General features: G+C 61.7%; 55 protein-coding genes (2 of these 55 only partly in view). 29 read left to right on the top strand and 26 right to left on the bottom strand.

Annotated features, from left to right (window positions below; genetic code table 11):
• The 6 genes from J5J09_RS20395 to J5J09_RS20420 form a co-directional block, all read left to right on the top strand.
• Positions 1-592, top strand: partial view of an ABC transporter permease gene (locus J5J09_RS20395; RefSeq protein ID WP_208554064.1) — the 3' portion only. It extends 212 nt beyond the left edge of the window; only the last 592 of its 804 coding nucleotides appear in the window; the start codon falls outside the window, past its left edge; it ends in the stop codon at positions 590-592.
• A 41-nt stretch (positions 593-633) separates the two neighbouring features.
• Positions 634-1,668, top strand: a complete 1,035-nt coding sequence (locus J5J09_RS20400; RefSeq protein WP_208554459.1) for an extracellular solute-binding protein — start codon at positions 634-636, stop codon at positions 1,666-1,668.
• A 70-nt stretch (positions 1,669-1,738) separates the two neighbouring features.
• The gene (locus J5J09_RS20405) at positions 1,739-2,911 is read left to right on the top strand and encodes a serine hydrolase (RefSeq protein ID WP_208554065.1); all 1,173 of its coding nucleotides are present in this window, start codon (positions 1,739-1,741) and stop codon (positions 2,909-2,911) included.
• 24 nt (positions 2,912-2,935) lie between these two features.
• Positions 2,936-4,603, top strand: a complete 1,668-nt coding sequence (locus J5J09_RS20410) for an amidohydrolase (RefSeq protein ID WP_208554066.1) — start codon at positions 2,936-2,938, stop codon at positions 4,601-4,603.
• A 9-nt stretch (positions 4,604-4,612) separates the two neighbouring features.
• Complete coding sequence (locus tag J5J09_RS20415) at positions 4,613-6,286, top strand: amidohydrolase (RefSeq protein ID WP_208554067.1); 1,674 nt, start codon at positions 4,613-4,615, stop codon at positions 6,284-6,286.
• Positions 6,287-6,291: 5 nt separating this feature from the next.
• On the top strand, positions 6,292-6,957 hold the full coding sequence (locus J5J09_RS20420) for a TetR/AcrR family transcriptional regulator (RefSeq protein ID WP_208554068.1): 666 nt from the start codon (positions 6,292-6,294) through the stop codon (positions 6,955-6,957).
• On the opposite strand, the gene J5J09_RS20425 is transcribed toward J5J09_RS20420, so the two are convergent.
• Together J5J09_RS20425 and J5J09_RS20430 are read right to left on the bottom strand one after the other, a co-directional pair.
• Positions 6,958-7,860, bottom strand: a complete 903-nt coding sequence (locus J5J09_RS20425) for a sugar kinase (RefSeq protein WP_208554069.1) — start codon at positions 7,858-7,860, stop codon at positions 6,958-6,960.
• On the bottom strand, positions 7,857-8,558 hold the full coding sequence (locus tag J5J09_RS20430; protein ID WP_208554070.1) for a GntR family transcriptional regulator: 702 nt from the start codon (positions 8,556-8,558) through the stop codon (positions 7,857-7,859). Before J5J09_RS20430 ends, J5J09_RS20425 begins: the two co-directional genes overlap by 4 nt.
• A 106-nt stretch (positions 8,559-8,664) precedes the next feature.
• Between J5J09_RS20430 and uxaC the strand changes: the two genes are divergently transcribed.
• The 9 genes from uxaC (at position 8,665) to uxuA (ending at position 17,488) form a co-directional block, all read left to right on the top strand.
• Entirely contained in the window at positions 8,665-10,065 is a 1,401-nt protein-coding gene (gene uxaC / locus J5J09_RS20435) for a glucuronate isomerase (RefSeq protein WP_208554071.1), read from the top strand.
• 32 nt (positions 10,066-10,097) lie between these two features.
• Positions 10,098-11,087: a TRAP transporter substrate-binding protein gene (locus J5J09_RS20440; protein ID WP_208554072.1), complete on the top strand. Its 990-nt coding sequence runs from the start codon at positions 10,098-10,100 to the stop codon at positions 11,085-11,087.
• Between the two features lie 72 nt (positions 11,088-11,159).
• Complete coding sequence (locus J5J09_RS20445) at positions 11,160-11,669, top strand: TRAP transporter small permease (RefSeq protein WP_208554460.1); 510 nt, start codon at positions 11,160-11,162, stop codon at positions 11,667-11,669.
• A gap of 3 nt (positions 11,670-11,672) precedes the next feature.
• A complete protein-coding gene (locus tag J5J09_RS20450; protein WP_208554073.1) occupies positions 11,673-12,953 on the top strand; it encodes a TRAP transporter large permease in 1,281 nt (426 codons plus the stop codon).
• Between the two features lie 9 nt (positions 12,954-12,962).
• Positions 12,963-13,283 (top strand): cupin domain-containing protein, encoded by a 321-nt coding sequence (locus J5J09_RS20455; RefSeq protein WP_208554074.1) that lies wholly within the window; start codon positions 12,963-12,965, stop codon positions 13,281-13,283.
• Between the two features lie 13 nt (positions 13,284-13,296).
• Positions 13,297-14,118, top strand: coding sequence for a 5-dehydro-4-deoxy-D-glucuronate isomerase (kduI, locus tag J5J09_RS20460; RefSeq protein ID WP_208554075.1), 822 nt, complete (start codon positions 13,297-13,299; stop codon positions 14,116-14,118).
• On the top strand, positions 14,115-14,861 hold the full coding sequence (kduD, locus tag J5J09_RS20465) for a 2-dehydro-3-deoxy-D-gluconate 5-dehydrogenase KduD (protein WP_208554076.1): 747 nt from the start codon (positions 14,115-14,117) through the stop codon (positions 14,859-14,861). The genes kduI and kduD overlap by 4 nt, the downstream gene beginning before the upstream one ends.
• The gene (locus tag J5J09_RS20470; protein WP_246746027.1) at positions 14,851-16,299 is read left to right on the top strand and encodes a mannitol dehydrogenase family protein; all 1,449 of its coding nucleotides are present in this window, start codon (positions 14,851-14,853) and stop codon (positions 16,297-16,299) included. Before kduD ends, J5J09_RS20470 begins: the two co-directional genes overlap by 11 nt.
• Positions 16,292-17,488: a mannonate dehydratase gene (uxuA, locus tag J5J09_RS20475; RefSeq protein ID WP_208554078.1), complete on the top strand. Its 1,197-nt coding sequence runs from the start codon at positions 16,292-16,294 to the stop codon at positions 17,486-17,488. The genes J5J09_RS20470 and uxuA overlap by 8 nt, the downstream gene beginning before the upstream one ends.
• 92 nt (positions 17,489-17,580) lie before the next feature.
• On the opposite strand, the gene J5J09_RS20480 is transcribed toward uxuA, so the two are convergent.
• The 5 genes from J5J09_RS20480 to J5J09_RS20500 form a co-directional block, all read right to left on the bottom strand.
• Positions 17,581-19,014 carry an NAD(P)(+) transhydrogenase (Re/Si-specific) subunit beta gene (locus J5J09_RS20480; RefSeq protein WP_208554079.1) on the bottom strand — a complete coding sequence of 478 codons (1,434 nt, stop codon included), beginning with the start codon at positions 19,012-19,014 and terminating at the stop codon, positions 17,581-17,583.
• A gap of 13 nt (positions 19,015-19,027) precedes the next feature.
• A complete protein-coding gene (locus J5J09_RS20485) occupies positions 19,028-20,602 on the bottom strand; it encodes a Re/Si-specific NAD(P)(+) transhydrogenase subunit alpha (RefSeq protein WP_208554080.1) in 1,575 nt (524 codons plus the stop codon).
• 189 nt (positions 20,603-20,791) lie between these two features.
• Positions 20,792-21,193 carry a DUF2177 family protein gene (locus J5J09_RS20490; protein WP_208554081.1) on the bottom strand — a complete coding sequence of 134 codons (402 nt, stop codon included), beginning with the start codon at positions 21,191-21,193 and terminating at the stop codon, positions 20,792-20,794.
• A gap of 24 nt (positions 21,194-21,217) precedes the next feature.
• Positions 21,218-21,886 carry a ChrR family anti-sigma-E factor gene (locus J5J09_RS20495; RefSeq protein ID WP_208554082.1) on the bottom strand — a complete coding sequence of 223 codons (669 nt, stop codon included), beginning with the start codon at positions 21,884-21,886 and terminating at the stop codon, positions 21,218-21,220.
• Complete coding sequence (locus J5J09_RS20500; RefSeq protein ID WP_348646499.1) at positions 21,883-22,416, bottom strand: sigma-70 family RNA polymerase sigma factor; 534 nt, start codon at positions 22,414-22,416, stop codon at positions 21,883-21,885. Before J5J09_RS20500 ends, J5J09_RS20495 begins: the two co-directional genes overlap by 4 nt.
• 264 nt (positions 22,417-22,680) lie before the next feature.
• On the opposite strand from J5J09_RS20500, the gene J5J09_RS20505 reads away from it, so the two are divergent.
• From J5J09_RS20505 to J5J09_RS20515, 3 genes are read left to right on the top strand one after another with little or no spacing between them, the layout of a single operon-like run.
• Positions 22,681-24,039, top strand: a complete 1,359-nt coding sequence (locus J5J09_RS20505) for an FAD-dependent oxidoreductase (RefSeq protein WP_208554084.1) — start codon at positions 22,681-22,683, stop codon at positions 24,037-24,039.
• Entirely contained in the window at positions 24,036-24,836 is an 801-nt protein-coding gene (locus J5J09_RS20510) for a DUF1365 domain-containing protein (protein ID WP_208554085.1), read from the top strand. Before J5J09_RS20505 ends, J5J09_RS20510 begins: the two co-directional genes overlap by 4 nt.
• Entirely contained in the window at positions 24,833-26,050 is a 1,218-nt protein-coding gene (locus tag J5J09_RS20515) for a cyclopropane-fatty-acyl-phospholipid synthase family protein (protein ID WP_208554086.1), read from the top strand. The genes J5J09_RS20510 and J5J09_RS20515 overlap by 4 nt, the downstream gene beginning before the upstream one ends.
• A 9-nt stretch (positions 26,051-26,059) precedes the next feature.
• Here the strand turns inward: J5J09_RS20515 and J5J09_RS20520 are convergent, their stop codons facing one another.
• The 11 genes from J5J09_RS20520 to J5J09_RS20570 form a co-directional block, all read right to left on the bottom strand.
• Positions 26,060-26,836, bottom strand: coding sequence for an SDR family NAD(P)-dependent oxidoreductase (locus J5J09_RS20520; RefSeq protein ID WP_208554087.1), 777 nt, complete (start codon positions 26,834-26,836; stop codon positions 26,060-26,062).
• Between the two features lie 53 nt (positions 26,837-26,889).
• Positions 26,890-27,249, bottom strand: coding sequence for a YbaN family protein (locus J5J09_RS20525; protein WP_208554088.1), 360 nt, complete (start codon positions 27,247-27,249; stop codon positions 26,890-26,892).
• Positions 27,250-27,355: 106 nt separating this feature from the next.
• Positions 27,356-28,852, bottom strand: coding sequence for a glycerol kinase GlpK (glpK, locus tag J5J09_RS20530; RefSeq protein ID WP_208554089.1), 1,497 nt, complete (start codon positions 28,850-28,852; stop codon positions 27,356-27,358).
• 79 nt (positions 28,853-28,931) lie between these two features.
• The gene (locus J5J09_RS20535; RefSeq protein ID WP_208554090.1) at positions 28,932-30,653 is read right to left on the bottom strand and encodes an ABC transporter substrate-binding protein; all 1,722 of its coding nucleotides are present in this window, start codon (positions 30,651-30,653) and stop codon (positions 28,932-28,934) included.
• Positions 30,654-30,731: 78 nt separating this feature from the next.
• Positions 30,732-31,013 (bottom strand): DUF2160 domain-containing protein, encoded by a 282-nt coding sequence (locus tag J5J09_RS20540; protein WP_208554091.1) that lies wholly within the window; start codon positions 31,011-31,013, stop codon positions 30,732-30,734.
• A 12-nt stretch (positions 31,014-31,025) separates the two neighbouring features.
• Positions 31,026-31,841: a carbohydrate ABC transporter permease gene (locus tag J5J09_RS20545; RefSeq protein WP_208554092.1), complete on the bottom strand. Its 816-nt coding sequence runs from the start codon at positions 31,839-31,841 to the stop codon at positions 31,026-31,028.
• Between the two features lie 10 nt (positions 31,842-31,851).
• Positions 31,852-32,721: a sugar ABC transporter permease gene (locus J5J09_RS20550; protein ID WP_208554093.1), complete on the bottom strand. Its 870-nt coding sequence runs from the start codon at positions 32,719-32,721 to the stop codon at positions 31,852-31,854.
• Positions 32,722-32,724: 3 nt separating this feature from the next.
• Complete coding sequence (locus tag J5J09_RS20555) at positions 32,725-33,795, bottom strand: ABC transporter ATP-binding protein (RefSeq protein WP_208554094.1); 1,071 nt, start codon at positions 33,793-33,795, stop codon at positions 32,725-32,727.
• 12 nt (positions 33,796-33,807) lie between these two features.
• Positions 33,808-34,890 (bottom strand): ABC transporter ATP-binding protein, encoded by a 1,083-nt coding sequence (locus tag J5J09_RS20560; RefSeq protein ID WP_208554095.1) that lies wholly within the window; start codon positions 34,888-34,890, stop codon positions 33,808-33,810.
• 46 nt (positions 34,891-34,936) lie between these two features.
• On the bottom strand, positions 34,937-36,445 hold the full coding sequence (locus J5J09_RS20565; RefSeq protein WP_208554096.1) for a glycerol-3-phosphate dehydrogenase: 1,509 nt from the start codon (positions 36,443-36,445) through the stop codon (positions 34,937-34,939).
• 97 nt (positions 36,446-36,542) lie between these two features.
• Entirely contained in the window at positions 36,543-37,325 is a 783-nt protein-coding gene (locus tag J5J09_RS20570) for a DeoR/GlpR family DNA-binding transcription regulator (protein WP_208554097.1), read from the bottom strand.
• Positions 37,326-37,512: 187 nt separating this feature from the next.
• Between J5J09_RS20570 and J5J09_RS20575 the strand changes: the two genes are divergently transcribed.
• Positions 37,513-37,677: a DUF1328 domain-containing protein gene (locus tag J5J09_RS20575; RefSeq protein WP_208554098.1), complete on the top strand. Its 165-nt coding sequence runs from the start codon at positions 37,513-37,515 to the stop codon at positions 37,675-37,677.
• Between the two features lie 71 nt (positions 37,678-37,748).
• Here J5J09_RS20575 and guaD read toward each other — a convergent pair whose 3' ends face one another.
• The 8 genes from guaD to J5J09_RS20615 form a co-directional block, all read right to left on the bottom strand.
• Positions 37,749-39,125 carry a guanine deaminase gene (gene guaD / locus J5J09_RS20580; RefSeq protein WP_208554099.1) on the bottom strand — a complete coding sequence of 459 codons (1,377 nt, stop codon included), beginning with the start codon at positions 39,123-39,125 and terminating at the stop codon, positions 37,749-37,751.
• Positions 39,126-39,160: 35 nt separating this feature from the next.
• Positions 39,161-40,504, bottom strand: a complete 1,344-nt coding sequence (locus tag J5J09_RS20585) for an amidohydrolase (protein ID WP_246746028.1) — start codon at positions 40,502-40,504, stop codon at positions 39,161-39,163.
• Positions 40,505-40,511: 7 nt separating this feature from the next.
• On the bottom strand, positions 40,512-41,366 hold the full coding sequence (locus tag J5J09_RS20590; RefSeq protein WP_208554100.1) for an aromatic ring-hydroxylating dioxygenase subunit alpha: 855 nt from the start codon (positions 41,364-41,366) through the stop codon (positions 40,512-40,514).
• 13 nt (positions 41,367-41,379) lie between these two features.
• Complete coding sequence (locus tag J5J09_RS20595; protein WP_208554101.1) at positions 41,380-42,780, bottom strand: 8-oxoguanine deaminase; 1,401 nt, start codon at positions 42,778-42,780, stop codon at positions 41,380-41,382.
• A complete protein-coding gene (locus J5J09_RS20600; RefSeq protein ID WP_208554102.1) occupies positions 42,780-43,715 on the bottom strand; it encodes an ABC transporter permease in 936 nt (311 codons plus the stop codon). Before J5J09_RS20600 ends, J5J09_RS20595 begins: the two co-directional genes overlap by 1 nt.
• Positions 43,716-43,730: 15 nt before the next feature.
• Positions 43,731-44,780 (bottom strand): ABC transporter permease, encoded by a 1,050-nt coding sequence (locus J5J09_RS20605; RefSeq protein WP_208554103.1) that lies wholly within the window; start codon positions 44,778-44,780, stop codon positions 43,731-43,733.
• The gene (locus J5J09_RS20610) at positions 44,770-46,356 is read right to left on the bottom strand and encodes an ABC transporter ATP-binding protein (protein ID WP_208554104.1); all 1,587 of its coding nucleotides are present in this window, start codon (positions 46,354-46,356) and stop codon (positions 44,770-44,772) included. Before J5J09_RS20610 ends, J5J09_RS20605 begins: the two co-directional genes overlap by 11 nt.
• 71 nt (positions 46,357-46,427) lie before the next feature.
• A complete protein-coding gene (locus J5J09_RS20615; protein WP_208554105.1) occupies positions 46,428-47,543 on the bottom strand; it encodes a BMP family ABC transporter substrate-binding protein in 1,116 nt (371 codons plus the stop codon).
• A gap of 491 nt (positions 47,544-48,034) precedes the next feature.
• Between J5J09_RS20615 and J5J09_RS20620 the strand changes: the two genes are divergently transcribed.
• From J5J09_RS20620 to J5J09_RS20665, 10 genes are all read left to right on the top strand, one after another.
• A complete protein-coding gene (locus tag J5J09_RS20620) occupies positions 48,035-48,277 on the top strand; it encodes a hypothetical protein (protein ID WP_208554462.1) in 243 nt (80 codons plus the stop codon).
• Between the two features lie 27 nt (positions 48,278-48,304).
• On the top strand, positions 48,305-49,015 hold the full coding sequence (locus tag J5J09_RS20625; protein WP_208554106.1) for a Rieske (2Fe-2S) protein: 711 nt from the start codon (positions 48,305-48,307) through the stop codon (positions 49,013-49,015).
• Complete coding sequence (locus J5J09_RS20630; RefSeq protein WP_208554107.1) at positions 49,015-49,647, top strand: glutathione S-transferase N-terminal domain-containing protein; 633 nt, start codon at positions 49,015-49,017, stop codon at positions 49,645-49,647. The genes J5J09_RS20625 and J5J09_RS20630 overlap by 1 nt, the downstream gene beginning before the upstream one ends.
• A gap of 57 nt (positions 49,648-49,704) precedes the next feature.
• Positions 49,705-51,507, top strand: a complete 1,803-nt coding sequence (locus tag J5J09_RS20635; RefSeq protein WP_208554108.1) for an adenine deaminase C-terminal domain-containing protein — start codon at positions 49,705-49,707, stop codon at positions 51,505-51,507.
• Between the two features lie 4 nt (positions 51,508-51,511).
• The gene (locus tag J5J09_RS20640; protein ID WP_208554109.1) at positions 51,512-52,444 is read left to right on the top strand and encodes a LysR family transcriptional regulator; all 933 of its coding nucleotides are present in this window, start codon (positions 51,512-51,514) and stop codon (positions 52,442-52,444) included.
• Between the two features lie 94 nt (positions 52,445-52,538).
• Positions 52,539-53,039, top strand: coding sequence for a thiamine pyrophosphate-binding protein (locus tag J5J09_RS20645; protein ID WP_208554110.1), 501 nt, complete (start codon positions 52,539-52,541; stop codon positions 53,037-53,039).
• Positions 53,036-53,644 carry a thiamine pyrophosphate-dependent enzyme gene (locus tag J5J09_RS20650; protein WP_208554111.1) on the top strand — a complete coding sequence of 203 codons (609 nt, stop codon included), beginning with the start codon at positions 53,036-53,038 and terminating at the stop codon, positions 53,642-53,644. The genes J5J09_RS20645 and J5J09_RS20650 overlap by 4 nt, the downstream gene beginning before the upstream one ends.
• Before the next feature lie 16 nt (positions 53,645-53,660).
• Positions 53,661-55,223, top strand: a complete 1,563-nt coding sequence (locus J5J09_RS20655) for a GMC family oxidoreductase N-terminal domain-containing protein (RefSeq protein WP_208554112.1) — start codon at positions 53,661-53,663, stop codon at positions 55,221-55,223.
• 49 nt (positions 55,224-55,272) lie between these two features.
• On the top strand, positions 55,273-56,661 hold the full coding sequence (locus J5J09_RS20660; protein WP_246746029.1) for an amidohydrolase: 1,389 nt from the start codon (positions 55,273-55,275) through the stop codon (positions 56,659-56,661).
• Positions 56,658-56,768, top strand: the 5' portion of a protein-coding gene (locus tag J5J09_RS20665; protein ID WP_208554114.1) for an aromatic ring-hydroxylating dioxygenase subunit alpha. It continues 756 nt past the right edge of the window; the window shows 111 of its 867 coding nt (coding positions 1-111); its start codon is at positions 56,658-56,660; its stop codon lies off the right edge, out of view. The genes J5J09_RS20660 and J5J09_RS20665 overlap by 4 nt, the downstream gene beginning before the upstream one ends.

Below are 56,768 nucleotides of genomic sequence, written 5' to 3' on the forward strand. Positions count from 1 at the left end.
GGTGATCGCGCTCTGGTCGGCAGCGCTCGCAACGGTCGCCGCGACCATGGCGGCGCTGGCGACGACGCGGACCGAGCCTTATCGCGGCCTTACCTTCAAATATGCGGTCATCAACCAGCCGCTGATGGTGCCGGAAATCGTCACTGCCGTGGCACTGTTGATCGTCTTTTCCAGGATCAAGGTCTGGACCGGCTATTCGGGCCTCGGCTACCTCGTACTCGCCCATACGGCCTTCTGCATTCCGTTTGCCTATCTTCCGATCCGGGCACGGCTGGAAAGCATGGATCTGACGCTAGAACGGGCCGCCGCGGATCTTTACGCCACACCCTGGATGGCCTTCCGGCGGGTCACGCTGCCGCTGCTGCGTCCCGGCATCATCGCCGGCTTCATGCTGGCGTTCGTGACCTCGCTCGACGACGTGGTCATCACCGAGTTCGTCAAGTCGGGCGGGCAGGACACGCTGCCGACCTACATGCTGGGCCAGTTGCGCCGGGAGACCACGCCCGAAATCAACGCGATAGCCACGGTGTTCCTGGCCCTGTCGGCGGTGCTGGTCATGATTTTCTTCTTCATCAACAAACGAAAACAATAACAAACCGACATCCGAGCAAAAGAGAGGAACGGACTATGAAAATGACATGGATGACGAGCACCGCGACAGCGGCGATCACACTGCTGGCCTTTGCCGGAACCGCCTCGGCAGCCGGCGAACTGAACATCTACAACTGGGGTGACTACACCAGCCCGGAGATGATCAAGAAGTTCGAGCAAACCTTCGACGTCAAGGTGACGGTCACCGACTACGATTCCAACGACACGGCGCTGGCCAAGGTTCGCGCCGGTGGCCACGGCTTCGACATCGTCGTGCCTTCGGCCAACTATGTTCCGATCTGGGTCAAGGAAGACCTGCTTCTCGAAGCCCGTCCCGACCAGATGGAAAACTTCAAGAACGTTGACCCGCGCTGGGTCGATGTCGCCTGGGATCCGGGCCGTCACTACACCGTTCCGTGGCAGTGGGGCCTGACCGGCATCGGCGTCAACACGGCCGTCTACAAGGGCGACATCAATACCTCGGCGATCTTTCTCGATCCGCCGGAAGAACTGGTCGGCAAGATCAACGTCGCGCCCGAGATGAACGACGTTCTGTTCGCCACCATCAAGTATTTCGGCGGCGACTGGTGCACGACCGACAAGGACGTGCTGCGCAAGGTGCGGGACAAGCTGGTCGAGGCCAAGGCCAAGTGGCTCGCCATGGACTATAGCGTGACCGAGAAGCTGCCGACCGGCGACTACGCCGCCGTCTACTACTGGAACGGCGCGATCATGCGCTCCCGCGAGAAGAACGCCGACGTCAAGTTCGGCTATCCGAAGGAAGGCTTCCCATTCTTCATGGATAGCGTCGCGATCCTCAAGGACGCCAAGAACGTCGAGAACGCCAAGCTGTTCATGAACTTCATCATGGACCCGGAAAACGCGGCGATGATCTCGGCCTTCGCGAAATACGCCAACGGCATCAAGGGTTCCGAGCAGTTCATGCCGCCGGAAATGCAGACGGCACCGGAACTCGTCGTCCCGGCCGAGTTCGAGTCAGCCGGTGAATTCCTGCAGAGCTGCGAACCGCCGGTGCAGGAGCTCTACACGAAGATCTGGACCGAACTGCAGAAGTAAGCAGTCCGATCCAGCGATATGAACGACACGGGAGGGTGCCTATCACCCTCCCGACGGATTTTCTTTTGCCATGACAACAGAATTCGAGAAGCGCTACGGTTTTGCCCGCGCCGACGTGACGCTCGCCAACTGGCGCACCACCCCCTACAGCCGGTGGAGCTTCCACAATGTCGAGGAGATCGTGCCGACGGCACGGATCGCCTGCAGCGTGGAGACCCCTGAAACGGAAGTCGTGTCCGACCTGCTCGACCAGCCGATGGATACCGGCCTCGATACAGCCGCGACACCGCGCGCCTTCCTCGAATACGCCCATACGGACGGTTTCGTTCTGATGAAGTCCGGCAACATCGTATCGGAGTATTACGCGCCCCATTCCGGCGCCGAGAAAAATCACATCATCTTCTCGATCAGCAAGTCCATGACCGCGCTGATCTTCGGCATTCTGGAGGCTGACGGCGTCCTGGACGCCGACAAGCCCGTGGTGCACTACCTGCCCGAAGCTGCTGGCAGCGCCTATGGCGACTGCACCTGCCGCGACGTGCTGGACATGCGCGTCAGCCTCGATTTCGAGGAATCCTATCTGAACGTCGATGGCCACTACGGCCGCTATCGCCGCGCCATGCTTTGGAATCCCCCCCTCCCCGGTCAGCCGGTCGATACCATGGTCGGCCTGCTGACGAGCCTGAAGAAGGGCGACGGTCCCCATGGAGGGCCGTTCCATTATCAGTCACCGAATTCGGACCTGCTCGGCATCATCATCGAACGCTCTAGCGGCCGCAGGATCGCCGACCTGGTGTCCGAACGGCTGTGGAAACCGATGGGTGCGCTGGGTCATGCCTCGATCACGGTCGACGCCATCGGAACCGCCCGAACCGCCGGCGGTATGAGCATGCGGGCGCGTGATCTCGCGCGCGTTGGCGAGATGCTCCGCATGAATGGCGTCGCGGACGGCAATCAGGTCATCCCGACTGCCTGGGTCGCCGACATGCGGACCGCCGGCAGCCATCAGGCCTGGGTCGATGGCGACGAGACCTTCCTGCCGGAGGGACGCTATCGCAGCCAATGGTACCAGTCGGGCCTCGAGGACGGGGCCTTCTGCGCCATCGGCATTCACGGCCAGTGGCTCTATGTCGACCCATCGACGGAAACGGTGGTCGTCAAGCTGTCGTCGCAGCCAAATCCGCTCGATGACGAACTGAAACAGGACAACTTCGCCTTCTTCCGCGCGCTCTGCCGCGTCTGATCGGGCTTCATCGGAACGAGATACATGAGCAAGGCCGATATCATCATCAAGAACGCAGTCGTGCTGACGATGGACAAGGACAATCCGCGAGCCGAAGCCATCGCGCTATCCGGAAACAGGATCAAAGCCGTCGGCAGTCTCTCGGAAATCGAGGCGTTGGCTTTGCCCACCACGAAAGTCCTCGACGCTGGCGGCGCGACCGTGATGCCGGGTTTCAACGAAGCTCACATGCACATTTTCCCGGGATCGGTGTCGCTGCGGCAGCTCAACCTGCATGGCGTGCAGGGGTTCGAGGCGCTGAAGGAAAAGATGCTCGCCTTTGCGGCGGCCAATCCCGATGAGCCGCTGCTGATGGGCTTTTCCGCCGACTATTCGATCATCGGCCTCCATCAACCCTGCACCCGCCAGCATCTCGACGCGATCATCGCCGACCGCCCGTTCATGATGTTCGCGCCCGACCACCATACGGCCTGGGCCAATACCATGGCGCTCGAAAAGGCCGGTCTTCTGCATGGCAAGGATGTCGGCATCGGCAACGAGGTGGTCATGGGCGAGGACGGCCTGGCGAGCGGTGAACTGCGCGAGGGCAATGCCTTCGGCCCCGTCGCCGCACTCGCTTCCACGGGCGGGCGCGAGGAACTCGGCATGGTCACCGGCATGGACCCGGAAAACGTGACGCCGGAGCAGTACGCCCTCGACCGCACGATCCTGAAGAACGGCCTCGAATATTGCGCCTCCTGGGGCGTCACCTCGATCCAGAATTTCGACGGCAACCACTACCAGCTCCGCATAATGCGCGACCTTGAAGAGGCAGGCGAGCTGCCCTGCCGCATCCGCATTCCCTTCCACATGAAGAACTTCATGGACCTCGCCGAACTGGACAAGGCAGCCGAGTGGAAACGCGAGTTTGCGACCGACATGCTGCGCGGCGATTTCGTCAAGGTCTTCATGGATGGCGTGCTCGACAGCCAGACGGCCTTCATGCTGGACGGTTACGGCGACCGTCCCGGCTATACCTACGAACCGCTCTTCACGGCGGAAGCCTTCAACGCCATCGCGACCAAGGCCGACGCACTTGGCCTGCAGGTCGCCGTCCATGCGATCGGCAGTGCCGCGATCCGCCAGACGCTCGATGGCTACGAGGCCGCCGTGAAGGCCAACGGCAAGCAGGACCAACGCCACCGCATCGAGCATATCGAGGTAATCCACCCCGACGACATCGCGCGTTTTGCCGATCTCGGCATCGTCGCCTCCATGCAGCCGGTCCACTATCCAGGCGGCACGTGCTTCCCGGCCGAGCCGACCACCGACAAGATCGGCGAGGATCGCTGGGACTATGCCTATGCCTGGCGGACCATGAAGGAGGCCGGCGCCACCGTCGTCTTCGCTTCCGACTGGCCCGTCTCGCCTGTTTCTCCATTCCAGTGCATCCAGGATGCGCTGACCCGCAAGCCGTGGAAGGACGGTCTGAAGGACCAGCGCTTCACGCTCGCAGAATCGCTCGAGGCCTACACCTCGATCGGCGCCTGGGTCGAGTTCATGGAAGACCGCAAGGGCAGGTTGAAGCCGGACTTCCTCGCCGACGTCGTCATCCTCACGCACGACATCGAGGAGGTGCCAGCGGACAAGATCATGGATACGGTCCGCGCCGCCGTCACGATCTGCGACGGACGCATCACGCACCGGGCCTGAGAGAGCATCATGGGACAAGCCGCCGACATCATCATCCAAAACGCCCGCATCCTGACCATGGATGAGGCGTCACCCGTGGCGCAGGCCATCGCCATCGCCGGCAACCGTATTCTCGCGGTTGGCGACGACGCGGACATTCAGGCGCTCGCTACACCGGTGACACGCGTCGTCGACGCCGGCGGCGCGACGGTCATGCCGGGTTTCAACGAAGCCCACATGCACATCTTCGGCGGCTCCGTCGGTCTCGGCGAGCTGTCGCTCTTTCAGCTGAAGGGGTTCGATGCCCTCAAGGCGAAGGTAAGGGACTACGCCGCGAACAACCCGGATCTTCCTCTACTGGTCGCGCAATCGGCCGACTACACGATCCTGTCGGAGGAGGAGCGCGTCACGCGCCACCACCTCGACCGCATCATCTCCGACCGCCCGTTTCTGATGTTCTCCCCGGACCACCACACGGCCTGGGCGAACACGATAGCCTTGGAAAAGGCCGGGATCCTCCATGGCCGCGATGTCGGCGTCGGCAACGAGATCGTCATGGGCGATGACGGCCTCGCGACCGGGGAGTTGCGGGAAACGAATGCGATCCGACCGGTTTCCAGCATGAGCGCCACGGGTGGCCGCGAAGGTCTCGGCGTCGGCACGGGCGGCGACCCCGATCACGTCACGCCGGAAGAACGGGCCGGCGACATCGAGGTTATTAAGCGCGGCCTCGCCTATTGCGCCTGGCATGGCATCACCTCGCTCCAGAACATGGACGGCAGCCTCTACCAGTTGGAAATGCTGCAGGAGATCGAGGACACCACAGGTCTTCCGGTGCGGGTCCGCATGCCCTACCACATGAAGAACTTCATGCCGCTGAGCGATCTGGAAGAAAAGGCAGCAGTCTGGCGCGAACGCTTCGACACCGACAAGCTGCGCTGCGACTTCGTCAAGATGTTCATGGACGGCGTCACCGAAGGCGAGACGGCCTTCTTTGTCGATGACTACAGCCATAAGCCCGGCTGGAAGGGCGAACCGCTGTTTTCGGCGGAGCATTTCAACAGCATTGCCCTGGAGGCGGATAGCCTTGGCCTGCCGATCGCCGTGCATGCCATCGGCGATGGCGCGGTGCGCATGGTGCTCGACGGTTACGAAGCGGCGCAGGGCGAAAATGGCCGCAGCGACCGCCGCAACCGCATCGAACATATCGAGGTTGTCCATCCGGACGATGTGCCGCGTTTTGCCGCAACCGGGACCATCGCATCCATGCAGCCCACCCACCCCCCGGGATCGGCCGGCCTGCCACTGGAACCCTACCTCACCTATATCGGCCGCGAGCGCTGGTCACAGGCCTTTGCCTGGAAAGCATTGAAGGACGCAGGGGCGACCGTGGTCTTCTCGACCGACTGGCCGGTCTCGCCGCTCCCGCCGCTGAGCTGCATCCGCGACGCGATGACAAGAAAGCCCTGGGCCGACGACATGCCGGACCATCGCCTCACGCTTGAGGAAACCTTGACGGCTTACACGCGGACCGGCGCCTGGGTCGAATTCATGGAGGATCGCAAGGGCATGTTGAAGCCGGGTTATCTCGCGGATGTCGTGATCCTGTCCGCCGATATCCACTCAGTCTCTCATGAAGCTATCGCCGACATTCCGGTACGGATGACGATCTGCGACGGTCGCATAACCCACGAGGCAGCCTGACGACGATGGATGAGCCAGCCGACGCGCAAATCCGCAAGCCCGGCCTTAAGGGAGCCGGCGGTACCCGAAAGGGAGTGGAAACGCGCGCGAGGATCATCCGGGGCGCCCGCGAGGTGCTGGAGAGCGGCGGCATAGAGGCGCTGACGACGCGCAAGATCGCTGCCAGCGCAAACGTTCGCCTGGCGACGCTGCACTATTATTTCGACAGCAAGGAAGCGATCCTGCTCGCGGTTCTCGACGAGATGATCGCGGACATGCGCAGCCGCTATCATACCGCGCCGCTTGTCGGAACGCCGGAGGAGCGGATTGCAAGCCTTCTCAGGCTTATCTGGTACTATATCGGCGAGACCAAGGATCGCCAGCTGGCGCAGATCGAGCTGACGCTCTATGCCCTAAGGACGAAAGGCTCCGAATGGCTGGCCGAGCGTCAGTATGCCGCCTATATCGATTTCTACAGCCAGTTCATCCTGGATGATCCGCGCATGTCGGAAGAGGACCGCATGCGGATTTCGCGCGCGGTCGCCCGCTTCATGTTGATCGGCATCGACGGCCTCATCCTGCAGAATTTCGCGCTACACGACGAAGCCATCGCGCGCGAAAGCGTCGAGGTTCTGGTCGAGGCGACGCAGGCTTATCTCCGTCGCCTCTACAGGTCCAATCCGGTGGAGTGATCAGTCCGCGATATCGACGAGCGCGCCGCGCTTCTGGACCACCTGGGCGGCCAGACGCGATCCCTTCTCGATCGAGATCCGAAGTCCGGCGCCGCCGAGCCGGGCGGCAATGAAGCCCGCATTGAAGCTGTCACCCGCCGCAGTCGTATCGACGACGTTCTTCACGGCAACCGGCTCAAAGGTCGCCATCTCGTCGCCGTCCTGGGCGTAGACGACCCCGGCACCGTTTTTCACCACAACACAGCCGACCCCGAGCGCCCGATATCGAGCTATGGTCGCTTGCGGATCGGTATCACCGAACTCCCGCTGATCTTCGTCGAAAGAGGGAAGCACAATGTCAGCGACGCTGGCGGCAGCCGTGATCGTATCCCGCATGGTCTGGGCATCTGGCCACAACCGCGCCCGCATGTTCGGGTCGAAGACGATCGTCGCGCCATTGCCCCGCGCCGTTTGCAGCGCTGAAAGAAAGGCGTCCCGATCCTCCGCGTCAATGATCGCCATCGTGATCCCGGAAAAGAGAACGAGCGAGCGTCCGACAAGGGCTTCGGCGAGAGCCGCCCTGTCTGACGCCAGCCGCTTGGCGGCAGACGTGCCACGCCAGTAGATGAAGCTCCGTTCGCCGTTTGCGAGTTCGATCATGTAGAGGCCGACGGTACGGTCGGAAAGGCGGCGGATGTGGCTGGTGCCAACGCCGCCATCGCCCATGAACGCGATCATCCGGTCCGAAAGGCCATCCGTACCGACGGCCGTGTAATAATCAACGGTCGTTCCTTCCGGCATCAGCCGCGCCAGATACCACGCCGTATTGAAGGTGTCGCCGGCAAAACCCCGGCTGTAGAGCCCATCCTGGGTGGGCGCCATTTCCACCATGCACTCGCCGATGGAAACCATGCTGCCTGTCATCGTTCATCCTCTGCAAAATAGCTGCCGTGACTATCACGGATGCGTCCGATGATCGACTTGATTCGGTAGAGATGCTCGCGCATCACGGCGGCGGCGCGATCCCCATCCCTGGCGCGCAGGGCTTCCAGGATCATCTTGTGGTCGTCGAGCGCTGTCTGCGCGCCGAAGGAAAGGCTGAGATAACGCACGCGGTCCATATGGGCCTTGCTGTCGCGGATCAGCGCCCAGGCGAACTCGTGCTCCGACAGATCGCATATCTGCTTGTGGAAATCGTCGTCGAGGGAATGGAACAGCACTTTGTCAGCTGCATCCACGGCCTTCTGCTGCTCGACGATCAAGGCTTCCAGGCGGTCGATCTGCGCGTCGGTCAGCCGCTCTGCCGCGGCACGCACGGTCTCCATTTCGAGCGCGGTGCGGATGAAGCGCGCCTGCATGACCTCCCGAACGGAGATATAAGTCACCACCGTCGCCCGTTGCGGGCGGATCAGCAGGAAGCCGAGTTGCGAAAGCCGGTAGAAGGCGTCCCTCACAGGCTGCCGCGACACCCCCATATATTTCGCGACCTCAACCTCGGACAGCTTCGTCCCCGGCGGCAGTTCGAGCTCGACCACCTGGTGATAGAGGCTCTCGAACACCTGATCGGTCACGGACGGAAGCCGGCTCACCTCTACCGTACGGAACTGTACCTGGTCCGCCATGCAAACCTCCGTTGACTCATGCTGCATACTAACATATTAGATGACCAGCCCAATGCAATAACTCTTTCTTCATATGTATTTTACGATCGGTTGGGAGGCCATCGGAATGCTCGACGAGGACCGGCTGTTCCCAAGTGAATCAAGGACAAGGGGAATTGCACGCGACCTCTATGCCGGCATTCGCGATCTGCCCCTCGTAAGTCCGCACGGACATACAGACCCCCGCTGGTTCGCCGAAAACGAACCCTTTCCGGATCCGGCGCAGCTCTTCGTCACGCCGGACCACTATGTCTTCCGCATGCTGTGCTCCCAAGGGATCGCGTTGACCGATCTTGGCGTGCCGAGAATCGATGGCGGGCCGACCGAAACCGACGGACGGAAGATCTGGAGGCTCTTCGCGAAGAACTACCATCTCTTCCGAGGCACCCCGAGCCGCATGTGGCTGGACCATGCGTTCGAGACGGTATTCGGCCTGTCACAACGGCTTTCCGCCGACAATGCCGATCATCACTACGATCACATCGCCGACTGCCTGTCCAAGCCCGAGTTCCGCCCGCGTGCCCTGTTCGAGCGGTTCGACATCGAGGTGATCGCCACGACGGAGAGCGCTCTCGACGACCTGCGCTGGCACGAGATGATCCGTAAGTCCGGCTGGAAGGGCCGCGTTGTCACCGCCTACCGCCCCGACAGCGTCGTCGATCCCGAATTCGAAGGTTTCCGCGCCAATATAGAGCGCTTCGGCGAACTGGCGGGAACCGACGCCACGACGTGGACGGGCTATCTCGAGGCCCACCGCATTCGCCGCGCCTTCTTCAAGTCCTACGGCGCCACGAGCTCCGATCATGGCCACGCGACCGCAAGGACGGAAAATCTGGCACAGCAGGAAGCCGCCTCCCTTTTCCAGAAGGCGCTGGCAGGCAAATGTTCGCCCGAGGAAGCCGACGTCTTCCGGGGGCATATGCTGACCGAGATGGCGCGCATGAGCCTGGAGGATGGCCTTGTCCTGCAGATCCACCCCGGTTCCTGGCGCAATCATTCCGCCGAAGTCATGGCCCGCCACGGCCGCGACAAGGGTTTCGACATTCCTACCCGCACCGACTACGTGCAGGCTCTGAAGCCGCTGCTTGACGCCGTCGGCATGCAGCCGGAGCTGACCGTCATCGTCTTCACCCTCGACGAGACGAGCTATTCCCGCGAACTCGCCCCGCTTGCCGGCGCCTATCCGGCGCTGAAGCTTGGGCCTGCCTGGTGGTTCTTCGACAGCCCGGAGGGGATGCGCCGCTACCGTGAGCTGACGACGGAAACAGCCGGCTTCTACAACACCGTCGGCTTCAACGACGACACCCGTGCCTTCTGCTCGATACCTGCGCGTCATGACGTCGCGCGGCGGGTGGATTGCGCCTATCTCGCAACTCTCGTGGCCGATGGGCGGCTCGCGGAGGATGAGGCCCGCGAGGTCGCGCACGACCTCGCATATCGACTTGCCAAGCAAGCATACCGGCTCTGAGGAACGGCCGGTCTAAAACGGAGGAGTGAAACATGAAATTGATGAAGACAATCGGCCTGGCGATGCTCGCATCGGCTGCCATGGTCATGGCAACGGTCTCTGCCCAGGCGGCAGAACGCGTTCTGCGGTCGTCCGACACGCATCCGGACGGCTATCCGACGGTCGAGGCCGTCAAGCAAATGGGCAAGCTGCTCGAGGAGAAGACCAATGGTCGTCTCGGCGTCGAGGTATTCCATTCGGCTCAGCTGGGCCAGGAAAAGGACACGATCGAGCAGACCCAGTTCGGCGTCATCGACTTGAACCGCGTGTCGCTCGGGCCGTTCAACAACATCATCGAGGAAACCCAGGTTCCCTCGCTGCCCTATATCTTCCGTTCGGTCGATCACATGCACAAGGTGATGGACGGCCCGATCGGCGAGGAAATCCTGAAGGCGTTCGAGGCTCATGACCTCGTCGGCCTCGCCTTCTACGATGGCGGCTCGCGCAGCTTCTACAACTCGCAGAAGCCGATCACCTCGGTCGATGACCTGAAGGGCATGAAGTTCCGCGTGATGCAGTCCGACATGTTCGTCGACATGGTCGGCGCGCTCGGTGCCAACGCCACGCCGATGCCCTATGGCGAGGTTTACTCCTCGATCCAGACGGGCGTCATCGACGGCGCCGAGAACAACTGGCCGTCCTACGACAGCTCGGGCCATTTCGAGGTTGCCAAGTACTACACGCTCGACCAGCACCTGATCGTGCCGGAAGTGCTCGTCATGTCCAAGAAGACCTGGGACAGCCTGTCGGCAGAAGACCAGGCTGCGGTGAAGGAAGCCGCCAAGGAATCGGTTCCCTACATGCGTGACCTGTGGCAGGCGCAGGAGAAGAAGTCGGAAGAAAAGATCCGTGCTGCCGGCGCGGAAATCGTCACCGACATCGACAAGACGCCGTTCATCGAGGCGATGAAGCCGGTCTATGACAAGTATGTCACTTCGGACAAGCTGAAGGACCTCGTCAAGCGCATCCAGGAAACCCAGTAAGTCAATGCCTTCGCCTGCCGCCCACTGGGCGGCAGGTTTTCTTGCCTGGAGAGAACGACCTTGCAGACCACCATGAAAAGCCTGGCGCGATGGATGGACGTCGTGTGCCGGATTGCACTCTGGACAGCCGGTATCGGCTTGGTCCTCATGACAGCCTTTATCTTCGCCCAGGTCTTTTGGCGCTATATCCTGAACGACAGCCTCACCTGGAGCGAACCGGCCTCGGTGATGATCATGGGCTGGTTTATTTTTCTTGGCGCTGCGGTCGGCATCCGCGAGGGCTATCACCTGTCCTTCGACGTTCTGCTCTACCTTCTGCCGCAACGCGGCAAGGAGGCGATGCACACCATCTCGGACCTTTTCGTCGCCGCATTTGGCGGAGGCATGATCTTTTACGGCAGCCAGCTTGCCCTCAAGACGGCGGGGAACGCCATTCCAAGCCTCGGGATATCCGGCGCCTTCGACTTTATCCCGATCGCGGCTGGCGGCGTCCTGGTGCTGCTCTTTTCGATCGAGCGCGTCCTGCGTCGCGCGGCGGGCCTTTCAACTGCACGCTTCGGCGAAGCCGAGGTAGAGGACTGAGCGATGGAATACTGGGTTCTTTTTGGTTCGTTTGTTTTTCTTCTTTTGATCGGCACGCCCGTCGCCTTCTGCCTCGGCGTCTCCAGCTTCGCGACGATCCTCTATCTCGGCCTGCCGCCGGTGGTGGTGTTCCAGCGCCTGAATTCCGGCGTCTCGGTCTTCGCCCTGATGGCCATCCCGTTCTTCATTTACGCCGGCGACCTGATGGTGCGCGGCGATATCGCCCGGCGGCTCGTGGCCCTGGCCGGCTCCCTCGTTGGCCATCTTCGCGGCGGCCTCGGCCAGGTCAACATCCTGGCCTCCGTCATGTTCGGCGGCGTGTCAGGCTCGGCAGCGGCTGACGCGTCGGCCGTCGGCGGCCTGATGGTGCCGCAGATGAAGGCACGCGGCTACGATGTCGACTATGCCGTCAACATCACTGTCGTCGGCTCGATCATCGCCCTGATGATCCCGCCCTCGCACAACATGATCATCTATTCGATCTCCGCGGGCGGCAGGATCTCGATTGCCGATCTCTTCACCGCCGGCATCATCCCTGGCTTCCTTCTGGCACTCTGCTTGATGGTCGCCGCCTGGTTCGTGGCCAAGCGTCGTGGCTACCCGACGGAATCATTCCCCGGCCTTCGCGCCATGGGCAGCCTGTTCGTCTCGGCCGTGCCCGGTCTGATCCTGATCGCGATCATCTTCGGCGGCGTTCGGTCCGGCATCTTCACGGCGTCCGAATCCTCCAACATTGCCGTCGTCTATGCTCTTCTTGTTACCTTGCTCGTTTATCGCACGTTGAGCTGGGAAGACTTCAAGGAAGCGACCTTCGCCGCCGTTCGCACCACCGCCATGGTCCTCATGGTCATCGGCTGCGCCGCGGCCTTCGGCTGGCTGCTCGCCTATCTCAAGGTTCCGACCGCGATGGTGGCGCTGCTGCAGGGCATCTCGGACAATCCGATCGTCATCCTGCTGCTGCTCAACGTCGTGCTGCTCATCCTCGGCACCTTCATGGACATGTCGCCGCTGATCGTCATCACGACCCCGATCTTCCTGCCGGTTGCCACCGCTTTCGGCGTCGATCCGGTGCATTTCGGCGTGATCCTGATCCTCAACCTCGGGATCGGCCTGTGCACGCCGCCGGTTGGAGCCGTGCTCTTCGTCGGCTGCGCCGTCGGACGGATCTCCATCTGGCAGGCGATGCAGACGATCTGGCCCTTCTACGGAGCTGCCGTGTTCGCCCTGCTGATGGTGACCTATGTCCCGGCGCTGTCGCTCTGGCTGCCCTCGCTGTTCCACTAGGAGATACTGATGCCGCATCTCGTACGCGAGTTTCCGACCGTCACGACTGGCGAAGGTGTCACACGCCAGGTCCTGTCGGACAGCCCCGAACTCATGGTCGTCGCCTTCCGCTTCGAGAAGGACAGCGTCGGCGCGCTCCATAACCATCCGCACATCCAGTCAACCTATGTGCAGTCTGGCGTGTTCGAATTCACCGTGGGCGACGATCGCGTCGTCGTCCGCCCCGGCGACAGCTTCGTCATCCCTACCATGGTGACCCATGGCTGCCGCGCCATCGAGGCGGGAACGCTGATCGACTGTTTCACGCCCCGCCGCGACGATTTTCTCTGAGAAGGACAAGACCATGTTGAACGTAGAAATCCGCCACGCCATCAGCCCCGAGACGGCGAAGACCTTCGGCACCGAGGAGCTGCGGCGGAACTTCCACGTCGGCGACATCTTCCGCGCGGGCGAGATCACCCTGATCTACACCCATTACGACCGCATGATCGTCGGTGGCGCCGTTCCGGCCGGCGGATCGCTAAGGCTCGACGAAGTCAAGCCGTGCGGCACCGCCTCGATCCTCGATCGTCGCGAACTGGTCGTCGTCAACATCGGCGGTACCGGCACCGTCAAGGCCGACGCCGAATACGTGATGGGCAAGGGCGACATGCTCTATCTCGGCATGGGCGCCGGACCGATCACCTTTTCCGGCGACGGCCGGTTCTATATCCTCTCCGCACCCGCCCACCAGACCTATCCCTCGCGGCTGATCAAGATCGACGAGGCGGCGAACATGTCGCTGGGTTCGGCCGAGACCTCCAACGAGCGGACGATCTACCAGTTCGTCCATCCTGATGTCATGAAGTCCTGCCAGATCGTCGTCGGCATGACCAAGCTGAAATCCGGCTCGATCTGGAACACCATGCCCGCCCACGTGCATGACCGGCGCATGGAGGCCTATCTCTACTTCGACCTTCCAGAGACGAGCCGCGTCTTCCACATGATGGGCGAGCCGAACGAGACACGCCATATGGTGCTGAAGAACGAGGAAGGCGCGATCTCGCCGCCTTGGTCGATCCACTCTGGCGCGGGCACCAGCGCCTACACCTTCATCTGGGCCATGGCCGGCGACAATGTCGACTACAAGGACGTCGAGATGGTTTCCATGGAGACCCTGCGATGAACGGCATCTTCTCGCTTGAAGGCAAGCGGGCGCTGGTGACCGGTTCCAACACCGGCATCGGCCAGGCGATCGCCATCTCGCTCGCCGGCGCGGGTGCCGAGGTGATCTGCGCCGGCCGTTCCTCGGTCGACGAAACGCTTGAACTTATCACGAGCAAAGGCGGCAAGGCCGTCGGGCTGAAGCTCGATCTGGCCGACCCGATGGCCGGACACGACGTCTTCATCGACAATGGTCCGGTCGACATTCTCGTCAACAATGCCGGCATCATTCGCCGGGCCGAAGCCGTTGATTTCACCGAGGCCGACTGGGACGAGGTGATGGATGTCAACGTCAAGGCTGTCTTCTTCATGAGCCAGGCCTTCGCCAAGGCCGTCCTTGCCCGCAACGGCACGGGCAAGATCGTCAACATCGCCTCGCTTCTCTCCTTCCAGGGCGGCATCCGTGTTGCGTCCTACACTGCCTCCAAGGGTGGCGTTGCCGGCATCACCAAGTTGCTCGCCAATGAATGGGCCGCCAAGGGCATCAATGTGAACGCCATCGCGCCCGGCTATATCGAAACCAACAACACGGAAGCACTCCGCGCCGATCCGGTTCGCAACAACGCGATCCTCGACCGCATCCCGGCAGGCCGCTGGGGCGAGCCCGAGGACATCGGCGGAACTGCGGTTTTCCTCTCATCGAACGCCGCGAAATACATTCACGGTGCAGTACTCAACGTCGACGGAGGCTGGCTTGCCCGCTGATCTGCCCCGCCTGCACCGCCCCGACACCGCGCGGGCGAAGACCGGCATCGTCCATCTCGGCCTCGGCGCTTTCTATCGTGCCCATGGGGCGATCTACATTGCGGAAGCCATGAAGGCGTCTGGTGGCGACTGGGGTATCGTCGGGGTTAGCCTCGTGCGACCGGACCAGCGCGATCTTCTTGCCCCGCAGGGCTTTGCCTATACGGCGGTCGAACTTGGCCCGAACGGCGAAAAGCCTCAGGTCATAAGCGTCCTGAACGACGTCCTCGTCGCGCCGGAAAATCCGGCTGCCGTGCTTGAGATCATGGCCGCTCCCGGCACCCGGATCGTGACCTCCACGGTCACCGAAAAAGGCTACTGCCACGAGCCGTCAACCGGTCGTTTGAACCATGAACATCCGGATATCGTCCACGATCTCGCCCATCTGGACGTCCCTAAGTCGACGATCGGCTTTCTCGTTCGGGCCCTCGCCAAACGCCGCGCCGCCGGCATCCGGCCCTTCACCGTTCTCTGCTGCGACAACCTGCCGGAAAATGGCAGGGTAGTACGCGGCATCGTGCTGGAATTCGCCGGTCTCGTAGATCAGTCCCTCGCGGACTGGATCGCGGCCGAGGGCCGATTCCCCTCCACGATGGTGGATCGCATCGTCCCGGCGACCAAGCCCGAGGACATCGACCGCCTGGCCGGGCAGACCGGTGTTCTAGACCTGTCCCCGGTGATGCACGAACCTTTCCGTCAGTGGGTCGTGGAAGACGACTTCGTCGATGACGCCCGCCCTGATTTCGCAGCGGTCGGCGTCGAGCTGGTAGAGAACGTCACACCCTACGAGCACATGAAGCTGCGTTGCCTCAATGGCACGCATTCCTCGCTCGCCTATTTGGGTTATCTCGCCGGCCACGAAACAATCGCCGACACTGTCGCCGATCCCGTGTTCGCCGCCTTCGTGAAAAGGCTCTGGTCGGACGAGATCGTGCCGGTTCTCGATCCGCCGCCGGGCGTCGATCTCTCCCGCTACACCGCCTCGCTGTTCGACCGCTACGCCAACCCGGCCATCCGCCATCGCACCTGGCAGATCGCCATGGATGGATCGCAGAAGCTGCCGCAACGTATCCTCGGAACGGTCGTGGAAAACCTCGCCGCAGGCCGGATGCCCAAAGGCCTCTGTCTCGCGATCGCGGCCTGGATGCGCTACGTCGGTGGCGTCGACGAAAAGGGTCAGGCTATCGACGTCCGCGATCCCCTGGCCGCTGAACTGAAGCAGATTTCCGATCGGGGCCATTCCGCGGCCGAAAAGGTCGATGGCCTGCTCTCCATCAGGAAGATTTTCCCTGAACAACTCGCATCGAACAAAAGCCTGCGCGAAGAACTGGTCCGCTCCTACGAGCGGCTTGTCGCCAACGGCGCGGGCGCGACCGTGAAAGACATGACACATGCTTGAAAGCTGGCGCTGGTATGGCCCCTACGACAAGATCAGCCTCGCTGAAATCGCCCAGACCGGGGCAAGCGGCATCGTAACCGCCCTCCACGAAATCCCCTACGGCGAAATCTGGCCGGTGGAGACGATCAAGGCCCGCAAGGCACAGATCGCCGGCGATACATCGCTGGCATTACATTGGGAGGTCGTGGAAAGCCTGCCGATCCACGAAGACATCAAGAAGGGCACCGGCGACCTCTCGACGCTGTTTGCCAACTATCGCCAGTCGCTGGCCAATCTGGCAGCCGCCGGCATTTATACCGTCTGCTATAATTTCATGCCGCTGCTCGACTGGACCCGCACCCGGCTCGACACGCCCGTCGCCCGAGGCGGCACCTCCCTCCGGTTCTCCGCGCCGCAAATGGCGGCCTTTGAGCTCTTCATGATGAAACGCGAAGCAGCGGAAGCGGACTATCCGGAAGAGGTGCGTCGCGAGGCAGCAGTCTGGTTTCAGTCATCGAACGAGAAGGACCGCCAGGTCCTTCTCGACAGCATCATGGCCGGCCTTCCGGGCGCCTACGACCGTTATGACGTCAAGGGCCTCCAGACAGCGCTGCAACGCTACGACGGCATCGGCCGGGACGAACTTCGCGCCAACTACGCGCGGTTCCTCTCGGAGGTCATCCCAACCGCCGAGGAGCTCGGCATGCGCCTCTGCGTCCATCCGGACGATCCGCCGCGCGATATTCTCGGCCTGCCACGGATCGTATCCTGCGAGGACGACATTGCCTGGATTTCGGGGCAACAGGACGAAAGGGCGAACGGCCTGACGCTCTGCTCAGGCTCGCTGGGCGCCAATCCGAAGAACGACGTTCCGGCGATCGCCCGCCGCTTCGCCGATCGCATCCACTTCGCCCACCTGCGCAATGTGCGAAAGGATGCTGACGGATCGTTCGAGGAAGCGGCTCACCTCGACGGCGACACCGATATGGTTTCGCTGATCAGCGCCTTGCTCGACGAGGAGAAGCGCCGGCGCGATGAAGGCAGGAAAGACAATGTCATTCCTTTCCGACCCGACCACGGCCACGAACTCTTGAGCGATATCGGACGCGGCACCCATCCGGGCTACCCGCTGATCGGTCGCATGCGCGGCCTCGCCGAACTGCGCGGCATCGTCCGCGCGTTGTCCCACGCGCGCGTTTCCTTCGGCTGACCCAGGACCAGGCGGACCACGATAGCCGAAAAAGAAGAACCGGCGGCAGGAGCACCTGCCGCCGGTTCTTTCATTTTGGAATGTCGTCTGGCCTACTTGATCATCGGCAGCAGGCTGTCGATCGACTTCTTGGCGTCGCCATAGAACATGCGCGTGTTGTCCTTGTAGAACAGCGGATTCTCGATGCCGGAATAACCCGTGCCCTGCCCGCGCTTCGAGACGAACACCTGCTTGGCCTTCCACACCTCGAGCACCGGCATGCCGGCGATCGGAGAATTGGGATCCTCCTGCGCCGCCGGATTGACGATGTCGTTCGAACCGATGACGATGACGACGTCGGTTTCCGGGAAGTCCTCGTTGATCTCGTCCATTTCCAGAACGATGTCGTAGGGCACTTTGGCTTCGGCCAGCAGCACGTTCATGTGGCCCGGCAGGCGCCCCGCGACCGGATGGATCGCGAACCGCACTTCCTTTCCGGCGGCCCTGAGCTTGCGGGTCAGCTCCGACACCGACTGCTGCGCCTGCGCGACCGCCATGCCGTAGCCGGGCACGATGATGACCGAGTCGGCGTCGTTGAGCGCATTTGCAACGCCTTCCGCATCGATGGCGATCTGCTCGCCCTCGACCGTCATCGCCGGTCCGGTCGTATTGCCGAAGCCGCCGAGGATGACCGAGATGAAGCTGCGGTTCATCGCCTTGCACATGATGTAGGAGAGGATCGCACCAGACGAACCGACAAGCGCGCCGACGACGATGAGGAGGTCGTTCGAGAGGGAGAAGCCGATCGCCGCTGCCGCCCAGCCGGAATAGCTGTTCAACATCGACACCACGACCGGCATGTCGGCGCCGCCGATGCCCATGATCAGGTGGTAGCCGATGAAGAAGGCAAGCAGCGTCATCAGGATCAGCGTCCAGATGCCTGCACCGCCGACATAAAGGAACAGCAGGATGATCGACAGGATCGCCGCCGCCGCGTTCAGCATGTGGCCGCCGGGCAGTTTCTTCGCCTTGCCGTCCACGCGTCCGGCGAGCTTGCCGAAGGCGATGACCGAACCCGTGAAGGTGACGGCACCGATGAACACGCCGAGGAATACCTCGACCCTCATGATCGTCAGCTCGACCGGTGTCTTGTGGGCAAGGATCGCCGCGAAGCCATCGAGCGCCGCGCGTCCCGCCTCGTCGAGAGCAGCGACGTTCACGGCCTCGATATGGGCGTTGTAGCCGATGAACACGGCGGCAAGGCCAACGAGCGAGTGCATCGCCGCGACAAGCTGAGGCATTTCCGTCATCTGCACGCGCTGCGCGACCACCCAGCCGATCGCCCCGCCGGCGGCGATCAGGATGACCGAGAGCAGCCAGTTGCCGTAGCCGGGACCGATCAATGTTGCAAAGACAGCGAGACCCATGCCGACGATGCCGTACCAGACGGCGCGCTTGGCGCTTTCCTGGCCGGAAAGGCCGCCGAGGGAAAGAATGAAAAGAACCGCCGCGACGACGTAGGCGGCCGTTGTGAAACCATAATCCATTGTCCGCTCCCCCTTACGACTTCTGGAACATGGCAAGCATGCGCCGGGTGACCATGAAGCCACCGAAGATGTTGATACCGGCCATGAACACCGAGAGCGCGGCAAGGATCAGCACGAGCGAGGAACCCGACCCTATCTGCATCAGCGCCCCCAGGATGATGATCGAGGAGATGGCATTGGTGATCGCCATCAGCGGCGTGTGCAGCGAATGGCTGACATTCCAGATGACCTGGAAACCGACGAAGCAGGCGAGCACGAAGACGATGAAATGCTGCATGAAACTCACCGGCGCGAACAGGCCCGCGAGCAGGATCAGTGCTCCGCCGACGCCAAGCAGCGTGAACTGCTGCTCCGTCGCTGCCTTGAAGGCCGTAGCTTCCTGTTGCCGCTTTTCCTCAGGCGTCAATTCCTTCGGTTTTTCCTTGGGCTTGGCGGCGGCGATCGCCTGAACCTTTGGCGGCGGTGGCGGGAAGGTGATCTCGCCCTGGTAGGTTACCGTCGCCCCCCGGATCACATCGTCTTCCATGTTATGGACGAGAACGCCGTCCTTGGCCGGCGTCAGGTCCGTCATCATGTGGCGGATATTGGTGGAATAAAGTGTCGAGGCCTGGGAGGCCATCCGGCTCGGGAAATCGGTATAGCCGACGATGGTGACGCCATTGTCCGAGACGATCTTCTGGTCGGCCACCGTGAGGTCGCAGTTGCCGCCGCGCTCCGCCGCAAGGTCGATGATAACAGAACCGGGTTTCATCGCCGCGACCATGTCGGCAAGCCAGAGCTTCGGCGCTTCTCGGCCGGGGATCAGCGCCGTGGTGATGACGATGTCGATATCGGGCGCCAGTTCGCGGAACTTCGCCAGCTGCTTCTCGCGGAATTCCGGCGAGGACGGCGCGGCATAACCGCCGGTCGCCGCACCGTCCTGCTGCTGGTCGGTGAAGTCGAGGAAAACGAACTCGGCACCCATCGACTCGATCTGTTCTGCCACTTCCGGCCGGACGTCGAAGGCGTAAGTGATCGCGCCAAGCGAGGTCGCCGTGCCGATGGCGGCGAGACCCGCGACGCCGGCGCCGATGACGAGCACCTTGGCCGGCGGCACCTTGCCCGCGGCCGTCACCTGGCCGGTGAAAAAGCGGCCGAAATTGTTGCCGGCCTCGATGACGGCGCGGTAGCCTGCGATGTTGGCCATCGACGACAGGGCGTCCATCTTCTGCGCGCGGGAGATGCGCGGCACCATGTCCATGGCGATGACGTTGGCGCCCTTCTCCTTGGCCTGCTCCAGCAGGTCCTTGTTCTGGGCGGGATAGAAGAACGAGATCAGCGTCTTGCCGGCCGTCAGCCGGGCCGTTTCCGTCTTTTCCGGCGGGCGCACCTTGGCAATCACGTCGGCTGCCTTGTAGAGTGCTGCGGCGGTCTTGACCACGTCGACCCCGACCACCTTGTAGGCCTCGTCGGAAAAGCCGGCCGCCTTGCCGGCGCCCGTTTCGATGACGCACTCATATCCGAGCTTCTGCAGCTGGATGGCGCTGTCCGGGGTTATGGCAACGCGTGCCTCTCCCGGAAAAATCTCCTTAGGTGACCCGATCTTCAAACCCATCTCCCCTGACCTCTCTGGTTGTCCGACTGACACGTCCTCTCCAGTCGTAACAGCCACGGTTGTGACCGAAAAGGTGTTTTAGCCGGTTGGGCGAGGTTTTGAAGGGCCGATTCACGGCATACGGTACGCCCTGCAACCCTATGCCGGACTCCAAGCGCTTTGGGTTTCCGCCGATTGCGAGCGTTAGCCCGCCAGCTTCGAAGCCGCCAAATATGCTCCCGTCGCAGCCGATGCCGTCAGGAACGTCCCCCACGCCATGTCGACGAGGCTGATGGTCAACGACCAGCCCTTGAGGGTCGCAAGATTGGTCATGTCGTAAGTGCCATAGGCGAGGAAGCCAAGGATGGCACCGGCGACTGCCGCTGTCATCCAGGTTCCATTGTTGAGCGCCGGAGCCACCGCGAAATAGACGATGCCCCCGATGAAGAAGAGGTAGAACAGGCCCGCCGCAACGAAATTGGGTTGGGCAAGGAGGAGATCGCCGATATGCGACCGGTAGAACCCGATCGCTACCCTTGATAGCCAGAGGTAATCGAGACCGAGGAAAACAACAGCCGCTGCCACGTAGGCCACTATATAGGTCATCGTTTCACTCCCCCTTTACGCCCTTTAAATGCCGAGTATCGGCTGAACAAGCCGGACCAGCGGGCTCTTGAACTTCAGTGGTGCATCCGTCACGGCAAGACAGATGCAGTCCTCGTCCTTGCCTGCCACCGGCTGATGCTGAAGATCCTCATCGGCTTCCTCCAGATCACCCCGACCGAAACTGTCGTCCCCGTCGCTAAAGCTTCCCTTCAGCACGAGCGTCAACTCCCGACCCCCGTGGCCATGCTCCGGAACCGGCTTGCCCGCCGGTATCTTCAAGAGACGCACGCTCGTCGTCGGGTCCCCCGTGGGGATCTTGATGTGGTAGGCACCCCGGCCGAGCGCCTTCCATTTCAAGGCATCGACATCAGCCCCGAGGTAGGACCGCAGCGGCTCAGGCAGGATCGCTTCCGTCGCCTCCACCCGCCGGGCGGGCATGGGAACGTTTATGGCAACACCGCCGGCTTCCGAAAGCCGAGCCTTCATCCGGCTCCACGAGTCGTCGGTATCCTCTTCGGCCACTGGGATGTCTTTCAACAGCGCTCCTCCCGCGGCCTCGATGGCGGCCAGGCGCCTGCGGCCCTCGGGAGACAAAGCGAGATGGGACGCGACAGCAATACACCACCCCTCGCTCAGGGAACCGGTCGCATATTCGAGAAGAAGCTCGTCGCTCACCTGATGCACGATGGTCATTCGCGTTCCTCCAGGGCCGATCTCAACTTGCCGAACGCCATGCGGATGCGCGACTTGATCGTCCCGAGCGGAATATCGAGCTGTTCGGCAAGCGTCCGGTGCGACACCTCGTCAAAAAACGAATATCTCAACAATTCCAGTTGTTCCGGTGGTAGTTTTGCCATTGCCTCATGTAGGCGTCTGGCGTCGATTTTTGCGTCGTAGGCTGCATCGGGCGCAGGCTCGTCATCAGGCACGAATGCCGGATCGGTCGGATCGAAGACCGGTCGCTGCGCCTTGCGGAAGGCTGAAATTCGAAGATTGCGGGCGATCGTGAAGACCCATGCCTCGACGTTCCCGCGAGACGGGTCGAAGAGCGCCGCCTTGTTCCATACCATCATCATGGTCTCTTGCATTAACTCCTCGGCCATCTGGCCATCGCGGCACTGCCGGGTCATGAACGCCTTCACGCGCGGAGCGAAGTAGCGAAACAGCGTTTCGAATGCCTCCACGTCGCGCGATTGCGCCACCGCCATAAGCAGGGCCGGCATATCCGGCTCCGTTGCTGCACTGTTTTCCTGCTTCATAGGCCTCGAAATACCTCTGCGTTTCGGCCCAGCCACGGCTTTCAACCGAACAGGGCCTAGACGGTCATTGTGGCACGCAAGGCCATTTGAAGGAAACAGTAGTGTCATGCCGGCTTCTACGTGGCACCAGATATGCCGGATCATCCGCGGTAAAAAGATTCTTCGGCGTCAATCCGCTCGCCCCGACACGACGTAAAGTAAAGCATCTGGAAACCAGGAATTCGTCGAATGGACCACCTCCAAAACATCGTCCCCCTTCATCACAGGCGCCGGATCGCGGTGATCGGTTCCGGCATATCCGGCCTGTCGGCCGCGTGGCTGCTGTCCCGGGGAAACGAGGTGGTCGTGTACGAGGCTGATAAGCGCCCCGGTGGCCATTCCAACACGGTGGACATTGAAGGGTCCAACGGCAAGGTCCCGGTCGACACGGGCTTCATCGTCTACAATGAACGGAATTATCCCAACCTCGTGGCGCTCTTCGAGCATCTGGGAGTGAAGACAGACCCGTCCAACATGTCGTTCTCCGCCTCTTTGCGCGGCGGCACGTTCGAGTACTCGGGGTCCGGGCTCGGTGGCCTGCTCGGCCAGCGGACCAACGCATTCCGCCCCCGTTTCTGGCGCATGGTGAGAGGCATACTCGAATTCTACCGCCAGGCGCCGGAATTGCTGAAGCGCCGGGATCTCGATGGCGTGACACTCGGGGAATACCTCGACGCGAACGGCTATGACCGCGCGTTCGTCGAGGATCACTTGCTTCCGATGGGCGCCGCGATCTGGTCGACTACCGCCGCGGATATGCGCGCCTATCCCCTGATCGCCTTCATCAGGTTCTTCGTGAACCACGGACTGGTCGTCCTGAAGGACCGGCCGGCCTGGCTAACTGTCAGTGGCGGTAGCCGCGAATACGTCAGCCGTTTGCTTGCAGATTTTCGTGGAGAAGTACGCCTTGGCCAGCCGGTTCGAAGCGTTCGCCGCGATGCGAATGGCTGCACCGTCACCGGCATGGACGGTCACGCCGATCGTTTCGATCAGGTGGTCATCGCGACCCACGCGGACCAGGCTCTCGCCATGCTTGAGGATGGCGACGATCTCGAACGGAAGACGCTTGGCGCTTTCGACTATACGCGCAACACCACCATCCTTCATACCGACGAGAAACTGATGCCGCGTCGGAAGCGCGTGTGGGCGAGCTGGAACTATATCGGCGAGGCCGGAGACGATAACGGCAAAGCGCTTTGCGTGACCTACTGGATGAACAAGCTGCAAAACCTCCAGGATGTTCCTCCGGTCTTCGTAACGCTGAACCCAAGCCGCCCGATTTCAGAGGACAAGATCCTCGCCACGTTCGATTACGCCCATCCGCTCTTTGATGCGAAGGCTCTTTCCGCCCAGCAACGTCTGTGGCACCTTCAGGGCCGGCGCAACACCTGGTTCTGCGGTGCCCATTTCGGCAGCGGTTTCCACGAGGATGGACTGCAGTCGGGACTTGCGGTTGCCGAGGCGTTGGGGGGGCTTAAAAGACCATGGCGCGTCGAAAACGAATCCGCTCGCATATTCATCGACCAACAGTTGGTGGCGGCAGAATGAGGATGAAGTCCGCGCTCTATCCCGGCGAGGTCGTGCATGCACGGCACCGACCTCGTCCGCACGAGCTGCGCTACGGAGTTGTGTCCTTCCTCCTGCATCTCGACGAACTGGAGTTGCTCGACCGCAAGTTCCGCTTTTTCGGCTACAATCGTTTCGCACCCTTCACCTTCGATGACCGCGACCACGGAACCGGTGAACGTGGCGATCTGAAGCGCTGGGTGCTGGAGCAATTGGCGAGAGCCGACATTGCGGCCGACGGTCTCGACGTGACGGTCCTCTGTTATCCCCGTGTCTTCGGCTACGGCTTCAATCCGCTCACCGTCTACTTCTGCAATCGCCCGGACGGGTCGACCGCGGCCGTGCTCTATGAAGTCTCGAACACGTTCCGCGAGCGCCATACCTATGTGATCCCCGTTTCAACGAATGGGGCTGCGATCCGTCATCGCTGCGACAAGGAGATGTATGTCTCGCCCTTCATGCCGATGGACTGCCACTACCGTTTCCGTGTGGTGCCGCCGGACGACAAGGTTCTCATCGCCATCGACGAACACGATCGGGACGGGTCGCTGCTTTTCGCGAGCTTCTCGGGTCGTCGCAAACAGTTGACGGAGGCCGGTCTCATACTGACCGCGCTCCGATATCCGCTCATGACCATGAAGATCATGGGCGCAATCCACTGGGAGGCGCTGAGGCTTTGGCTGAAGGGTATCCCGGTTCATCGACACAAGAAAGCACGGGACCCGATCGCAACGTCGATCGTGTCGCCGGCACAGGCTGCGGGGAGCGAAAGAGCATGACTCACGTCGAACAACAAACCGTACCCTTCATCGCGGCCGCGGCGCCATTCTGGCAGAGACGGCTGCATCGCTGGGCGGGTCGAATAGCGCGCGGACATCTTCGCATCCTGTACCCCGATGGCTCCGAACAGATCGTCGAGGGCAAGGAGGAAGGGCCTTCCGCCGTCTTGAGGCTGCACAACGCCCGCCCGGTCTGGCAGTTGTTCTGGGGTGGTGCTCTCGGCTTTTCCCGGTCCTACATGGACGGGGATTGGGATAGCCCGGACGTCGCCACTTTCCTCGAGTTCGCGCTCGCCAACGAGGAACGGTTGCAGACCGTCACCAGGCCGGCCGGCGTGTTCAAGACACTCGCCCGCCTGCGGCATCTGTCCCGACGAAATTCCCGATCCGGCAGCCGCAAGAACATCGCCTTTCACTATGACCTCGGCAACAGCTTCTATGCGAAATGGCTGGACGAGACGATGACCTACTCATCGGCTCTCTACGCCTCCGCCGACCAGCCCCTCTCTGATGCCCAGACAGCGAAGTACGAGCGCATCGTGCAGGAACTTGGCATCGGCCCTGACGACCATGTGCTGGAAATCGGATGCGGCTGGGGCGGCTTTGCAGAACACGCCGCGCGAACCACCGGATGTCGCGTGACGGGCCTTACGCTCTCCAAGGAACAGGCGGCCTTTGCCCGTGACCGCCTGGAGAAAGCCGGACTTGCCGATCATACCGATATCCGCATAGAGGACTATCGGGATTGCGGTGGCCAGTTTTCCAAGATTGTCTCCATCGAGATGTTCGAGGCTGTCGGCGAGGAAAACTGGAAAACCTATTTCGGCCGGGTCCGGGACCTTCTGGCTCCAGGTGGCAAGGCCATGATCCAGGTGATCACGATCGATGAAACCAGGTTCGAGCATTACCGTCGCGGCGCCGATTTTATCCAGACATACATCTTCCCCGGCGGCATGCTGCCCTCGATCACGGCATTCAGGCAAAGCGCCGAAGGAAACGGGCTTGCCGTCACCGAAACATTCCGGTTCGGTCGCGACTATGAACGAACGCTGCTGGAGTGGGACAAGGCCTTCGTCGCCCACTGGGCGACGATCAAGCCGATGGGTTTCGACGAGCGCTTCTACCGGATGTGGCGTTACTATCTGCACTACTGCGCCGCCGGTTTCCGAACCGGGCGGCTGGACGTGGTGCAGTTCGAGCTGAACCGGCCCTGACGGGGCCGGTCAATCGTTCCGGAGCATTCGCTTTGTCAGCGCAAACCTCAGGCGATGCGGGAGATAGCTCAAAAGACGCATCGACAGCGCCATTTTCCACGGGAACGAAATCAGGAAACGATCGGCCCTGAGGCCCGACAGGATCGATCTCGCCGCCTCCTCCGCGGTGATGATGAACGGCATGGGAAAATCGTTCTTGGCCGTTAGCGGCGTTTCGACGAATCCTGGTGCCACCACGCTCAGCTTCACGCCGTTGCGTTCGAGTTCCGGATAAAGGGCCTCGCACATGTTGATAAGCGCCGCCTTCGTAGCGCCATAGAAGGCAGCGCCCGGCAGGCCCGTGTAGCCGGAGACCGACGAGACGACGGAAATGCGGCCCGCGCGGCGGGACAGCATCGGCGGCAGAAGCGCCTCGAGACAATGCGCCGTACCGACCACATTCAGATCCATCATTCTTTGCAGCTTCGCGCTGTCGAAGGCTTTGGGATCGTCCCGCTCATAGGTTCCGGCGCAAAGCACGGCCAATGAGACCGGGCCGTTTGCGGCCTCGATCTGGGCAACTGCCGCGCTGACTGCCACCTTGTCCGAAATGTCGAGCGGCAGCGGTACGATGCGGCCAGTGCGTTCCGCTGCAAGGCTGGCCAGCGCCGCCTCGCCCCGAGCGCTGGCGACGACCGCCCAGCCGGCATCGACAAGTGCCAGACAAAGCGCCCGGCCTATCCCCGAACTCGCCCCAGTGACCCAGGCGACACCGCGATCACCGTAGACGACGTTTTGCTCGGTCATGTTTGATCCTTTCTGCTTCTTTCCCCGGTCTACGAGGAAACAGGCAGGACGGATCAGGTCGGGTCCGGACGGGTGATGATGAAGATCGCGCATGCCACCAGCACGCCGGCAACGCCGATACGGACATAGGGCGACTGCGACCCCGCGAACCAGAGGATGCCGTAGCTCGCGGTCATCATGCTCACGGAGGCGAACTTGGCGGAACGCGATATCGCGCCCTCGCGCCGCCAGTCGATCAGGGGCTTGCCGAGCCGTGGATGATCGAGCAGCCAGCGTTCGAAACGTGGAGAGGAGCGTGCGAAGAGCGCGGCCGCAAGAATGATGAACGGCGTCGTCGGCAGAACGGGCAGGAAGATGCCGATCACGCCGATGGCCACCGACAGCCAGCCAAGTCCGATGAGGACAAAACGCATAGAGCCGAATCCGTTCAGGTTGATGCGACACCAACCCCTTTGGGCGGCATCGTTATCAGAACCTACATCATCGAATGCGGCCCCGGTAAGAAATTGTGCGTCACACTCAGGTTTTTCGCGTCAGAACGCGCGACACACTGTCCTTCCAGCCGTCGATCGCCTCGCTTCGTTCAGTGCCATCCATGGAGGGGGCAAAACGCCGGTCCCGCTTCCAGTTGGCCGAAAAGCCCTTGGCACCCGGCCAGACTCCGGCCTTCCACCCCGCAAGCCACGCCGCTCCCAACACCGTCGTCTCCAGGATGACCGGTCGATCCACCGGCGCATCGAGGATGTCGGCGAGCTTCTGCATGGTCCAGTCCGAAGCGACCATGCCGCCGTCGACGCGCAGCACCGTGTCACCACGCCCATCGCTCCAGTCCTTCCTCATCGCCTCCAGGAGGTCGTAGGTCTGGTAGGCCACGCTTTCCAGCGCCGCGCGTGCGAACTCCTCAGGCCCGGTATTCCGGGTGATGCCGAAGACCGCGCCGCGCGCATCGGCATCCCAATAGGGCGCGCCGAGACCGGTGAAGGCCGGCACGAGATAGACCCGCTGGTTCGGATCGGCCTTGGCCGCGAGCGATCCCACCTCGGAGGACACGCGGATAAAGCCAAGTTCGTCGCGCAGCCATTGCACGGCAGCACCTGCGATGAAAATCGAGCCCTCAAGAGCATAGGTCGTCACGCCATCAATGCGGTAGGCGATGGTTGTCAGCAGCCGGTTGGAGGACGAGACTCGCTCGGCACCGGTATTCAGCAGCGCGAAACAGCCGGTGCCATAGGTGGATTTCATCATGCCGGGCTCGAAGCAGGCATTGCCGATCACAGCCGCCTGCTGATCGCCGGCAACGCCGAGGATCGGGATTTCCACGCCAAAGAGAGACGGATCTGTCCTGCCGAAATCAGCGGCGCAATCCTTCACCTCCGGCAGCATCGCCTTCGGAATGTCGAGTATGTCCAGAAGCTCGTCGTCCCAACGGTTCTCGTCGATATTGTAGATCAGCGTCCGCGAGGCGTTCGTGGCATCCGTCACATGCGCCTTGCCGGCGGTCAGCTTGTAGATCAGCCAGCTGTCCACGGTTCCGAAGCAAACCTCGCCGGCCGCCGCCCGGTCCTTCAGGCCCGTCGTATTCTTGAGGATCCAGGAAAGCTTGGTGCCGGAAAAATAGGGGTCGAGAAGCAGACCGGTCTTCTTCGTGAAGAGCGGCTCCAGCCCCTTGTCCTTCAGCTCGTCGCAATAGCGGGCGGTACGCCGGTCCTGCCAGACGATGGCACGGTGCAAGGGTTCGCCGGTCTTGCGGTCCCAGACCACAGTCGTCTCACGCTGGTTCGTGATGCCGATGGCGGCGATGTCGGAGGCGGAAACGCCGGCCTTGGAAAGCGCCGTGCGGATCGTCGAAAGCACGCTCTGCCAGATTTCGTCGGCGTCATGCTCCACCCATCCGGACTGCGGGAAATGCTGGGCGAATTCCTGCTGGCCGATCCCGACGATGGTCATCTCCTTGTCGAAGACGACCGCGCGGCTGGACGTGGTTCCCTGGTCGATGGCGAGAATATAGCCTGCCATGATTGCTTTCTCCCTTGCCCGGACAACGGATGACCGGGGCGCTGGGCGCCCCGGTCTTTTTATAGAAACAGAATGTATGTTACTTCTGCCAGCTCTTGACCAGTTCGTCGTAGTTGACAGTCATCGGCTGTTCTTTTTCGTTATCGATCTTCAGCTGCGGCGCAAGGTTGCCCTTGGCGACCGCGTCTGCGTTCCAGTAGGCCAGGTCATGCTCTTCGGCAAGTTTCGGGCCGATATCACCCTGGACGCCGGCGCGTTCCAGACGCTCAAGCACCTTTTCCTGCTCGGCGCAGAGCGAGTCCATGGCTTCCTGCGCCGACTTCGCACCCGAAGATGCGTCGCCGATCGCCTGCCACCACAGCTGGGCCAGCTTCGGATAATCAGGAACGTTGGTACCCGTCGGCGACCACTGAAGGCGAGCCGGCGAGCGGTAGAACTCGACGAGACCGCCGAGCTTCGGAGCACGCTCGGTGAACGACTGGTGGTCGAGGGTCGACTGGCGGATGAAGGTGAGACCAACATGGCTCTTCTTCACGTCCACGGTCTTGGAGGTGACGAACTGTGCGTAGAGCCAGGCGGCCTTTGCACGATCTTCCGGGGTGGACTTCATCAGCGTCCACGAACCGGCGTCCTGGTAACCGAGCTTCATGCCGTCCTTCCAGTAGACGCCATGCGGGCTCGGAGCGAAACGCCACTTCGGCGTGCCGTCCTCGTTCACAACCGGCAGGCCTTCCTTGACGAAGTCGGCGGTGAAGGCGGTGTAGGTGAACATCTGCTGGGCGATTTCACCCTGCGACGGGACAGGACCGGATTCGGAGAAGGTCATGCCCTGTGCGGCCGGAGGAGCATACTTGCTCATCCATTCGAGATACTTCTCGATGGCGTAGACCGAGGCAGGGCCATTGGTGTCACCGCCGCGTGCAACGCAGGAGCCGACCGGGCGGGAATTCTCGTCGACCTTGATGCCCCATTCGTCGACCGGAAGGCCGTTCGGGATGCCCTTGTCGCCGTTGCCGGCCATGGAGAGCCAGGCGTCGGTGAAGCGCCAGCCGAGCGACGGGTCCTTCTTGCCGTAGTCCATGTGGCCGAAGACCTTCTTGCCGTCGATTTCGCGACCGGTGAAGAACTCGGCGATGTCCTCATAAGCCGACCAGTTGACCGGAACGCCGAGGTCGTAGCCGTATTTCGCCTTGAAGTCGGCCTTGTTCTTTTCGTCGTTGAACCAGTCGTAGCGGAAGAAGTAGAGGTTCGCGAACTGCTGGGTCGGCAACTGGTAGAGCTTGCCATCAGGCGCCGTGGTGAACGACTTGCCGATGAAGTCATCGATATCGAGGGTCGGGCTGGTAACGTCTTTACCCTCGTTCGCCATCCAGTCGGTCAGGTTGCGGACCTGCTGGTAGCGCCAGTGGGTTCCGATGAGGTCGGAGTCGTTGATGTAGGCGTCATAGATGTTTTCGCCCGACTGCATCTGGGTCTGCAGCTTCTCAACGACATCGCCTTCACCGATCAGATCGTGGGTGATCTTGATGCCGGTGATGGCGGTAAACGCCGGCGCCAGCACCTTGGATTCGTATTCATGCGTGGTGATGGTTTCGGAGACCACCTTAATATCCATGCCCGCAAAGGGTTGTGCGGCGTCGACGAACCACTGCATTTCCTTTTCCTGATCCGCCCGCGAAAGCGACGAAAGATCGCCGATTTCCGCGTCGAGGAATTGCTTTGCCTCGTCCATGCCGGCGAAAGCGGTGCCGGTCAGTGCAAGCAGCAGGGCTGCCGTTGATGTCAAAAGGTGCCGTCGCATAGGTTCCTCCCGGTTGTGCGATTGCAGTTCAGCTTAGAAGGTCACCGGGCCTCCACCCGGCAACCGCATTGGCTTGCCTCAGACGAAGCGGAATACGCCGACCGCGTAGACCACAGACAAGGCGAGAGCCCACCACAGGTTGGGTCCGACGAGACCCAACCATGCGAGATGAATGAAGGCGGAGCCGAGCAGAGACACGAAGAGCCGGTCACCGCGCGTCGTTTCGAAGCGCAAGATGCCGACCCGCGGGTTCCCGCCGGGCGCGAAGTATTCCCAGACGCCCATGCCGGCGATCAGGGCGAAGATGATGATAAAGAACAGCGCCGTGGGCAGCGTCCAGGCCATCCATGAGAAATCCATGTCGCTTCCTCCTCAGACGCGGCCCAGGGCAAAGCCCTTGGCGATGTAGTTGCGGACGAAATAGATGACGAGCGCGCCGGGGATGATCGTCAGCACACCGGCGGCGGCGAGCACGCCCCAGTCCATGCCGGACGCCGAAACCGTTCTGGTCATCGTCGCAGCGATCGGCTTGGCATCCGTGGTCGTCAGGGTACGGGCAATCAGAAGCTCGACCCACGAGAACATGAAGCAGAAGAAGGCGGCAACACCGATGCCGGACGCGATCAGCGGCATGAAGATCTTTATGAAGAACTTCGGGAAAGAATAGCCATCGATATAGGCCGTCTCGTCGATCTCCTTTGGCACGCCCGACATGAAGCCTTCGAGGATCCAGACCGCCAGCGGCACGTTGAACAGGCAGTGCGCCAGCGCAACGGCGATATGCGTGTCGATCAGTCCGAAGGCAGAATAGAGCTGGAAGAACGGCAGCGCGAAGACGGCAGGCGGCGCCATGCGGTTGGTCAGCAGCCAGAAGAACAGGTGCTTGTCGCCAAGGAAGCGGTAGCGCGAGAAGGCATAGGCCGCCGGCAGCGCCACCGTCACCGAGATCACCGTGTTCATCACCACGTAGATGATCGAGTTGATGTAGCCGTTATACCAGGACGGATCGGTGAAGATCACCATGTAGTTCCTGATCGTCGGGTTCTGCGGCCAGAGCGCGAAGGTTCCGAGGATTTCGGAATTCGTTTTGAAGCTCATGTTGACCAGCCAGTAGATCGGCAGGATCAGGAAGATGATGTAGATCGTCGGAACGAGGAAGGCGTAGCGGCTGCGGTTGTCGTGGCTCATGGTCCCCTCCTCACTTCTGCTCGGCGTCGCTGTTGGTCATGACGGTGTAGAACACCCAGGACAGCAACAGGATGATCAGGAAGTAGATGATCGACATGGCCGCCGCCGGACCGAGGTCGAACTGCCCCACCGCCATCTTGACCAGATCGATCGACAGGAAGGTGGTCGAGTTGCCGGGACCGCCGCCGGTGACGACGAAGGGCTCGGTGTAGATCATGAAACTGTCCATGAAGCGCAGCAGAACGGCGATCAGCAGCACCCGCTTCATCTTCGGCAGTTGAATATAGCGGAACACCGACCAGCGCGATGCGCCGTCGATCTTGGCAGCCTGGTAATAGGCGTCCGGGATCGATACGAGACCGGCGTAGCACAGCAGCACGACGAGGCTTGTCCAGTGCCAGACATCCATAACGATGACGGTGATCCAGGCGTCGACCGGATCCTGGGTATAATTGTAGTCAATGCCGAGAACGGTCAGGTAATGGCCAAGGAAGCCGATGTCCACGCGGCCGAAGACCTGCCAGATGGTGCCGACGACGTTCCACGGAATAAGCAGCGGCAGCGCCATCAGGACAAGGCACACGGGCACGCCGAGGCCGGTCTTCGGCATGTTGAGTGCGATGAAGATGCCGAGCGGGATCTGGATCGCCAGGATGATGGCGGAGAAGATCAAGTTGCGCGCCAGCGCATCCCAGAAACGGTCGGACTGAAGCATGTCCATGAACCAGTCCGTACCGGCCCAGAAGAACTGGTTGTTTCCGAAGGTGTCCTGCACCGAGTAGTTCACGACCGTCATCAGTGGGACGACTGCCGAGAAGGCTACCAGCAGCAGCACCGGCAGCACCATGAACCAAGCCTTGTTGTTCCAGGTCTTTTCCATGGCTCAGCCCCCCATGCCCACGCGCCAGGAATCGGCATAGATTCCGATTGCATCTTTCTCGAAGGTCACCTTCGCATCCGTCGGGATCGCCTCGTCTTCCGGGACCACGATCGCGAGCGGCTGTCCGCAGAAGCTCGCCCGCACGATCTTGAGCCGCCCGATATCCTCGACCTTGCCGACGCTGATCGGCATGCCTTCGCGGCCGAGCCGTACGAATTCCGGGCGAATGCCCAGCTCGACTTTCGTGGCGTTTCCGACCTCTGGCGTTCCCGCAAGCGCAATCGCTTGATCGCCGACCTTCGCCATCGCCCCATCGACTTGCGCCGGCATGACATTCATGCCAGGCGAGCCGATGAAGTAGCCGACGAAGGTGTGGCTCGGACGCTCGAACAGTTCCGCCGGCGTGCCGATCTGCACGATCTGGCCGTCATGCATGACCACGACCTTGTCGGCGAAGGTCAACGCCTCGGTCTGGTCGTGCGTGACGTAGACCATGGTGAAGCCGGACTGGCGATGCAGCCGCTTCAACTGCGAGCGCAGCACCCACTTCATATGAGGGTCGATCACCGTCAGCGGCTCGTCGAACAAGATGGCGTTCACGTCGGACCGCACGAGTCCGCGACCGAGCGAGATCTTTTGCTTCTGGTCGGCGGTCAGTCCGTTTGCGCGCTTCTGTGCCATGCCGGCGAGATCGGTCATCTCCAGGATGTGCTGCACGCGCTGCTTGACCTCGGCCTCCGGCACATGCCGGTTGCGCAGCGGAAACGCCAGGTTATCGAACACCGTCATCGTGTCGTAGACGACCGGGAACTGGAACACCTGGGCGATATCGCGCTGCTGCGTCGGCAGGTTGGTGACGTCGACGCCGTCGAACAGGATGCGGCCGTCCGACGGATGCAGAAGTCCCGAGATGATGTTGAGTAGCGTGGTCTTGCCGCAGCCTGAGGGACCGAGCAGCGCATAGGCGCCGCCGTCGTCCCATTCGTGATGCACTTCCTTGAGCGCGTAGTCGCCGGCAGCCTTGGCCTTGGCGCTGTAGGCATGGCGGATATGTTCGAGATTGATGCGTGCCATCCCCGCCTCCCCTTAATCCGACTCGTGACCGGCGCCGATGAGCGATCGACCGGTCTTGGTGTCGAAGGCCATCAGGTGGCGGGTGTCGAGATGAACGTCGATCGTCTGGTCGGGATCGATGTCGTGAATGCCATGTGCCAGCATCACCCATTTCGATCCGGCGAATTCCAGATGGATGAAACTCTCCGACCCGGCGATCTCAGAGACCTGGGTCGAGGCGGTGAGCTTCTGTGTGGAGGGCCGCGCTTCGAGGAAAAGGTGATGAGGCTGGAACGCGAGGGTCACCGGTCCCTCCGGTATCCCGGTCAGATAGATTGGAACGGGCAGGACAGGCTGACCATCTCGCAGGAACTGGTCACCGGAACGGACGAGGTCGATGGTGTTGAGCGGCGGATCGGCGAAGGTCCGGGCGGTGGTCAGGTCGACGGGATTGCGGAACACCTTGATCGTCTCGTCGAACTGGGTGACTCGACCCTCGCTAAGGGTGGCCGTGTTCCCGCCGAGCAGCAGGGCCTCGGAAGGCTCCGTCGTCGCATAGACAAAGATCGCACCGGATTCGGCGAAGATCTTCGGTAGTTCCTCGCGCAATTCCTCGCGCAGCTTGTAATCGAGGTTTGCAAGCGGCTCGTCGAGCAAAACGAGATTGGCGTTCTTGACGATGGCGCGGGCCAGCGCGGTACGCTGCTGCTGTCCACCGGAAAGATTGAGCGGCGTGCGTTCAAGGTAGGGCGTCAGCCGTAGCAGTTCGGCCGCCTTGCGCACCTGGCGATCGATCGTGGCGGAATCCTTGCCGGCGATCCGCATCGGGGAGGCGATGTTCTCATAGACGGTGAGCGCCGGATAATTGATGAACTGCTGGTAGACCATCGCAACATTGCGCTTTTGCACCGGGAAGCCAGTAACGTCGACGCCGTCGAACTTCACCGTGCCGTCAGTTGGCCTGTCCAGCCCCGCCATCAGCCGCATGAGGGAGGTCTTGCCGGAGAGCGTCGGTCCGAGCAAGACGTTGAGCGTTCCCCGCCGCAACGTTAGATCGGTCGGGCGGATATGATATCCGCCACCGGCAATCTTCGACACGTTTTTCAGTTCAAGCATTCCTCGGGCCTCCCAACCCTCGGTTCGTCCCGGTTCGCTACGCGCCTCAGGCGGCGCGGCGAATACCGGCCATGTAATTTTCCAGACCCGCGGCTTCCTCGGCCGTCAGGAACAATCCCTGTTTCGTGCGACGCCAGAGGACATCTTCCGCCGTCCTTGCCCACTCCCGCTCAACAAGCCAGCGAACCTCTGCCTCATAAAGCGTCCCGCCGAAGTGCCGTCCAAGACCCTCCGCTCCGGTGACCCCAGAAAGCATCGTCGACGCGTCCGTCCCGTAACAGCGCACAAGGCGCTCGGCGTGCCTGTCTCCGATAAAAGGATATTTGCCGAGCAGGAACTTCACCTGCTCTGCGTAGCCATGCACTGAAAAATCGCCACCCGGCAGCTTGCTTCCAGCGGTCCACGGCGCGCCCTTCGCGCCGATCGCCTCAGCGATTTTCTCCAGAGCATGTTCCGCAAGCCGCCGGTACGTTGTGAGCTTGCCGCCGAACACATTGAGCAGCGGCGCATCGTCCGTCTGCTCCAGTTTCAGCACGTAGTCGCGCGTCGCCTCCTGCGCCTTCGAGGCACCATCATCGTAAAGCGGACGAACCGCCGAATAACTCCACACGATGTCGGAAGGACGTATCGGCTCCGAGAAATACTCGCTCGCGGCATTGCAGAGGTAGTGAACCTCTTCGTCGCTGATCTTCACATCCTTGGGATCGCCCTTGTAGTCGCGGTCCGTCGTGCCGATCAGCGTGAAGTCGTTTTCGTATGGGATCGCAAATATGATCCGGTTGTCCGGATTCTGGAAGAAATAGGCACGCGGATCGTCGAACTTCTTGCGGACAACGATATGCGACCCCTGCACCAGGCGCACATTGTGGACGTTGTTGCGGCCGAACGTGCCCGTCAGAACATTATCGACCCATGGACCGGCGGCATTGACGAGCATGCGCGACCTGACGGTAGACATATCCCCGTCAGCGTGCCGCATGGTGATGATCCAAAGACCGCCATCGCGGCGCGCCGAGGTCACCATGGAGCGGCTATGGATGACCGCGCCGCGATTTTCCGCATCGCGCGCGTTCAGAACAACCATGCGGGCGTCATCCACCCAGCCGTCCGAATACTCGAATGCCTTGCCGAACACAGGCTTGAGAGGCTTGCCCGCGGCATCGCGCTTCAGGTCCAGCGTCCTGGTCGGCGGCAAGAGCTTGCGACCGCCCAGGTGATCGTAGAGGAAAAGACCGAGGCGGATCAGCCAGGCTGGCCGGATGCCGCCCTTCTGGTATGGGAGCACAAAACGAAGCGGCCAGATCACGTGCGGCGCCATGGCCCACAGCACTTCGCGTTCCATCAAGGCTTCCCGCACGAGACGGAATTCATAATGCTCGAGATAGCGAAGACCGCCGTGAATGAGCTTGGTTGCGCCTGACGACGTACCCGAAGCGAAATCGTTCATTTCAGCAAGAGCGACGGAGTAGCCGCGACCGGCAGCATCCCGCGCTATACCGCATCCGTTGATGCCGCCGCCAATAACGAAAAGATCGAAAATCGTACCGTCCGACATGTCGCTCCACCCATTTCGCATTGCAACATATCACGCAAATGCGAAAGACAATATTATCTAAAACGAAAGAAAATCGAATGTCAAACGAATATCCGACTCATCCTATGTCGAGGATATCAGCAGAAGTTTCAACCAGTCGCACGTCGCTGTCTGCGCAGATCTGGCGGATCGCGTCTACCGGACAGTGATCCGTGATGAAGGTGTGGACCTGGGAAACATGGCCGATCCTGACAGGGGCGGTTCGCTCGAACTTGGAGGCGTCGGTTACGAGGATCACATGTCGTGCATTGGCAATGATGGCCTGGGCAACCTTCACCTCACGAAAGTCGAAATCGAGCAGAGCCCCGTCCTCATCGATGGCGGAGACGCCGATGACGGCGAAATCGACCTTGAACTGGCGGATGAAATCGACAGCCGCCTCGCCGACGATGCCGCCGTCTGAGCCTCTGACAACGCCGCCGGCAATGACCACCTCGATTGAGGGAAATGTCCTCAACCTGTTGGCAACGTTGATGTTGTTGGTAATCACCATCAACTCGTGGTGATCCTTGAGCGCATCTCCGACAGCCTCGGTGGTGGTGCCGATATTGATGAACAAGGAGGAATTGTCGGGAATGATGGCGGCGGCAGCCCGGCCGATTGCCTGCTTCTCGGCGGCGGCCATCGAGCGCCGCGCCTCGTATTTGACGTTTTCGTTGCCGGTCGGAAAAACCGCCCCGCCATGGATGCGGGTAAGCGACCGACTGTCGCAAAGATCGTTCAGGTCCTTGCGGATTGTCTGCGGCGTCACCTGAAACCGCGAGGCCAGTTCCTCCACTAGAACCCTGCCCTCGGCCTTGGCGATCGCCAGAATTTCCATCTGCCTTCCGCTGAAGTGCATCGCTCCCTCATTTTCGTTTTTCTTCGATCTTACGGGAAAACGAAAATGCGGCAAGCGAAATAGAAAATTCGGGGACGAGCATCGACCAAAGAAATTTCGAGCCCGCTTCCAGCCCGCCCGACGGCCTTATGGAACAAACCTGCGTTGACGTCGTTTTCCTGTCGAAATTCATCAAGGAGGCAAGACAATGCTTTACTATGCACTGGTATTCCTGGTCGTGGCCCTGATCGCAGGTGCTCTCGGCTTCGGCGGCATCGCAGGCGCGTCCGTCGGTATCGCGAAGATCCTGTTCTTCGTCTTTATCGTCCTGTTCCTGCTGTCGCTGGTCGGCGGTTTCTTCCGCCGGGCATAACGCCCACAAGTTCCCTGCCCCGATCCACACGAAACACCCGGTCTACAGCCGGGTGTTTTCGTTTGTCGGGGCTAGTGTCGTCTGGTGAACACCTGCCTGCCATCGACCCAGACATGGGCGATATTGGCCTTGGATGCGGTGAAGACGATCTTCTGCAGAATGCCATCTCCCTGATCAAACTCCTCCCACAGCCTCATCGACCCTTGTGGTGCTCTGGTATCCACGACGACGGCATCAAACCGGTAGCCGGGTGCAAACTGGCCGACCGGAAGGTCGAGTGCCCTCGCACCGCCGGCTGTCGCGATATGGAAGGCAATCCGGAAATCGACACGCGCGGAGGTCCCGCTTGCCCTGAGATTGGCTGGTCGCTCCGGATCGACCCCGCTTTCCAGCATTCTCGACACGGTGATCGCCGCGCGACAGTTTTCCAGCATCGATGCGCTGGGGCCGCCGGAAATATCCGTGCCGAGGCCGACATGGAGCCCCTTCTCCAGCGCCGCGCGCAACGGAAAGACGGCACCCGCGAAATAGGCATTTGATAATGGACAATGTGCGACCGCCGCCTCGCGGACCCTGATCTGTTCCATATCGGACGAAGTTAGCAGATTGGAATGCGCCAGCATCGTGTGCCGGCCCAGCAGGCCGAAACGATCGAGGCTTTCGGTATCGGTCATCCCGTGGCGCTTCAGCACATAACCGTGCTCCCAGTCGCTTTCCGAGCAATGGGTCTGCACATGGCAGCCACACTCACCGGCAAGCGCGCCGAGTCCTTCCAGAGTCGCATCGGTGCAAGAAGGGATGAACCGTGGGGTAACGACGGGATTGACCCGTCGCGTCTTGTTGTCCGGATGCGCCCGAACGTAGTCGATCAGCGCACGCGTGCCGTCGATCGCTTCGTCCGACGAGGCATCACGGTAGTAATCCGGGCAACTGTCGGGATTGTCCATCGCGACCTTGCCGATCAGGGCGCGCTGACCCTTCTCCAGGCATGTATCGACGAGGATACGCGTCGCGTCCTGATGCACGGTGGCGAAATAGAGCGCCGTCGTCGTGCCGTTCGCAATCAGATCCTCCACCAGCAGCGAATAGGCATGTCGCGCGAAGGCGATGTCTGCGTACCGCGCTTCCAGCGGAAACGTGTACTTCTGCAGCCAGACTTCCAGGGGAACGTCGAGCGCGGTGCCCAGTTGCGGATATTGGGGCGCGTGCACGTGGCAATCGACGAAACCCGGCAGAAGATAGGAGCCTTCCGGCAGCCGCTCCAAGCGCCCATCGCCGATGGCTTTGGTCTTCGTCGCATCGTACCCGGCTTCACCCGGACGAAGAACCGAGCGAATGACGCCATCCGCATCCACGTCGATCAGCACATCCTCGAGAACGTCAATCTCTCCCGCCACCGGCGCATGGAAGCCGGAGGCCAAAAGAACCCTGTCGCGTATATCGCTCATGCGCACTCCATGCGAAATCGAAGACCGCCCAGGGTCTATAGGCTGCGTTGCCGCAGAGCCAGCGCAGCTTCCCGGAAACGAGCCCGGATTTCCGCCTCATCGACACCCGCCACCTGACGATCCTCCATAAGAATCCGGCCATCGCAGATCGTCGTCACGACATCGTCGGCGCGTGCGGAATAAACGAGAGCCGCGGCGACGTCATAGACGGGCAGGCAATGCGGCTTGTCGACATCGACGATAATTACGTCGGCCTTCTTGCCCGGCGCGAGCACGCCGGTCTCGGGCCGGTTCATGGCCTTCGCCGCCTCGCAGGTGGACATCTCCAAAAGTTCGCGCGTTTTCAGGAACTCGACGTCATGGGTCTTGTCCTTGTGGATCATGCCCGCGAATTTCATTTCCTGAAACATATCAAGTGTATTGTGGCTGGCCGGTCCGTCTGTCGCCAACCCGACCGTGATACCTGCCTCGCGCACGCAACGCAGCCGCAGTGTCCCGGAATCGAGCTTGGCGTTGCAGCAGGGGCAGTGTGCGATTTTCGTTCCCGTTTCCGCGAGAATTCGGATGTCGGTATCATCGAGCTGCGTGCAGTGCGCCGCCGTCACGTCGGGTTTGAGAAAGCCGAGATCGTTGAGCCACTGCACCGGACGGGTGCCGTAGGTTTCAGCCACGTAGGCGATTTCCTGCGGCCCTTCCGACAAATGCGTATGGATCGCGAGCCCGAAGGCATCCGCCACCTCGCGCACCTTGCGGAACATGTCAGATCCGCACGAATAGGGCGCGTGAGGAGAGAGCGCCACGTGGATACGATCGTTACCGCTGCGGTGATGAGCCGTAACCTTGTCGTCAAACCGGTCGAGCGCCTTCCAGGCCCAGTCCTTCACATCGGCATAGACGCCCCGGTCGGCGAAACCGTAACCGAGTGTCGCGCGGAGCGGCACCTTTTTCAAAGCCTCTGTCTGCGGCGTCACGGAATAGGCGTCGAAGTGTTCGTTGAACGTCGTGATGCCGGATTTCACCATCTCGACCAGCCCCATGAGGCTCGCCCAGAACAGCGTTTCCGGATCGAAATTCCGCTTGAGCTTCCACATCGTGCCCAGCCATTCGAACAGCTGGACGTCCTCCAGCAGGCCGCGTAGCAGCATGTTGGAGGCGATATGCGTATGGCAGTTGACGAAACCGGGCATCACGACCCGGCCACCGGCGTCAATTACCCGCCCTGCGCCGGCAATATCGACATCAGCGGCAGCACCCAGGGCGAGAATGCTGTCGCCCCGGATCGTCAGGCTGCCATTCTCGATCATCGCGCCACCGTCCATAGGCAGAATCGTCGCGTTGACGATGGCGATATCAGGCCCGCCGGCGAACTGCAGCATCATGGCATTCTCACGCCGCCATCATCGAGGTGCCGTAGGTCACGCCCTTTTCCTTCAGCCACCGGCGATAGGCGATGGAGGAAGCGTCGGCGCGCGTCGGGATTTCCTTGCGCGGCTCCATCGGCAGGAGGACCGGCCGCTGGTTTTCCAGGATGATACGGTCCTGCAGGAAGATCAGTTGCTGGAAGTGGACGAGTTCCGTCGTCGTCGACTCGTCGTCAAGCAGATACATCACCGGGTGGGCACGGCAGCGATCGGGGTCGAGCGGCTGAACGAACAGGCAGATCACGTCCCAGCGATTGGCCGAGTTCGGACAGGTCTTGTAGAGCAGCGTCGTGAACGGGGTCATGACCCGGTAGATGTAGTCTGTCATGATGCCGTCCTTCGCCGAAAGTGCCGCCTGCGGCTGGAAGAACTGGCAGTTTGTCGCCCAGACCTCATCGACGTCGCGACGGATTTCCGCGTTGTAGTGCATCACTTCTGTGTTCGGCTCGGCGCCGAGAATATCCGTGTGCACGAAGGGAAAATGAGCCATGTCGAGAAAATTCTCGACGATGCGCAGGCCGGACGCCTTGACCGTCACTGCACCGCAGTTGACGTGACGACGATCGGTTTCATCCGCCTCGGGAAGCGGGAAGATTTCGCCCGCCGGCTGGCCAACGGTCGTCCAGAGGAAACCGAAACGGCGTCGGATCGGCAGCGGGCCATCGATACCCTCGGCGGTAACCGTGATCTCGCCATCCGGCAAGCGAACCACCTTCAACTCGTATCCGAGCAGGCGATTTGTCGACCGACCGAACGGGATCAGCGTTTCGGTGTCGATGGGATACCATTGGTCGAGAGAAGCTCTGTCCGTCGCTTTCATGGGGACTGTCCTTCTATTGTTCGTAGATACGGTGCATCACCGCTTCATGCCTGTCGAGCAGCCGTTCGACATCGAGCGAGACGAACTCGCCCTTGTCGATGATCTTCCGGCCGTTGACGAATGAATAGTCGACCTTGAAAGGCCCGCACATGACGAGCGCCGCCAGCGGATCGCGCTGCGTGCCGGAAAGACCGAGCTGCTTCAGCTTTACCGCGATGAAATCGGCGCTCATGCCTGGCGCCAGATAACCGATGTCGTCACGACCGAGGATATTCGCTCCGCCGCGCGTCGCCATGGTCAGCGCCTCGCGAGCCGACAGAGCAGACGGCGTGCCGCCAAACCCGCCGCGCCCGCCGGGGCTCTCAGACAGATATTTATTCGGCGCCACCCGCTGCAGCATCATCGCGAGCCGCGCCTCCATGAACATGTTGGAGGTGTCATTCGAGGCGGAGCCGTCGACGCCAAGGCCGACCGGCACGCCCTTGTCCAGCATCTCCCGGATCTTGGCGATCCCCTGTCCGCAGCGCATGTTGGCCGAGGGACAATGGGCAACGCCCGTTCCGGTGGAGGCGAAGAGGTCGATCTCTTCGGACGTCATGAAGATCGAATGCGCGAACCAGACATCGGGTCCGAGCCAGCCGACGCGTTCGGCAAAATCGACCGGGCGCATCTTGTAGATATCGTGGCAATAGACCTCTTCGAACAGATCTTCCGCCAGATGCGAGTGCAGATGCACCCCGCCGTGCGAGCGCGCCAGTGCCGCAGCGTCTTTCATCAGCCCCGGAGTAACCGAAAACGGCGAGCAGGGTGCGAGGATGATGCGGCTCATCGAATGCCGGGAATTGTCGTGGTAGGCGGAAATCAGACGCTCCGCATCCTTGAGGATGTCCTCCTCCTTCTCCACGCAACTGTCCGGCGGCAACCCGCCCTGGCTCTGGCCACGTGACATGGCGCCGCGCGCCGCGTGGAACCGAAGCCCGAGATCGGCCGCCGCGTCGATGGTCGCATCCAGCGTGCAGTTATTGGGGAGGATATAGAGATGGTCCGAACTCGTGGTGCAGCCCGAAGTGATGAGTTCCGCCATCGCCATCCGCGCCGAAATGCCGATGGCGTCGTCGTCGAGGTTAGACCAGATCGGATAGAGCGTCTTCAGCCAGACCAGCAGCTCGTCGTCCTGCACCATTACCCTAGTGAGGTTCTGGTACATGTGGTGATGGATATTCACCATGCCGGGCATGACGATATGGCCGGACAGATCGAGAACCTCATCTGCCTCTGTGCGTTCGAATTCCGCTGTCGTTCCGACCGCCTCGATCACGTTGTCGCGGATCAGTATCGCCCCGTTTTCAAGCTCGCGCGCTCCGTCGTCGAAGGTCGCGAGATGGGCGATGTTCCTGACCAGCAGCGTTCCCATCAGCGAACGCTCCGGTAATACGGCTCACCGAGTGCGGCGGGTGCTGCCATCAGGCGACGCATGCGCTGCCAGGCGATAACAGGGACGATGATGAAGGCGATCGTTCCGAGATACGGAAGCATCGACAGGAAGGCCGGCGCGATGGCCCAGCCACGGGCCTGGCCGACGAAGCCGAGTGCCGTGATGAAGCCGAACAGCAGGCCCGACAGTGCCGCCGGGATCGGCCGGTAACCGGCGAATATCACAAGAGCCACCGCGATCCATCCGCGCCCGGCGACCACGCCATCGGACCATGAGGGCACGAAAGCGAGCACCAGGTAGGCCCCGGCACCGGCGGCAAGCGCCGACCCGGCCGCGACATAGCCGAAGCGGATCAGGCCGACCGGAATACCCGCCGCATCCGCCGCCGCCGGATTTTCGCCAACGGCCCTGAGGTTCAGCCCGTGACGCGTGCGGAACATCAGATAGGAAAGGCCGAACGGCAGGATGATATAGATCAGGTAGACCAGAATGTTCTGGCTGAAGAAGGCCGGCCCGAGGATCGGGATCTGCGACAGGATCGGGATCTCGACGCCCTGGAAAGTAACCGGCACCGGCATGCCGGAGTAAGCCTTGCCAATGGTCTGTGCCAGACCGGTTCCCATCAGCGTCAGCGCGAGACCGCAAAGAACCTGATTGGCTCTCAGGCTAACCGTGGCGAAGGCGAATAACGAGCCGAACAGCGCGCCAACAACAAGCGCGGCAATAAAACCGAGCAGCGGTGATGGAACCGCAACCACCGTTGCAACCGCAGTCACCGCGCCCATCGCCATCAGGCCTTCGGCACCGAGATTGACGACACCGACACGTTCGGCGAGAACCTCGCCGATGGCCGCCAGCGCCAGCACGCCGCCCGCGAGAAAGGCAGTGGTGAAAAGACCGGTCAGGAGATCCATGGTCGTCTAGTCCTCTTAGGTCTTGTCTCTGACGATGCGGTAGTAGGAGAGTTCATCGCCGATCGCGGTGAGGAACAGGATCAATCCCGTGATGGCGAGAACCGTCGATGTCGTCAGTCCCTGTGTCTGCAGGATGATGCCGGAATTCAGGATGAAGGCCATCAAGGCGCCCGCGAAAATAACGCCGATCGGCGACCCCCGCGCCAGAACGGCCACCATAATGCCGAGATAGCCGTAATTATTGGAAATGCCGCCCTGCAGACGATGCACCGTGCCGGCGATTTCCAGCATGCCGGCAACGCCTGCGATCGCGCCGGAAAGCAGCATCACCGTGATCAGATGCTTCTTCGCCTTGATGCCGGCGTATTTGCCGGCCGATGGATTTGAGCCGATGAGGCGAACCTCGTATCCCCATTTCGTAAAACTGAGGACCACGGCCATGACGACCGCAAGCGCCACGGCGATCGGCAGACCCCAGTGAACTAGGCCCCAAAACTCGGGCATCTCGGCAGGAATGCGCGGCGTTGCGGAGTTGGCGACACCGCCACGCTCGCGCCAGACGTCGGTGGAGACGTAGAAGACGAGAAGGATGGCGACGAAGTTGAGGAGCAGCGTGGTGATCAGTTCGTTGACGTTGGCATAGGCGCGCGCCAGCGTCGGCACGAGGATCCAGACGAGCCCGCCGAAAGCCCCGGCCACGAACATCGCAATGAGGCTCCATTCATCGGGCAAGGGAATGAAGAGCCCGACCGCAGAGGCTGCAAACGCGCCAGCATAAAATTGTCCCTCCGCACCAATGTTCCATGCGCCGATCTGCTGCGCGACGGTCACCGACAATCCGGTTAGAATCAGCGGTATGACCAAGAGCCCCAGATCTTCCATGCCGAAGGAAGAGCCGAACGACGAGTTGACGACCTGCCAGCCGAGTTCGAGCGGGTTCTTGCCGGCAAAGGCGAGAATGATACCGGCAAAAACGAGCGCCAGCGCGATCGCGGCGATCCGGGCACCGACCGCCATGCCGGGATGCGAGGACGGAAGGCGCTGAAGGCGGAAGTTATTGGCCATGGGACACCCCGTCCGCGATCTGGCTCCGGCCGCCCATCAGTAGGCCGATCTGCTCGATGTCGACATTGTCGTTCTTCACGACACCCATGATCTTCCCTTCGTAGAGAACTGCTATCCTGTCCGAGAGGTTGAGCAGTTCCTCGAGTTCCTCCGAGATCAGCACGATCCCGGCGCCGGCATCGCGCAGCTCGACGATGTAGCGCAGCATGGTATTGATCGCCCCGACATCGAGGCCACGGCTCGGATAGGCCGCGACGAGCACCTTTGACGCCACGCGCATCTCGCGCCGGGCAACAAGACGCTGCTGGTTGCCGCCGGAGAGGTTGCGGATCGGCATGCCGAAATCCGGGATTGCCACCTCGGCCGCCGCCGCGATCTCCTTTGCAAGTGCAGTCGCAGCCGCAGGCTTGTAGAGCCCGCCACTGCTGACGGGTGGCTTCACATACTCCCGCATCACCGCATTGACCGTGATGCTGAGCGCCGGCGCAAGGCCGCTGTGAAGTCTGTCTTCCGGGATATGGCCGATGCCGCGAGCGACAAAATCGGCGGCATCGGCCTTGGTGATGGCCGTTCCCTCAAGAAGGATGCGGCCGGATGAGGGCGTGCGTGTTCCGGTCAGAACATGGGAGAGTTCGCGCTGGCCGTTACCGGCAACCCCGGCAATACCGACGATTTCGCCTGCATGAACGGCGAGATCGATGCCCGAGAGGGCCAGATGGCCCGCATCGTCGAGAACGTCCACCGCTTCGAGTTTGAGGATCGGTTCGGCCGACACAGGTGCTGCACCGGCCGGTCGTTCGCGCATGTCTGCGAGCACTATATCGCGACCGACCATCAGCCGGGCGAGCTTCGCGGGGGTGCAGTCGGCGGCAAGCTCTGTCGCCACCTTGCGCCCCTGTCGCAAAATGGTGATGCGGTCAGAAATCTCCAGAACTTCGTCCAGCTTGTGCGAGATGAAGATCACCGAATTGCCGGTCGATACGAAGTCGCGCAATGCCTTGAAAAGTTCCCGCGCTTCGGCCGGCGTCAGCACAGCGGTCGGCTCGTCGAGGATCAGCACCTTCGCCTTGCGGGCAAGCACACGCAGGATTTCAACCCGCTGCTGCTCGCCGGTCGAAAGATCGGAAACCCTTGCGGCCGGACGGGTCTGCAGATTGAATTTCGCGGCAAGCTCGGCTGTACGGGCCTCCAGCAAAGCGGCTGACGCCCGACGCGGCGTCTCGCTCCAGCCGAGATGGATGTTTTCAGCAACGGTAAAAGCCTGCACCAGCTTGAAGTGCTGGTGTACCATCCCGATCCCGGCGGCGATCGCCTGCAGAGGAGACGAGAATTCCTGTCGGTATCCGTCGATGATGATCTCTCCGGCATCCGGCTGGTAAATGCCGGTCAGGATGTTCATCAATGTCGACTTGCCGGCGCCGTTTTCTCCCAGCAGCGCATGAATTTCACCGGGCTGCACGTCGACGTCGACATCGGCATTGGCGATCACGCCGGGGAAGTATTTCGCGATACCGTTAAGCTGGACGAGCGGGGGAGTGCCTGACGGCGCCACGTATCGGTTGGGGCCTTCGATCATTCGCAATACCGTTGAGGGCTGTCATTTGAGGGGAAGGCCTGCGTGGCCTCCCCCGTTTCGAGCAAGTTGGATTAGAGGCCGGTGACGCCTTCGACCGACCAATCCCAATTGTAGAGCTCGAGTTCGGTCATGCGCTGGCCTGCGGCGACCTTCACATTGCCCTTGGAGTCCTTGAGCTCTCCCTCGAACGGCGACCAGCCGCCCATGATCTTGGCGCGAACCTCGTCGGCGGCCTTGCCGACCTCGGCCGGAACCTTCTCGCCCCAGACGTCGCGATCGACACCCTTGCCCATCTCGAACAGGTTTTCAGTCGGCACCCATTCGCCGGCGAGACGCTTCCGCACCTGGTCGACGTAGAAGTCCTTGAAGTCGATGATGATCGAGGAAACATACGAGTTCGGGCCGTAGCGACGGATGTCCGTGTTCCACATCGCAGCCCAGACGCCACGCTTCTCGGCGACCTGAAGGTAGCCGGCTTCGTCCATGATACCGAACAGGAAGTCGCAGCCGTTGTCGATGAGCGCAGTGCCGGCCTGGGTAGCGGCCTGCGGATCGAACCAGGAGTTGATGACGATGGTCTGCAATGTCGCTTCCGGATTGACGGTCCGCGCGCCCATCAGGAAGGCGTTTGTCGAGGCGTAGACCGAGGCGACCGGGAAGGAAGCAACATAGCCGAGCTTGCCCGTCTTCGACAGGTGACCGGCGGCGACGCCGAGTACGTAGGTCGGATACCAGTGGGCCAGATAGTACCAGCCAAGATTGTCCATCGTGACGTGGCCGTTGCACTCCATGAACGCGACTTCAGGAGCGCGACGGACGACTTCATGCAGGAAGTCACCGTTCGACGATGTGTCGAAGATCATATTGGCGCCTTCGGAGACGAACTGACGGTAGGTGCGCGTCGCGTCTGCCGAGTAGGGAATATTCTCTACTTCAAGAACCTTCTTCAGGTTCGGGAACGCCTCCTTCACCGCAAGCAGCCCCTGGTGATGCGACCAGGTCCAGCCTTCGTCGGTGATCGGACCGACATGGCCGAAGCCAATAACGGCATCTTCTTCCTTGATGGCAGCCAGTGGCGTGGCGGCGAAGGCGCGCGACGTCAGTGCGCCCGGCAGCATCAGCGATGCGGAGCCGGCGGCAGCCATGTTCAGGAAGCCGCGGCGGGAGAGGTTACGCAGGTCGATCATGATTTCCCCTTCTGTTCTGAAATTGCGACGCAGGTTGCTCCCCGCCGTCGCGTCGGCCATCGATTAAGCAGGCAACTAGCGTGCCAACCCGTTTTGAGGGGTTTTTGGCATGCTGGTCCGCCGAAGCCTGCCAGCCGACGGAACCTTCACTGCATTCTCGCAGGGTATTACCGGACAGGCTGCGCACGCGGAGCAAATGCGCCGCGCTACACCGTGTTGCGATGCAAAACCCTGGCGATACGGCAATCTTCCAAACCCCCTATGTTCCGCATAGAGGGAGATTGCGGATGAGCGCGGTGCGCAAAAGGCAACAAGTATGTCAAAAAATCCGCTTGAAATTCCGAAACACCACCGCATAGAATGCTCAAATTGGCATCAAGTCTATTTTTTAGGCAAATGCCCAGTTTAGAGCGGACCCTACGCGTGCACACTCTTCTTTTCCGAACGTCGTCGTCATCCTGCAACTTCGTAAAAGCGGAGCAGTCGGCGTGATGGACATGGTTGCAGACTTTACCTTCAAGGGGAGCTTAGTGTGCGAGAGCTTCCTCGGCTTCGCTCGGCACCGCGCGGCGCGGCTGGATCTGCAACTGGACATCGCCCGCTGCGACGACGCGTCGGCGCGCATGAGCGTGACGGGTGCCGAAGCCCTGGTCGACATGTTCGAAATGGCGTGCAGCCTGGGCCCCTATGATTGCCTGATTACAGATATCGAGCGCACCGACCGCTCAAGCTGAATTGGACCTGTTGCGAAGGAGTTGGAAATGACCGAGCAGGGCTGGATACCGGTGGCACTGTCCGCCTCAATAGAGGCCGGAACCTCTGCCGGAGCGGTGATCGACGGCGCCGAGGTGGTGGTCTGGCGTGACAACAAGAACGCCGCCCATGTCTGGGAAGACCGATGTCCCCATCGCGGCATGCGCATGAGCTTCGGCTTCGTGCGCGGCGACCACATCGCGTGCCTCTACCACGGCTGGGCCTACGATACGGCTGGCCAGTGCCAATACATTCCGGCCCATCCGGATCTGGAAGTTCCGAAGACCATCAAGATCCCGACCTACTCGACCGTCGAGAAGAACGGGATCATCTGGACCGCGCTCACGGAGGGCGCCGACATCGCCGGCGTTCCCGATGTGGCGGCTGACGCAACACCGGTTCGCAGCCTATACGTCGACTGCACGCCCGCGACGGCCTTAGCGGCACTGAAAACGACCTCGCTCCCGCAACCCTCGGGACCCGCAATTCCTGCAGCTCTCGACGCCGTGCTGCATAATTGCTGGCGGCTGACTGCCGGCAACACAGAGGTTCTGATCGCCTGCCAGTCGATCGGCAACAATAGGACCGGACTTCATATTGTCCTGCTGGGCGCGACCGCGCATACGGCGGCGCTGCGCGCACCTCTCGCCCGGTGGGCGGAACAGCTGCGCCACGCGCTGGAGAACTCGGCCACGCCCGCCATGGCGGAGGTCGCCTGATGTCCGCGATAACTCTCTACAATTACGAACTCGAGGACAGCTGCTACCGGGTCCGCTTGCTGCTTAAGATGCTTGGCCTCGAATACATAACATTCGCCGTCGACATGGTTCCCGGCAATGAACACAAGTCGCCGGCGATGCTGGCGCTCAATCCCCTCGGCGAGATTCCGATCCTGACCGATGGCGAGCTGACGCTTTATGGAGCGGAGGCCATCATGACCTATCTCGCCGGCGCCTACGATACGTCCGGCACCTGGTTGCCCAAGCAGCCCTCCCATCTGGGCCGGGTCATGCAATGGCTCGCCTTTTCCGCCGGACCACTGAAGGCTGCCATGACGGCGCGCCAGGTTTCGCTCTTCGGGCTGCCCGGTGACTTCGAGACGCTGAAAGCGCAGAGCCGCAAGGCGTTCCGGATCATGGACGATCACATGACGCTCCGGCAGATCGACGGCAAGGACTGGTTCGTCGGCGATGGCCCGACGCTCGCGGACCTGACGCTCTTCCCGACGTTTGCACTCAGCCGCGACTATGGCATCGACCATGACGAATTCCCGGCACTGCGCATCTGGATCCGCCGTTTCCGCGCCCTTCCGGGTTTTACAACCATGCCCGGAATCCCGGACTATCACTAATATTCGTGCGGGCCGGCCATCCCGGCCTGCCTCCAGAAAGAGAAAAGGACCCACCAAATGGCGCTGACCCGTTTCTCCGTCGCACCGCTCTCCGGCATGACCCGCACGCTTGCGGGTGTCGCCTCCGGACGCATTTCGCCCGACCTAGTGATAACAGGGGCGAGGGTCCTCTCGACCTATTCCGAACGCATCCTGCCAGATCGCGAAGTCTGGATTTCCGGCGGCCGCATCGCCGCCGTCAAACCAGCCGGCACCTACAGGAACGGCACCGCCAGGCTCTACGACGCCAAAGGCGGCATCATCGCGCCCGGCCTCGTCGATCCGCACATCCACATCGAGAGCTCGATGGTAACGGCCTGCGCCTACGCCGAGGCAGCGCTGCTGAACGGCACGACCACCATTTTCTGCGACAGCCACGAGATCGGCAACGTGATGGATGTCGCAGGCGTCGAAGCGATGCTGGAGGATGCCCGCCACGCGCCGCTCTCCATCTTCCTCACCGTCCCCTCGACCGTGCCCGCGACCTCGCCGGAACTCGAAACCGCCGGCGGCGACCTGACACCCGACAAGATCGCGGCCCTGTTCGACAAATGGCCGGAAGCCGTGGCGCTCGGCGAGAAGATGGATTTCGTGCAGGTCGCCATGGGCGACGAGCGCAGCCATGCCATCCTTGCCGCCGCCCTGTCGCGCGGCCGCCCGGTCTGCGGCCATGTCTACGGCCGCGAATTCGTCTCGGCCTATGCCGCATCAGGCGTAACAGATACGCACGAAGCGATCGATCGCGACATCGCCGACGACATGCTGGAGGCCGGCATCTGGCTCTTCCTGCGCGGTGGGCCGCCGACGACGCCCTGGCATTCGCTGCCGGAAGCCATCAAGACCGTCACGGAACTCGGCGCCTCGCAAAAGCGCATCGCGGTGTGCACCGACGACCGCGACGCCGACGATCTCCTGACCTTCGGTCTCGACTGGGTAGTCCGGGAAGCGAAGCGGGCCGGCATGACGCCTGAGCAGGCCTGGGCCATGGGCTCCCTGCACGGCGCGACCCGCTACGGCATGGAAGGCGAGATCGGCGGCATGGGTGGCAGCCGCCGCGCCGACCTCGTGCTGCTCGACGACGATCTCAATCCGGTCAGCACCTGGTATGGCGGCGAACTGGTCGTCGACCAGAAGAAGATCACGCCCGTTCTCGACGAAGCGCTTTCGAACCTCTGGCGCTATCCGGAAGCCGCCTATCATACGGTCAAACTGCCGAAGGCGCTGAAGCTCACGCCCGAACTCCCGACGGAAAAGGTCACAGTCAATACCATCAAGACCGAACTTCCAGGCATCATTCTCGGCCACGTGAAGATGGAACTGGAGCCCGCCAACGACTGGCAGACGCATTTTGATCGCCACGGCCTCTGCTTTGTCACGGTTATCGAGCGTCACGGCAAGTCGGAGGGCAACGTCACCTTTGGCCTGCTTTCGAACTTCTCGCTGAAGAGCGGCGCGGTCGCCTCTTCCGTCGGACACGACAGCCACAACATCATCATCGCCGGAACCAATGAGGCGGACATGCAGGTGGCGCTGCGAGCCATCGAGGAACATCAGGGCGGCGCCTGCGTCGTGCAGGACGGGAAGGTGACGGCCATCGTGCCGCTGCCGATCGCCGGCCTCCTCTCGGATAAGCGCGTTCACGAGGTGGCGAAGGAAGTGCAGGCGCTGAAGGTGGAGTGGGAGAAGGCCGGCTGCACCATCCCCTACATGGGCTTCAACCTTATCCCGCTGTCGGTCATCCCGGAAATCCGTATCACCGACAAGGGATTGGTGACCGTTCCCCAGATGGAAATCGTGCCGCTCTTCGAAGCGGCGGAGTGAAAGCATGGACCCGTATCGCCTCGGGCTGGTCGCAACCCGCATCCACTACTTCCAGCTGGTGGCGCGCATGGGGTCGATCCGCCAGGCCGCGCTGACGCTGAATGTCGCGCCCTCCTCCGTAAGCCGGATCCTGCGGCAGCTTGAGGACGAGTTGGGAACGCTGCTGTTCGAGCGGGTCCGCCAACGGCTCAAGCTGACCTCGGCGGGAGAGCTTCTGCTTTACCACGCGCGGGTCAGCCTCTCGGAACTCAACCGTGCCTGCAACGAGATCAACGACCTGCACGGACTCCACCGCGGCACGGTGTCGATCGCGGTCGTCGAGAGCGTCGCACGCGGCCTGATGCCATCCGCGCTTGAGGCCTTCTGGAGCAAGCACCCCGGCATTACGGTGGATGTCAAGGTCATGGGCTCGCAACAGGCGATGACAGCCGTCAGCGACGGGGACTGCGATCTCGCTGTCGTCTTCGATGTCCGCGTGCCCCGCACGCTCCGGCGGATCGCGACCGCATCGCTACCCCTCGGCGTGCTCGCCCTTCCCGGCTCCGAATTCGCCGACCGCAAGGAACTGAAGCTGTTCGATCTGGCGAATGCGCGGGTGATCCTCTCGGATTCGAGCCTGATGCTGGGGACGTCCGTCGAGGAAGCCTTCAACCGCTCGCTGGTCGACCTCACGCAGCGTTCCCGCACGAACTCGATCGGCCTGATGGTCGATCTTGCCAAACGCAATCTCGGAACGGTACTCCAGACGCGGGTCGGTATAGAGCAGGAACTCGCCGACGGTGTGCTTCACTTCGTGCCGTTGCGCGACGGGCGCCTCCCTCACCGAAAGCTCATGCTGCTTTCGCGTTCGGAAAAGGAAACCTCGGACGCCTCGTCAGCGCTCGGCCACCTGCTGGAGCAGTCGATCATCCGCTTGAACGAGCAGAGCGGCATTTGACGATGTTGCGTAGGATGCAACGATATCGTCAAAAACAACCTTCTATTCGAAACAACTCCGATTTGCTTTCCTCACCCGGAAACGAGGAAATGCCATGAAACAGTCATCCGTAGACGCCGTCATCCGCGGCCTGAAGAAAGCGGGAGTAAGCGTCGTCTGCTACCTTCCCGACTCGCTCTTCAAGGAGCTTTATCCAGCGCTCGACGCCGATCCCGACATCCGCACCATCCGGGTCACCAACGAGGGCGAGGGTGCTGCGATCTGCGGCGGCGTGTTCCTTTCCGGCAAGCGCGCTGCGCTGGTGATGGAAAATTCCGGCCTGCGCGCCTCCGTCGAGCCGCTGGCCCGCATGGGCCTCGGCGCCGGCATCCCGGTCGTCATGCTGATGAGCTATCGCGGCGAACTGGGTGAGAACAACTGGTGGGCCATCCCCCACGGCATCACCATGGAGCCGGTCCTCAATGCGTTGCGCATTCCTTATCGGGTCGTTCGCGAGGAAGACGAAATCGAGCAGTCGATCGTGGATGCCTACAACTGGTCCTACAACGCCTACTATCATTCGGCCATTGCGCTTGGCGGGAGTATCGTCCGATGAAACGCTACGACTGCATGAAGCTTTTGGCCTCGCGCCTCAAGGACGAACTCGTCATCCTCTCGCTCGGTGCCTCTGTCGACGAATGGTACAACGCCGCACCGCACATGCGCGAGGCAAGCCTGTTCCAGCAGCAGCTCGGCTGCGTGACACCTCAAGCTTTCGGCCTGGCGGCCGGCCTTCCCCATCGCCGGATCATCTCGCTCGATACCGACGGCGGCATGATGTTCAATCTCGGCATTCTAGCGACCCTCGGCAATGAACAGCCGAAGAACCTGTTCACCGTCGTCTGGGACAATGAGTGCTACCAGTCGATCGGCGGCCCGCCGACCCACACCGCCTTCGGCCGCGTCGACATAGCCGCGATTGCCCGTGGCGCCGGTGTCGACAACGCCTACACCGCCCGCACGCTGGAGGAGTTCGAAGCCCATTGCGAGGCCGGCCTCAAGGCCGAGGTCCCCTACATCGTCGTCGCCAAGGTGGCGGGAACGGTGCAGCCGGACATCAAGCGCAAGCATTCCGACGGCCGCGAGGACAAGTACATCTTCGTCCGCCATGTCGAGGCCACCGAAGGCATCGTCATCATGGGTCCGAGCGAGCATAACTGACAGTTCAAGGACCGACATGGCAGAGACTTCCGTCCCGACCCGCCCACTCCAGAAGGCCTACGACTATATCGTCGTGGGCTCCGGCTCGGGCGGATCGCCGGTTGTCCGGCGACTGATCGATAACACCGATGCGACGGTGCTTTTGATCGAGGCGGGGGAGCCAGGCATCGACGTCCCCGAGATAGACGACCCGCGCGAATGGGTACCGCTTGGGCGTGGCAGATGGGATTGGGGCTACGACTACGCCCCGTCTCCGCTGGTCAATGGCCGGACAATCGGTATCCCCCGCGGAAAAGTGCTTGGCGGCTCGTCCGCGACGAACGCACTGATGTGGTATCGCGGAAACCCGCTCGACTATGACGCATGGGCAGACGCGGGATGCGAACGCTGGTCGTTCCGCGACGTGCTTCCCTATTTCAAGCGCGCGGAAGACTGGGAAGGCGGCGAAACGACCTGGCGCGGCACTGGCGGCCCGTTGAAGATCACCACCAGCAAGATGCTGCACCCAGTCGCACGCGCGATGCTGGAGGGCGCTCCGGACGTCGGCATCCCGGTCATAGCCGACCCGAACGCCGCGACGAACGAAGGCGCCTGCCCGTCGAACTTCAACCTGTTCGAAGGCAAGCGCTGGAGCTCCGCCAAGGGTTATCTCCACCCGATCATGGATAACGAACGCCTGACGATCCTGACTGGTTCGCAGGCGATCGGCCTTGTCATCGAGAACGGTCGCTGCACCGGCGTGCGCCACCTCGTTGACGGCAAACCCGTCACAACGCTGGCAACGACCCAGGTCGTGCTGGCGGCCGGCGCCATCGACACGCCACGCCTGTTGATGCTCTCCGGCATCGGCGACCCGGCCGAACTCGCCCGCCTCGGCATCCCTCTCATCCATGCCCTGCCGGGAGTGGGTAGAAATCTGCAGGACCATCCGCTGGTGCAGGCCGTGGTCTGCCGCTCGAAAAAGCCGCTGGGGCCGAAGACAGACAATGGCGGCGGCACCATGCTGAACTGGAAATCGCGGCCCGACTTGAAACAGCCGGACGTGCATTCCTTCCCGGTCCAGGGCAACAGCGCAGAGCCCAGACTGCGTGAACTCTATGACATGTCCGGAGAGGTGTTCTCGATGGGTGCGGGCCTGATGCACTCGAAGAGTGTCGGCTATCTCCGCATGCTCACAGCCGATCCCTTCGGACCTCTCGAAATCCAGCCCAACTATCTCGCCGAGCAATCCGATCTAAACGCGCTCGTCTCCGCCGTGGGCACGGTCATGGATCTCGCCGAGACAAGAGCCTTCGCGGACCTCTTCGACGGCTTTGTCGCCCCGGATCGGCGACTGACGAAAGCGGAAACGGTGGAGTTCGTCCGCAACGGCTGCTCCACTTTCTTCCACCCCTGCGGAACCGCGAAGATGGGCAGGGACGAGATGTCCGTCGTCGACGCCCGCCTCTCGGTCCATGGCCTCGACGGCCTGACGATTTCGGATGCTTCGGTGATCCCGATCATCCCGACCTGCAACACCCACGCGCCGGTGACGATGATCGGCGAACGCGCGGCCGACTTCCTCATGGGAGCGGCCTGAAACTTGCTTGCACGAAACCGTCGACCAGAGGTCGCGGAAAAGGATGACGATGACCGGAACGATCCTCACAGCTGACTATCTTCTCACCATGGATGACGCAAACAGCGTCATCCCCAAGGGTGCGGTCGCGATAGAAAACGGTCGTATCCTCGCTGTCGGCATGCGAGACGATATCGGAGCCGCGCATCCGGATCTGCCGGTCCGGACGGTCGACAATGCGGTACTGATGCCTGGCTTGATCAACGCCCACGCCCATTCCGGCTTCCTGCGCGGAACGGCCGAGCACCTTCCGGTGTGGGACTGGCTGACCATCCACATCAATCCGATGCACCGCATGCTCCAACCGCACGAAGCGGAGGTGGCATCGCGACTGTGTTACGCCGAGTCCGCCCTCGCCGGAACGACGACGGTGGTCGACATGTGGCGCTACATGGAGGGCAGCGCGCGCGCCGCGCAAGCCATCGGCACTCGCCTCGTCGCCGTGCCCTATGTCGGAGAGCATCCGGATTACGACTATTTCGACACGCTCGACATGAACGAGGCCATGATCGAAACCTGGCACCGCAAGGCCAATGGCCGCGTCAATGTCTGGGTCGGGCTTGAGCACTTGTTTTACGCGGACGAGGCTGGCCAGCGCCGCGCCATCGAGATGGCCAAGCGCCACAATACCGGCTTCCACACCCATTGTTCAGAAGCGGAAGTCGAGATCCAAGGCTTCATCGACGTCTACGGCAAGCGGCCGATGTATGTGCTGGAGGACATCGGCTTTTTCGAAACGCCGCGCACCATGCTGGCGCATGCCGTCTGGCTCGACGAGGCGGAGGTCGAACTGATCTCGAAATACAATGTGTCCATAGCGCACAATCCCGTCTCCAACATGAAGCTCGCCTCCGGCATCGCGCCGATTGCCGACATGCTGGCCCGCGGAATTCCGGTCGGCCTCGGCACGGACGGCGAGAAGGAGAACAACAATTTCGACATGTTCGAGGAGATGAAGGCTGCATCCCTGCTCGGCAAGCTGCGCCACCGCGACGCCGCCGCCATGGATAGCTGGCAATGCTTGCGCATGGCGACGATCCTCGGCGCTAAGGCTATCGGCCTGGACCACGAGATCGGCTCCCTCGAGGGCGGCAAGCGGGCCGACATCATCGCAGTCAGGACCGACACGCCGCGCATGACACCATTGTTCGGCGAAGGTCCCTATTTCAATCTCCAGCACAATCTCGTCCATGCTGTGCGCGGTAGCGACGTCGCCATGACCATGGTCGACGGCGAGATCATCGTCGAGGACGGTATCCTGAAAACCGGCGACGTGAAGGACATCATCGCCGATATCCATGCCATGGCGCCGGATCATTTCGCCCGTCGCGCCAAGTGGCTCGCCGAGAACGGCGGCGGCACCAAGCAGTGGATCAGCGAGAAGGGAGGCACGGCATGAAGACCACCGATCAGGTCGCGCTCGACGACTGGTACGCGATCGCCACCGCGAGCGAACTGACGAGCAGACCCGTCAGGACGCGATTGCTCGGTCAGGACATCGAATAC

Origin of the sequence: Ciceribacter sp. L1K22, assembly GCF_017599385.1 — a bacterium.
Lineage (GTDB): Bacteria > Pseudomonadota > Alphaproteobacteria > Rhizobiales > Rhizobiaceae > Allorhizobium.

Excerpts from the sequence above, each read along its gene's own strand:
- J5J09_RS20400 (WP_208554459.1), top strand. The coding sequence starts at position 634 with ATGACATGGATGACGAGCACCGCGACAGCGGCGATCACACTGCTGGCC.
- J5J09_RS20405 (WP_208554065.1), top strand. The coding sequence starts at position 1,739 with ATGACAACAGAATTCGAGAAGCGCTACGGTTTTGCCCGCGCCGACGTG.
- J5J09_RS20410 (WP_208554066.1), top strand. The coding sequence starts at position 2,936 with ATGAGCAAGGCCGATATCATCATCAAGAACGCAGTCGTGCTGACGATG.
- J5J09_RS20415 (WP_208554067.1), top strand. The coding sequence starts at position 4,613 with ATGGGACAAGCCGCCGACATCATCATCCAAAACGCCCGCATCCTGACC.
- J5J09_RS20420 (WP_208554068.1), top strand. The coding sequence starts at position 6,292 with ATGGATGAGCCAGCCGACGCGCAAATCCGCAAGCCCGGCCTTAAGGGA.
- J5J09_RS20425 (WP_208554069.1), bottom strand. The coding sequence starts at position 7,860 with ATGACAGGCAGCATGGTTTCCATCGGCGAGTGCATGGTGGAAATGGCG.
- J5J09_RS20430 (WP_208554070.1), bottom strand. The coding sequence starts at position 8,558 with ATGGCGGACCAGGTACAGTTCCGTACGGTAGAGGTGAGCCGGCTTCCG.
- uxaC (WP_208554071.1), top strand. The coding sequence starts at position 8,665 with ATGCTCGACGAGGACCGGCTGTTCCCAAGTGAATCAAGGACAAGGGGA.
- J5J09_RS20440 (WP_208554072.1), top strand. The coding sequence starts at position 10,098 with ATGAAATTGATGAAGACAATCGGCCTGGCGATGCTCGCATCGGCTGCC.
- J5J09_RS20445 (WP_208554460.1), top strand. The coding sequence starts at position 11,160 with ATGAAAAGCCTGGCGCGATGGATGGACGTCGTGTGCCGGATTGCACTC.
- J5J09_RS20450 (WP_208554073.1), top strand. The coding sequence starts at position 11,673 with ATGGAATACTGGGTTCTTTTTGGTTCGTTTGTTTTTCTTCTTTTGATC.
- J5J09_RS20455 (WP_208554074.1), top strand. The coding sequence starts at position 12,963 with ATGCCGCATCTCGTACGCGAGTTTCCGACCGTCACGACTGGCGAAGGT.
- kduI (WP_208554075.1), top strand. The coding sequence starts at position 13,297 with ATGTTGAACGTAGAAATCCGCCACGCCATCAGCCCCGAGACGGCGAAG.
- kduD (WP_208554076.1), top strand. The coding sequence starts at position 14,115 with ATGAACGGCATCTTCTCGCTTGAAGGCAAGCGGGCGCTGGTGACCGGT.
- uxuA (WP_208554078.1), top strand. The coding sequence starts at position 16,292 with ATGCTTGAAAGCTGGCGCTGGTATGGCCCCTACGACAAGATCAGCCTC.
- J5J09_RS20480 (WP_208554079.1), bottom strand. The coding sequence starts at position 19,014 with ATGGATTATGGTTTCACAACGGCCGCCTACGTCGTCGCGGCGGTTCTT.
- J5J09_RS20490 (WP_208554081.1), bottom strand. The coding sequence starts at position 21,193 with ATGACCTATATAGTGGCCTACGTGGCAGCGGCTGTTGTTTTCCTCGGT.
- J5J09_RS20495 (WP_208554082.1), bottom strand. The coding sequence starts at position 21,886 with ATGACCATCGTGCATCAGGTGAGCGACGAGCTTCTTCTCGAATATGCG.
- J5J09_RS20500 (WP_348646499.1), bottom strand. The coding sequence starts at position 22,416 with ATGCCGGCCCTGCTTATGGCGGTGGCGCAATCGCGCGACGTGGAGGCA.
- J5J09_RS20505 (WP_208554084.1), top strand. The coding sequence starts at position 22,681 with ATGGACCACCTCCAAAACATCGTCCCCCTTCATCACAGGCGCCGGATC.
- J5J09_RS20510 (WP_208554085.1), top strand. The coding sequence starts at position 24,036 with ATGAGGATGAAGTCCGCGCTCTATCCCGGCGAGGTCGTGCATGCACGG.
- J5J09_RS20515 (WP_208554086.1), top strand. The coding sequence starts at position 24,833 with ATGACTCACGTCGAACAACAAACCGTACCCTTCATCGCGGCCGCGGCG.
- J5J09_RS20520 (WP_208554087.1), bottom strand. The coding sequence starts at position 26,836 with ATGACCGAGCAAAACGTCGTCTACGGTGATCGCGGTGTCGCCTGGGTC.
- J5J09_RS20525 (WP_208554088.1), bottom strand. The coding sequence starts at position 27,249 with ATGCGTTTTGTCCTCATCGGACTTGGCTGGCTGTCGGTGGCCATCGGC.
- glpK (WP_208554089.1), bottom strand. The coding sequence starts at position 28,852 with ATGGCAGGCTATATTCTCGCCATCGACCAGGGAACCACGTCCAGCCGC.
- J5J09_RS20535 (WP_208554090.1), bottom strand. The coding sequence starts at position 30,653 with ATGCGACGGCACCTTTTGACATCAACGGCAGCCCTGCTGCTTGCACTG.
- J5J09_RS20540 (WP_208554091.1), bottom strand. The coding sequence starts at position 31,013 with ATGGATTTCTCATGGATGGCCTGGACGCTGCCCACGGCGCTGTTCTTT.
- J5J09_RS20545 (WP_208554092.1), bottom strand. The coding sequence starts at position 31,841 with ATGAGCCACGACAACCGCAGCCGCTACGCCTTCCTCGTTCCGACGATC.
- J5J09_RS20550 (WP_208554093.1), bottom strand. The coding sequence starts at position 32,721 with ATGGAAAAGACCTGGAACAACAAGGCTTGGTTCATGGTGCTGCCGGTG.
- J5J09_RS20555 (WP_208554094.1), bottom strand. The coding sequence starts at position 33,795 with ATGGCACGCATCAATCTCGAACATATCCGCCATGCCTACAGCGCCAAG.
- J5J09_RS20560 (WP_208554095.1), bottom strand. The coding sequence starts at position 34,890 with ATGCTTGAACTGAAAAACGTGTCGAAGATTGCCGGTGGCGGATATCAT.
- J5J09_RS20565 (WP_208554096.1), bottom strand. The coding sequence starts at position 36,445 with ATGTCGGACGGTACGATTTTCGATCTTTTCGTTATTGGCGGCGGCATC.
- J5J09_RS20570 (WP_208554097.1), bottom strand. The coding sequence starts at position 37,325 with ATGCACTTCAGCGGAAGGCAGATGGAAATTCTGGCGATCGCCAAGGCC.
- J5J09_RS20575 (WP_208554098.1), top strand. The coding sequence starts at position 37,513 with ATGCTTTACTATGCACTGGTATTCCTGGTCGTGGCCCTGATCGCAGGT.
- guaD (WP_208554099.1), bottom strand. The coding sequence starts at position 39,125 with ATGAGCGATATACGCGACAGGGTTCTTTTGGCCTCCGGCTTCCATGCG.
- J5J09_RS20585 (WP_246746028.1), bottom strand. The coding sequence starts at position 40,504 with ATGATGCTGCAGTTCGCCGGCGGGCCTGATATCGCCATCGTCAACGCG.
- J5J09_RS20590 (WP_208554100.1), bottom strand. The coding sequence starts at position 41,366 with ATGAAAGCGACGGACAGAGCTTCTCTCGACCAATGGTATCCCATCGAC.
- J5J09_RS20595 (WP_208554101.1), bottom strand. The coding sequence starts at position 42,780 with ATGGGAACGCTGCTGGTCAGGAACATCGCCCATCTCGCGACCTTCGAC.
- J5J09_RS20600 (WP_208554102.1), bottom strand. The coding sequence starts at position 43,715 with ATGGATCTCCTGACCGGTCTTTTCACCACTGCCTTTCTCGCGGGCGGC.
- J5J09_RS20605 (WP_208554103.1), bottom strand. The coding sequence starts at position 44,780 with ATGGCCAATAACTTCCGCCTTCAGCGCCTTCCGTCCTCGCATCCCGGC.
- J5J09_RS20610 (WP_208554104.1), bottom strand. The coding sequence starts at position 46,356 with ATGATCGAAGGCCCCAACCGATACGTGGCGCCGTCAGGCACTCCCCCG.
- J5J09_RS20615 (WP_208554105.1), bottom strand. The coding sequence starts at position 47,543 with ATGATCGACCTGCGTAACCTCTCCCGCCGCGGCTTCCTGAACATGGCT.
- J5J09_RS20620 (WP_208554462.1), top strand. The coding sequence starts at position 48,035 with ATGGACATGGTTGCAGACTTTACCTTCAAGGGGAGCTTAGTGTGCGAG.
- J5J09_RS20625 (WP_208554106.1), top strand. The coding sequence starts at position 48,305 with ATGACCGAGCAGGGCTGGATACCGGTGGCACTGTCCGCCTCAATAGAG.
- J5J09_RS20630 (WP_208554107.1), top strand. The coding sequence starts at position 49,015 with ATGTCCGCGATAACTCTCTACAATTACGAACTCGAGGACAGCTGCTAC.
- J5J09_RS20635 (WP_208554108.1), top strand. The coding sequence starts at position 49,705 with ATGGCGCTGACCCGTTTCTCCGTCGCACCGCTCTCCGGCATGACCCGC.
- J5J09_RS20640 (WP_208554109.1), top strand. The coding sequence starts at position 51,512 with ATGGACCCGTATCGCCTCGGGCTGGTCGCAACCCGCATCCACTACTTC.
- J5J09_RS20645 (WP_208554110.1), top strand. The coding sequence starts at position 52,539 with ATGAAACAGTCATCCGTAGACGCCGTCATCCGCGGCCTGAAGAAAGCG.
- J5J09_RS20650 (WP_208554111.1), top strand. The coding sequence starts at position 53,036 with ATGAAACGCTACGACTGCATGAAGCTTTTGGCCTCGCGCCTCAAGGAC.
- J5J09_RS20655 (WP_208554112.1), top strand. The coding sequence starts at position 53,661 with ATGGCAGAGACTTCCGTCCCGACCCGCCCACTCCAGAAGGCCTACGAC.
- J5J09_RS20660 (WP_246746029.1), top strand. The coding sequence starts at position 55,273 with ATGACCGGAACGATCCTCACAGCTGACTATCTTCTCACCATGGATGAC.